Origin of the sequence: Geminocystis sp. M7585_C2015_104 (assembly GCA_015295805.1) — a bacterium.
Lineage (GTDB): Bacteria > Cyanobacteriota > Cyanobacteriia > Cyanobacteriales > Cyanobacteriaceae > DVEF01.
Map to the genome: position 1 here is coordinate 1 of DVEF01000021.1, position 46,866 is coordinate 46,866.

The window sequence follows — 46,866 nt, forward strand, 5'->3', positions numbered from 1 at the left end:
AAGAAACTGCCCCCAGGGGCGGGTGGGACAGCAGGGTAAACAGGCCACAGCTGTGTGGTAATACATAAAGCTAAAGCAATTCCTCGGTGGCACTGATGGATAAATGGAATCAAGAGGACTATAATGTTCCTATTCGAGGCTTTGTGGCCTCAAAGCAGATATATTTGTTCAATGTCCTGAAAAAGCACCAATTCAGTGGGGAATTACAGCTTGTAAACCCAGGAAGGGAACAGTGGCGTTTTTACCTGTACATGGGCAGGCTGATATATGGGACGGGGGGGGAACACTCCGTGAGACGTTGGCGGCGGAATTTGGCGGCCTCTCTCCCCTCCATTGCTGCTGACAGGGAGTATTTGGAGCAGCAAATCCAGTCCATTTCTCCGCAAAATGTCAGGTTTTGTTGGGAGTATGAGCTGTTGCGAGACTGGTTGACGGAGGGAAGGGCGGAGAGGGAGGGGGTTATGAAAATGGTTACTAATATCCTGACAGAGATATTCTTCGACCTGAATCAGACGTTGGAGGTAAGTTTTTATCTTAATGATAGGACCATTGTCCCCTTAAACGAGCAAATTTTCCTGTTAGATCCCAATCCCATAATAAGCTCCGCCTGGCAACAGTGGCAAAAATGGGTAGAATTGAAACTAGGAGATCGTTCCCCCAATACCGCTCCTGTCATCAAAAATCCGGAAAAACTGCAGGAAAAGCTCTCTCCCAAAACCTATGGAGCCTTTAGCAGGTATTTTAACGGCCGCAACACCCTGAGGGACTTAGCCATACAATTCAAGCGGGATTTGGCTCAATTCAGCTGCTTCCTTCTTCCCTACATCGAACAGGGTTATATTGAGTTAGTTTCAGTGGCAGATTTGCCGGCACCGGTTTCCCCCCCCACGGTAGTACAGCCTGATGAGGGAGAAAACGTGGCTCCTCTCATTGCCTGTATAGACGATAGTCCTCTTATTTGCGAGACTATGGCGGCCATAGCTACCAAGGCGGGTTATAAATTCATTGGCATTAATGATCCCCTCAAGGCCATAGCCAAGGTGTTGGCCAGTAAACCCGATATCATCTTTTTGGACTTGATGATGCCCGACGCCAATGGTTTTGAGATTTGTGCCAGTCTCAGGAAGTTATCGGTATTTCGTAATACACCTATAATAATATTGACTTCCAATGATGGAATGATGGAAAGGCTGAGGAGTAAGATGAGTGGGGCATCTGAATTCATGGCCAAACCCATCAATCCGGACGAGGTTTTAGAGATTTTGAACAAATACTTATCCCCTGGCAGCAGGGGTTAGGAATTGAGAGAAGTGCTAGCCGATAATTACAGGCCTGCAGTTTACAATCATAAGGGGGGGTAGGATTCTGATAAAATGACCCTTGTTGGGGATTATAATCCTGAGCCCAAAAGATAAAAGCATAAGAAAATCTGATGAGCAAAACCGTTGCCCAAGTGATGACCCCTTCCCCCATCACCGTGACACCAGAGACTCCCCTACAGGAGGCCATTGCTCTACTGGTGAAACACAAAATCAGTGGCATGCCGGTGGTAAACGCCAAGGGGGAGGTAGTGGGAGTGATTTCTGAAAGCGATCTGATGTGGAGGGAAACAGGAGTAGAGCCTCCTCCCTATATAATGATCCTGGATAGTATCATTTATCTGCAAAATCCTGCCCGTTACGAGCAACTCCTTAAAAAGGCCCTAGGGCAAACTGTTGCCGATGTCATGACACCTAATCCCATTACCGTCACCAGTAATCAGAGTGTAAAAGAGGCTGCCCGTATTCTCCACCAGAAAAACATTCGCCGTTTGCCAGTGGTGGATGAAAACAACAGGGTAGTAGGTATAATTACCCGGGGTGATATTGTTCGCTGTCTAGCCGAATCCGAGTAACCGAAATATGAGCATAACACCAGAAGAGGTACAAAAACTGTTGCAGTCCCAGGATTATGGGGAAAAAATTCGTGGTTTGAACCAGTTAAGGCACTTGGACATAAGTATAGCCTACGAGCTGCTGAAACCACTGGTAAAGGACAAGAATGAAAGAGTGCGTTATGCCGCCGTTTCCCAATTGGCAATGGTGGGCAGGGCCAATCCCACAGACTGTTTAGAATTGCTAAAGGATGTACTCTACCATGACCCGGAAGTGGATGTGAGGGCTGCGGCAGCTGATTCCCTTGCGGGTTTAGGGTTAAAGGAGGCATTTTCAGACCTAAAACAAGTATATCAACAGACAGAAGACTGGTTATTGCGGTTTAGCATCATTGCCGCCCTAGGGGAATTGGGAGTGGCGGAGGGTTTTGAGCTGTTGTTGGACGCCTTAAACTCCGGTAATCCCCTCCTCCAAACCACTGCCATTAGCGCCCTAGGGGAGTTGGGGGACAAACGGGCAGTGCCATTTTTGCTACCCTTTGTGGAAAACAGCGACTGGCAAATCCGTTATCGTTTGACTCAGGCTTTGGGAAGACTAAAGGGGGAGGCCGGAGGAGTGGAGGTAAGGGCGGCCCTAGAAAAACTAGCCCAAGACGAGGTGGACATAATAGCCACAGAGGCGAAAAACTATCTCTGAGAGTTGAGGGATAAGCCTTCGGGGGGGGATTGTTCAAAAAGAGGCTGGCTTTGGGTATTAACCAATACCCAGTCTAGATAGTCCAAGGGCGCAGTAAACTCCACTTTGGCCTCAGGAGCCGGACTCTTGTTCAAGTCTACCTCTATTATTCTACCTATGGGGAGCCCAGGGGGAAAAATAGTACTAAAGTTGGAGGTAGCCACCACATCCCCTATTCTCACATCCGCCACCTTGGCGTAGAATTCCATTATCCCTACAGAAGTGCCTTGCCCTCTTATTACCCCTTGATAACCAGTGCGAGGAAGTGTTGCTCCCACACGACTGTTGTAGTCACTGATTAACAAAACCCTACTGGTGTTGGGAGTAACACTGGTCACTCTTCCCACCAATCCTCCCACACTGGTTACCGTATTGTCCACAGAAACCCCCTTTCTACTACCTACATCGATGGTGATAATCTGCCACCAGGCGTCGGCACTTCTGGCAATTACCCTGGCAGGGAGGAGGGGTGCGGCGGATTTTTGTTGATATTTGATTATCTGTCTGAGAGTTTGGTTTTCCCTCTCCAGAATTTCAATTTTCTGGTTTAACTCCTGGATAGTTCTTTCCTGGTACAGTGCCTGACGATCTACCACAGGAGAAGACAACCAGGAGGGGTATATGAGGGACAACAACTCAGTTAAAAACCAACCATTATGCACGTAGACTAGCCAGGTGACGGCCACACTGACTAATCCCCAAAAAATCTGGCCTCCGTATCTTTGCCACCAACGGGAGATGACTTTCAATCTGCAAAACGGGAACTTCCAACTTATGGACGATTGTACATTATAGTAAAGTTAGCTCCATGAACTCATATGTTTATACGCCTTTTCCGTGACCAACCTCCCCCTGGGGGTTCGGAGGATGAAACCTAGTTGTAGTAAATAGGGCTCACAGACCTCCTCAATGGTCTTAGCATCCTCCCCCATGGTGGCGGCAAGGGCATCTAGTCCCACAGGACCTCCTTGAAATTGGTTTATGATAGTGGAAAGAAGAAGACGGTCAGTGGTGTCCAAGCCGAGGGGGTCGATGCCGTAGACAGCCGCTGCCTCCTCTACAATTTCAGAGGTGATGACGGCCCGTCCTACCACAAGGGCATAGTCTCTTATTCTTCTCAAGAGACGGTTAGCAACACGGGGTGTTCCCCTAGACCTACAAGCGATGGCTTCAGCACCCCCGTCGTCCAGACAGAGACGGAGAATTTTGGCAGATCGCAAGACAATCTCTTTTAGTTCCTCCGGCTGGTAGAAATGCAGTCGTTGGATTAGGCCAAAACGTTCTCTCAGAGGGGATGTCAAGGCGCCAATTTTGGTAGTGGCCCCGACAATGGTAAAGGGAGGTAGAGAGATACTTCCGATCCTTGCCCCTTGCTTCTTGCCAATAGTAATATCCAGACGTCTATCCTCCATTGCCGGGTATAGTATTTCTTCCGTTTGCCGGTGCAGACGATGAATTTCATCAATGAAGAGAATATCCCCCGGTTGCAGCGTCAGTAAAAGGCCGATAATATCACGGGGTCGTTCTAGCGCTACCGCTGTAGTAACTTTGCAATTAACCCCCATTTCCGCAGCCAAAATCAGGGACAGGGTAGTTTTGCCTAGCCCTGGGGGGCCATATAGTAAAATGTGTTCCAGTGGTTCGTTCCTCTGCTTGGCCGCCGTCATAGCAATTTCCAGTATTCTTTTTAGTTCCTTTTGTCCTACATATTCTGCCAGTGTGCGGGGGCGGATTTTCTCTTCACTCTCGTTTTCCCTTAAGTCTTCTTCTAGGATTTCTGGCCTAGCAATACTGTTGGCCTTTCCCATCCGTTGTAGTGGCAGACGATTATGACTGTTTTCCCCACCAGCCCTTCTAATTGCCATTGACTCTTCCCACAATCCTCCCTATTTATCCTATCCATTTTCGGGGGGGACTGCACGGCGCTAGTTTGTATTCTACTCACATCGAAAGTATTGTAAAAAAAAACTTGAACCCGCATTGGAAACAGGTTCAGGATTACATAACCACTCTGTTATATGTTACTGCCTAGCTAAAGAGGCAAGGGGATCAGGAATGGTGGGGCTAGGGGCTTCAAACTTGCCCTTGATGACGTATTCCAAACGTAGCTTCAGAAAGGTTATAAATTGTTCGTTCAAAGAAACCACTGCAGCTGTCGGCTGTGGGCACTTGGCCTTGATTTCCTTAAACTCAGGCGCCTCCAAAAAGGCCGGTTGTCTGATAAACCAGAAATCTATTGGCTTATTCTTATCTCGGTAGTCTCTTTCCCTTTCTTTCAGGACTTCGTGCAGATTTTCATCGTCGCTGGTGAGGAACTTCTCACTGGCTAGAATGTAGTGGTAAGTGGGCATAGTTTTTCCTCTTAAGATAGATAACTTATAAGCAATCTTTAAAATTCCTTTTAAGAAACAATTATAATAATAACATAGCTTATGGGTAATAAACTAGAGTTGATTTCTCATGGCCAATTTCATTTCCCGCACGGCCCTTTCCAATCCCACCAAGACGGCACGACTGATAATACTATGGCCGATGTTCAACTCTTCAATGCCCTCAATACAGGCGACAGGATAGACATTCCAGTAGGTAAGACCATGGCCAGCATTGACCCTTAGGCCCAAATCTCTAGCCATTTTAGTGCCCTCTTGCAGAATTTTCAACTCTTTCATGCGAGTGGCCTCGTCTTTTGCCTCTGCATATCTACCGGTGTGTAGTTCAATAAATTGGGCTTTAGTCTTAGCCGCCGCTTCTATTTGGGCAGGATCAGCGTCAATAAACCAACTGACGGGGATGCCCGCACTTTGTAACCTGTCTACCACATCTTTGAAGCGTTCTAAGTTGTTGACTATATCAATACCCCCCTCTGTAGTGATTTCTTCTCTTCTTTCGGGCACCAGGGTAACATAGTCGGGTTTTATGTCCAGGGCGATGGCGATCATTTCCTCAGTGGGGGCCATTTCCAGGTTAAGATGGGTGCGGACTGTTTGTCGTAGCAGTCTCACATCCCTTTCTTGAATATGACGACGATCCTCCCGTAAATGGGTGGTAATGCCATCGGCGCCTCCCAATTCTGCCAAGACGGCTGCTGCCACGGGATCTGGTTCTACTGTGCGTCTAGCCTGCCTAAGGGTAGCCACGTGGTCGATATTTACGCCTAGGGTTAACAATTTTTCCTCCTTTTTCTTGCCTAATATTAGGGATTAGGGGATAGGGGGCAGGATAAAGGGGGTGGGGTTTATTTTATTTTACTTATTATTGTTAACGGTTTTCAGCCGTTGGAGTAACAGTTCTACTTCTGCCTCCAGACTCATGTATTTTAACTGTTGTTCTGTCTTATACACCCTTTTTTGTAAAACCTCTTTGTAGCTATTTTGTATTCCGTTTTTCATATATGAGTGAGTATTTATGCTTAGGATTAAAAGCTCAAATAATAGATTGTAACGGAAAAGAAAAGGATTGTGGTAATCTAGGGAAAAGATTAAAAAGGTAGTAGAGAGGGAAAATGGCAAGAATAGAGACTAGAACGGACCCCATGGTGATAAATATGGGGCCGCACCACCCCTCAATGCACGGGGTGTTAAGACTAATAGTCACCCTGGACGGAGAGGAAGTAATTGATTGTGAGCCGGTTATTGGCTATTTACACCGGGGAATGGAAAAAATAGCCGAAAATCGGACTAATATAATGTTTGTCCCCTATGTGAGCCGTTGGGACTATGCAGCAGGAATGTTTAACGAGGCTATCACGGTAAACGCCCCGGAGAAACTAGCGGATATTAAGGTGCCAAAACGGGCTCAGTACATCCGCGTAATCATGTTGGAGTTAAACCGTATTGCCAATCACCTGCTGTGGTTAGGACCATTTTTGGCAGATGTAGGGGCACAAACCCCCTTTTTCTACATCTTCCGGGAAAGAGAAATGATTTACGACCTGTGGGAAGCCGCCACGGGGATGCGTTTGATCAACAACAACTACTTTCGTATTGGGGGTGTAGCTGCTGACCTGCCCTATGGTTGGGTAGACAAGTGTGAAGACTTTTGTAGGTACTTCCTACCCAAGGTGGACGAGTATGAGCGTCTAATTACTAATAACCCCATTTTCCGGAGAAGGGTAGAGGGAGTGGGTGTTATTACCAGGGAACAAGCTATCAACTGGGGCCTGTCTGGGCCAATGTTAAGGGCTAGTGGCGTAAAATGGGACCTCCGCAAAGTAGACCATTATGAGTGTTATGATGACTTCGATTGGGAAGTCCAATGGGAAACGGCAGGGGATTGTCTAGCCCGTTATTTGGTCAGAATTCGAGAGATGCGAGAGTCCACCAAAATCATACTACAAGCCCTGAAAAATCTGCCCGGTGGCCCCTATGAGAATTTGGAAGCCAAACGGATGATGGAAGGGAAAAAGTCCAAATGGTATGACTTCGACTACCAGTATATTGCCAAGAAAATCCCCCCCACCTTTAAGATCCCAAAAGGAGAACACTACGTCCGTCTGGAAAGCGGGAAAGGGGAGTTGGGAGTGTTTATAATTGGTAATGACGACGTGTTTCCATGGCGTTTCAAGATAAGAGCCCCTGACTTCAACAACCTACAGATATTGCCCCATATCCTCCGTGGGGTGAAAGTGGCCGACATCATGGCTATTCTGGGCAGTGTTGATATTATCATGGGCTCAGTAGATCGCTAGAAGTTGGCACACACAAAAGGGGGCTATACTAAAAAAATAGCCCCTCCACATAGGGAAGACTATGAGTCAGAAAATTGTTTGGGATAGCAACAGCAATGAAATAGACAACCCCACAAATCTGGGGCTAATCAGGGAATGGTGGGAGAATCTAAATCGTCAGAAAATCCTGCAGGCCCAAAGGATAATACCCCCTGGGGCCAGTATTGACCAGTTGGACTGGGATACCAAACAAAGATTCGACCAAGAGTATATTCTCTTGTCCCCCCAAATTAGGGGTATAACTGTATATGGTACGCCAGAAGGACAAGCCCAGGAATTTGGCTATACTGCCCGTAGACTGGAATTGGATCTAGACAATAAGAGTCTGAGTGTCTATTTGCAATCTCAGCCTGATACGGTTATTCGTTTTTCTCTAGTGACAACGAGATACGAAAGAATTACACTAAAAGATGTAGAAATAGGGGCAACAAGAGAAGGCTCAGACCTTGTACTATCAGTAAGGGATAAGGACAAGAAAATAGAAATAGTCTTCGGTATCAACACTGGACAACAAGATTATCTTCTTTCACGGCTAAAAGAAATACAGGAAAGTTAATGTTAAGAGGGGATTTTCTGACTTACAATCAATTGTCTGAAAAATAACTCATCAAATAGTCGACTGGCATGGATAAGTTTCTATACGATTACGCTTGGTTAGTCCCTGTAATTCCTCTGTTTTCTTCAATGGTTTTGGGGTTGGGACTAATATCCTTCAATAAAGCTACAAATAAACTACGCAAACCGGCCTCTCTATTTGTGATCTCCACCTTTGCCATATCTTTGGTGCTATCTGTAGCGCTATTCTGGAGTCAATGGCAAGGGCATCCCAGTTATACCAGAATGCTGGAGTGGGCAAGGGCAGGCAGTTATAGTTTACAAATGGGCTATACTGTCGATCACCTGGCCAGTTTGATGATGGTGATTGTGAGTACCGTCGCTATTCTTGTAATGATATATAGTGACGGATATATGGCCCATGATCCGGGTTATGTGCGTTTCTTCGCCTACTTGAGCATTTTTGCCGCCTCCATGCTGGGGTTAGTTATGAGCCCCAATTTGGTACAGGTGTATGTATTCTGGGAATTGGTAGGGATGGCTTCCTATCTCCTTATTGGTTTTTGGTATGAGAGGAAGTCTGCCGCCGATGCCTGTCAGAAAGCCTTTGTCACCAACCGGGTGGGAGATTTTGGTCTTTTGTTGGGGATGTTGGGATTGTATTGGGCCACCGGTAGTTTTGATTTCCAGGTGATGGGGGAAAGACTACAAGAGTTGTTGCAAACGGGCGAATTGGCAAGATGGTTGGCGGTTTTGTTTGGGATTCTGGTGTTTCTTGGGCCAGTAGCCAAGTCTGCCCAGTTTCCCCTACATGTATGGTTACCAGATGCTATGGAAGGCCCCACCCCCATCTCTGCTTTAATTCACGCAGCCACCATGGTGGCGGCTGGGGTGTTTTTGGTAGCTAAGATGTATCCCGTATTGCAACCCCTGCCGGAAGTGATGAATGTAATTGCCTGGACTGGTTGTTTTACGGCATTTTTGGGAGCCTCCATCGCCCCCACCCAAAATGACATCAAGAAGGGGCTGGCTTATTCTACTATCTCCCAGCTAGGATACATGATCATGGCCATGGGCATTGGCGCCTATTCTGCCGGTTTGTTCCACCTGATGACCCATGCCTACTTCAAGGCTATGTTATTCTTGTGTTCAGGGTCGGTTATTCATGGCATGGAGGAGGTAGTAGGGCACAATCCCATCCTGTCACAGGATATGCGTTTAATGGGGGGATTGAGAAAATACATGCCTATCACTGCTATATGCTTTTTGATAGGCACTTTAGCTATTTGTGGTATTCCCCCCTTTGCCGGCTTTTGGTCAAAGGATGAAATCCTCAGCCAGGCTTTTGAGGCTAATCCTGCCCTTTGGGTGGTAAGCTGGCTAACTGCAGGTTTAACTGCTTTTTACATGTTTCGTCTCTACTTTCTCACCTTTGAAGGGGATTTTAGGGGAAAAGACAAGACAATTCAAGAGAAAATCCTGAAAGAAGCCGGTATTGTCCATACTGAGGAGAATCACCACCATGGGGAAAAACCTCACGAGTCGCCCTTGACTATGACATTTCCCTTGGTGATGTTGGCTATACCCTCAACAGTAGTGGGTTTTGTCGGGCTTCCCTGGCACAATTTGTTTGAAGAGTTTATCTATCCCCCCACGGAAACTGCCACAGAGGTAGTCCACCAATTCCAGTGGGGCGAATTCTTGACAATGGCAGGCACTTCTGTTGGCATTGCTTTGATTGGCATTACCTTTGCCTCTCTGATGTACCTACAAGGCAAAATCTCCCCCAGTGCCCTCGCTGCCAAGTTTCCCGCCCTGTATAAATTCTCCCTCAACAAGTGGTATATTGACGACATCTATGACCGTGTATTTGTCATTGGCAGCCGTCGCCTGGCCAGGGCTATTATAGAGGTGGACTACAAGGTGGTAGATGGTGCTGTCAACCTCACGGGGTTAATCACCATCATCAGTGGCGAAGGGTTGAAATACCTAGAAAACGGTAGGGCGCAGTTTTATGCACTTATCGTGTTTGCCGCTGTTTTAGGATTTGCCATTGCCTTTACCGTTATCAGCTAAACCGCTACCCATGGGTTGATATGTAAGGGGGGGGAACTATTTAAACCAGATTTACGTCTCCCCCCCCATCTACCCGGAGGAATCCGCCATGTGGAAAAAAACAATACTTTGTGTCTCCTTAACACTACTAGGATTAGTACACCTGCCGGCTTTTGGCCGTGACATTGTGGTTAGGTTTGCCAAGGGCAGTTACTGTGGTTCCTATGTTGGAAGAATAAACCCCGGGGATACGTTTAGTCTGAGGCTAGGCAAAGATCAATTTCTCGAAATTACCGCCCCCCCGGAAGTAGACTATTCGGTAATTAATCCCAGAGGGGGAATCATTTCCGGCAGTAACCCCTCCTCTCCTCCACAGGTGCGTCTCTTCCAAACCGGGAAACAGGCTGGGGTGTTCAAGGTTAGGATAAATCGAGTGCCCTATCCCGAGGGCAATAGTTTTCAATTCTGTGCCTATTAGACCGTATTATTATTGTCCTCCCGTGGTGGGGTTTTATGGGAATCTGAAGGGTTGGCATTTTCCCAATGAGATTTGCCCCATGGAGTAGGGATAGGATTTTGAACGGGTTTGAGACTGCCAAGCACTTCTGATAGACTGAAGTCATGGGCCCTTGTTTCTCTGAGTTTGTGCCACACTGAACGCGACATGAGTAAATTGTGTTGTTTCCGTTGAGCCCTCATTTTTTCCAAAAATTCTTCCCTCTCCGTCTGGTAGTCTGCAGAGGAGAGTAGAAGGGATTGGGAGGGGAATTTCTCCACCAGGATGGCCATTTGGGTTAACAGTTTTGGGTATAGCCAGGTATAGGCGGGGTGGACGAGCAGTTGGGCTTGGTGTGGTTGACGGCCGTTTTTGCAGATTTGTAGCTGAAAATGGCCAATAGCCGCCTTTCTCTGGGGCTCAAATACGTAAGCACTCACGTTATCTGTCTGGTCTAGCCATCCTCTGATTTTCTCTGTGAGATACTGCCAAAAACTCTTCTTGAAGTCTTCGATGTGACGATCAAAAACCTGTCTTAGCACGGGTGGCAGGGAGACACAATCCAGTTGGTAAATCAATTTGGCGTCGGCGTTGCTAACTGGGAGGAGATTGGGGAGATTGGGCTCCTGTTGTGCTAGTCTTTTTAACAGCTGGCTATCGCATTCCCAATAGGTGATTTGCGCCAGAGGCTGAAAGCCGTTTTCTCGATACAGCCCTATTCTATTTTTTTCGTTTATATCTACCTCTATTATCCAGGTGCGGGCCTCCCAAATTTTCTCGAAACAGTATCTCAATAACTGGGAGCCCACACTGCAACTGCCTATTAGAATATGATTGAGGGGGGTTTTACTATTTATCACTACCTGTTCTACTTTCCAAGTGCTTCTGCTGTAGTTTACTGGCGCTACTTGGATCAGTCCCTGAATTTGGCCGTCTTTTTCTGCTACATACACATGAAAGTCCTTGTCTTCCAGCCAGGGTATAATTCTGGCCAGTTGTAACAGTCCGTAACAGCTGTGGTATTGTTCTATTTTTTTTAGTAAATTGTACTTACGGGGGTCATATTCTTCGGCCAAATGGGTGGTTAAAAGGGAGGCGACGGGGTTTAAGTCGCGGTATTGGATTGGGCGGATAACAAGGGTACTTCTGGGTTGGGCATTGTTATTCATAGTGGCAAATATATAAAAACGGCGACTATTAACTAGTAATAAGGATTAGAAATAAGCCGGGTTGTTGTAGATAATAAAAAAGAATAGTCCCCTGGTTTAAACTAACTCCATGTTAGCGTAGATTTTCAGTGGTTATAGTGTTTGTCACCCAAGTTTACAGCCAGGGGATTGCCCCAAATAACCTTTTCCTTGCGGTAGACTACCATGCCCGGCTTTGCCCCTTTTGGCTTGTATACACAGCTGGGGTGGGTATAGACTACGGGCACTTGTTCACTTTCCCTGCCCTGGCTATAATAGGCTGCTAGGTTAGCCACAAATTGTAAGTCTTCTTCTTCTGGTATTTCTCCTGGATTCAAACGTAGCAAGACATGGCTGCCGGGGATTTCCTGGGCGTGAAACCACAAATCGTAGTCGGTGGCAATACGAAAGGTGAGAATATCATTTTGGCGGTTGTTGCGTCCCACTAGTACTTCTTTGCCGGAGGGGGTATAATATTTGCGGGGCTGGGATTGGTTGTCTTGTCGGAGGGGCAAACGAGACTGGTTGTCCTCCAGGTATTTTTGGTTTATCAGTTCCAGTTTTATTTCCTGAAGAATGGTATAGTCTTGTTCGTCTTCGTATTCTAATTGTTTGATATTGGTGAGAATTTGTTCTAGGTAGTTAATTTCTGCCACTGTGGATTGTAGCAGGGGTTGGACTGCCTGTTTAGCCCTTTTAAGTTTTTGGTGTTGTTTGTATAGATTTTGGGCATTTTGGATGATATTTTTGTCGGGGGAAAGAGGTATTTTCACTGGCTTATTGGTGAGGAAGTCCTGGAGGACAATCTCCCTCATTCCTGGCTGCCACAGATGGATATTTGCCATTAGTAAATCCGCTTGATTTTTGTAAATCTCGCAGTTTTCTGATTCTTGTATTTTGGCGAGGTAGCCTTCCTTTTTCTGATAGAGTTTTTTGAGGAGGTTGTTAATTTTGTTTTGTAACTGTTGCTTTAGATTGATGAAATTTTCTCGTTTAAGTAGCTGTGAATAGTATTGGTTGATAACTTGGTGTACGTAAGAGAGAGATTCTGTCTCGTCGTCGGCGATAACAGTATAGCCTTCTGGGGTAAAGGAAGGGGAAAAAAGGTTATTTTCTAAGCGAAAGAGCCAACTATGCCATTGAAGGTAGAGATTTTTCCATTCATCAATAGTCAAATCCTGGTTGATTTTATCGGGGTTGATGTGAGCTTTTTGAAGGAGATAACGGGAAAGGCTAGGACTAACACCGCGATAGGTTTTAAGCAATTGTTGTTGGATTTTGCCGGGAATTAAACTGACTTTAGCTTGCCATTTTTCAAAGGATTCTTCTAGTTGTGGTATGTCGCCAGTAGGGGGGGGAGGTGGTTGATAAATACCACTGGTTTGAAGAATACGAAGGGAGGATTTTTCAGAAGTTATTTGTTTAGCGAGGGTGATAATTTGATTTTCGCTATTGGTAAGGATAACATTGCTATATTTGCCCATGATTTCCACATACAGATGATAGAGTGGGGAGTCGCTGGGGCGTGTGGCGAATTGGAAATCTACTACTCTTTCCCAGGGGGTGAGGATATTTATGGCAATTAAGGCATAACCGTTAATAAGATGTCTTAATTGTTCACTAAGAGTAAAGGTGTCTTTGACACGGGGTGGTGGGTTGCCGATGCAGATTCTGGCGGCTTTGGGATGCCAGGAGATTGTTAACCAAGACTTTTTCTTTACACTTCTTAAACAAAGACTGAGGGTGTAGGGATCTACCTGATAGACTTGTTCTAGTCTGGAGGGGATGTGTTCTTGTTGAAGGGAATAACAAACAGCCTTAACAGTGGTGTAGTCGAAAGGTTGCATAGTGGAAGAGACAATGAGGGGATAAACAGACAAAAACAGTGTAGCAAGGAATGGGGGGGACTAGGGTTTTTCTTGCTTATACCACTTGTTGTCTTGGATGAGGGTGTGGGTTTGCCAGGAGGGATCTGTGTTAGGATAGTCAAGACGAAAATGGCCACCGCGGCTTTCTTTGCGAAAAAGGGCACTTTTGACAATGAGATAGCCTATGTCTACTAGGTTGAGGGTTTCTGCGGCTAGTTTAAGGTGGGATTGTGCGGTGGGAGACAGAAGTTGATAATTGCAGGAGGGAGAGAGATTGTAGATAAACTGATAGATGAAAAGTTGTGCTAATTCCTTTTGCCAGCTACAGATTTGAGTCAAGGCTTTTTCCAATCCTTCCTGAGTGCGACAAATACCCGCTCCTTCCCACATAGTAACTGGTAGATTGTTTCTAATGTGGGTGATTATAGGCATTTCTTCTTGCCAGTCGTCTGAGAGGGGTTTAACAGTAGCAGGGGGGGTGGGGTAGGGGTTGGAGGGTAGCTGGAGACGGCGGAAACCTTCAGCAAAGACAATACACTCCAGAAGAGAATTACTAGCGAGACGATTGGCGCCATGGACACCAGTACTAGCCACCTCGCCAATGGCGTATAATCCCTCTACGGTAGTCTTATTGTCGATGCCCACCTTCACTCCCCCCATCCAATAATGGGCAGCGGGGGATACGGGGATGGGTTGGGCAAATAAATCAACGCCCCACTGTTGACATTTTTGGATGATATTGGGGAAACGGTATTCTATGCGTTGACGGTCAATATGGCGCAAGTCTAGATATACTTTAGCATGGGCTGGGTCAGGGCTAGTTTTTTGCAGATGAAGATAGATAGCACGACTAACTACATCTCGTGGTGCCAATTCCCCCTGGGGATGATAGTCAAAGAGGAAACGTCGGCCACTTTCATCTATAAGGTATGCCCCCTCCCCCCTTACCGCCTCACTGATGAGGAAACGAGGCGCCGGTGGCAGATTCAGGGCAGTGGGGTGAAATTGGAAAAACTCCAGATCTCGTAGTACAGCACCACTACGCCATGCCAGGGCGACCCCATCGCCAGTACTCACTTCCGGGTTGGTAGTATGGGCGAAAACCCGTCCGCCGCCACCGGTAGCGAGGATAACAGCCTTTGCTGCCAGCCAGTAGACTTGGTTTTCGAATAGTAAACAGATGCCCTTGCACTGATTGTCTTCCGTCCAAAGGCTCAAGGCATGGGCCTGCTCGTATACTTGTATATTGGGGCTTTCTAGAACCTTCTGTCTTAGAATGGAGACAATAGCCTTGCCAGTGGTATCAGCCGCATGAAGCACTCTGGGGAAGGAGTGGGCAGCCTCCAGGGTGGTAGCCAGAATACCGTTATGGCGGTCAAATTCTACTCCTAAAGCCAGGAGGGAGTGGATGGAGGCCACGGCGTTTTCCACCAGGTATTTTACCGCCTCCTCGTCACACAGACCAGCACCGGCCTTGAGAGTATCCTGGAGGTGGAGTTGGGGGGAATCTTGGGGGTGGATAGCGGCGGCAATGCCCCCTTGAGCCCAATTACTGGCCCCTCTTTTTAGTTTATCCTTGGTGACCAGTGCAATACGGTATTCCCCGGGCAGACATAGGGCGGAATATAGGCCTGCTGCGCCCGATCCCACTATAATTACATCGAACTGCTGGTGGGTGAGGGAATTTTGGTTCAAGGCCAGGTTTTGCCGACACTGTTATATTCTTTCCATTGTATCTCATCAAGTTTTTTTTTGCCCATTCCCTTGACATTTTCCTTTTTTGTAGGTTATAATTTGTATGATAGGTGATGGCCGTCCTTTCTTGACCCGTGGTGGTTGGGAGGGGGCGGCTTGCGCCTTTTTTGAGGGAGGAGGATATGGAGTCGAAGATAGTAATAAGGGGTGCCAGACAACACAATCTGAAGAATATAGACTTGGAGTTGCCGAAAAACAGGCTGATAGTGTTTACGGGGGTATCGGGGAGTGGGAAGTCGTCGTTGGCGTTTGACACTATTTTTGCGGAGGGGCAAAGAAGGTATGTAGAATCTTTAAGTGCCTACGCCCGTCAATTTTTGGGGCAGTGGGAGAAGCCGGATGTGGACAGTATAGAGGGGCTATCGCCGGCCATTTCTATTGATCAGAAGTCCACCTCTCACAATCCCCGCTCAACGGTGGGGACGGTGACGGAAATTTACGATTATCTGCGTTTATTATATGGTAGGGCGGGGGAGCCATTTTGTCCAATTTGTGGTCGCTCCATCCAGCCGGAGACGGTGGATCAGATGTGTGAGAGGCTGTTGAGTTTGCCCTCCAAAACGAAGATTCACCTGTTGGCGCCGGTGGTGAGGGGGAAAAAGGGGCATCATCAACAGTTACTCTCTAGTTTAAGGGCACAGGGGTTTGTGAGGGTGAAAATAGATGGTCAGATTAGGGATTTAAATGAGGATATTAGGCTCAACAGTCAACAAAAACATGATATTAGTGTAGTGGTGGACAGGTTAGTAATCAAGGAGGGTATTGAGGAGAGGATAGTAGACTCTCTGATAACCTGTTTGAAGCTAGGGGATGGAATAGCTATAGGAGAGATAGTGGGGGAGGAAGGGGGGGGGGAGGAGATAATTTTTTCAGAGAAATTTGCCTGCCCCATCCATGGTGCAGTGATGGAGGAGTTATCGCCGCGACTGTTTTCTTTTAACTCTCCTTATGGTGCTTGTGGCCACTGTCACGGTTTGGGCAGTTTTAGGCAATTTTCGCCGGAGAGGATTGTACCGGATCCCCAGGCGCCAGTCAAGTATGCCATTGTGCCTTGGGCGGAAAAGGGGGATAATGAGCATTATCTTTCCTTTTTGGAGTATTTGGCCAGGGAGTATAAGATAAATCTCTATCAGCCCTGGGATAGTTTGACAGCGGAACAACAACATATTATCCTATATGGGGACAAGGAGATTCAAAAACTGCAGTATGGTTACTATCCTGGAGTAATTCCCCTGTTGGAAAAGACTTACAGAGAAACTAATTCTGAGATTATTAAACAGAAGCTAGAGCAGTATCTGGAGTACAAAACTTGTGAGGCGTGCGGGGGAAAAAGACTAAAACCGGCGGCATTGGCGGTTAAACTGGGACAGTATACCATTGACCAGTTGACGGAGGTTACCATAAAGGAGTGTTTGAGGAGGATAGAAAACTTGCAATTAACTCCCCGACAGAGGCAAATAGGGGAATTGGCGTTAAGGGAGATTAAAAGCCGTCTTCAGTTTCTGATAGATGTGGGCTTAGACTATCTTACTTTAGCCAGGCCAGCAATGACTCTTTCTGGGGGAGAGGCACAAAGGATTAGACTTGCCACCCAAATGGGTTCGGGTTTGACGGGGGTATTATACGTGTTGGACGAGCCCAGTATTGGGTTACACCAAAGGGACAATGACAGACTGCTGGCAACCCTTAAGAAATTGAGGGATTTGGGCAATACTGTAATTGTTGTGGAGCACGACGAAGACACCATAAGGAGTGCGGATTACATTGTGGACATAGGGCCTAAAGCGGGAGTAAATGGTGGTAGGGTGGTAGTACAGGGAAGTTTAGAGGAGGTGATGGGGTGTGAGGAATCCCTCACTGGTGCATACTTATCTGGCAGGATGACAATAGAAGTGCCCCCGAAGAGAAGGGAGGGCAATGGCAAGTCACTGATTTTGAGAAACTGTCACCGTAATAATTTAAAACACATTGACGTGGAAATTCCTCTAGGCAAGTTAGTGTGCATAACCGGGGTGTCGGGGAGTGGCAAGTCTACCCTGGTGAATGAGTTGTTGTATCCTGCCCTACAGCATCATCTCACCAAAAAGGTACCCTTTCCTAGGGGGATGGATGCTATAGAGGGGATAGAGGAGATAGACAAGGTGATTGTAATTGATCAGTCACCCATTGGTAGGACGCCTCGGTCCAATCCCGCCACCTATACAGGGGTATTTGATGTGATTAGGGAGTTGTTTGCCGAGACACCAGAAGCCAAGGCGAGGGGGTATAAAGCGGGGCATTTTTCCTTTAATGTCAAGGGGGGTAGGTGTGAGGCTTGTGGTGGACAGGGTGTTAACGTCATCTCCATGAATTTCCTACCGGACGTATATGTACGCTGTGACGTTTGTAAGGGCACTCGTTATAGTAAAGAGACATTACAAGTAAATTACAGAGGTTATAGTATAGCAGAGGTGTTAGAGATGACGGTGGAGGAAGCCATGAAAGTATTTGAGAATGTGCCCAAGGCGATGAGCAAGTTGCAGACACTGATGGACGTGGGGTTAGGGTATATAAAACTGGGGCAGAGTGCGCCAACCCTCTCTGGTGGGGAGGCCCAGAGAGTGAAATTGGCTACGGAGTTGTCACGACGTGCCACTGGCAAGACTATTTATCTTATTGACGAGCCCACTACCGGATTATCTTTGTATGACGTGCATCACCTGTTGAACGTATTGCAAAGACTGACAGACAAGGGGAATTCCATAGTAGTCATCGAACACAATATGGAGGTAATCAAGTGTGCCGATTGGATTATTGACTTGGGCTTGGAGGGGGGGGATGGGGGAGGAGAGATTGTAGCGATGGGCACTCCGGAGGAAATTGCGGCACACCCCTTGTCACATACGGGTAGGTATTTAAGGAAGTATTTGAATCAAATATGAGGGTATAATGGGAAAACAGGGAGTACAGACAAAAGGAAAAGAAAGGATGAGAATAGGCAATCCCCCAAAAGGCCAGGATTTGGCGTCTTGTGGTCCCCATCAGGTAGAGGTTTTTCGGGGAGAGGTTTTGAGTCCAGAGAAAGCCCAGAGGATGGCAGAATTTTTTAGTTTGTTGGGGGATAGTAACCGCCTGCGGATTCTTTCGGTTTTGGCACAACAGGAACTATGCGTATGTGACTTAGCTGCTACATTAGACATGACAGAGTCAGCAGTGTCACATCAACTCAGGACATTAAAGGCGATGCGTTTGGTAGCTTACGAGAAGAGGGGAAGGAGGGTATATTATCGCCTGTTAGATCATCACGTATTAGATTTATACTCAGCAGTAGCCGAACATTTAGACGAGACGGAAAATTAGGGGGGATTCACTTTTGGACATCGCTAAGGTTGAAGAGGAAAGGGAGACCACCAGGGGCGTTGTTGCCGTTGATAACCAAGACTTGGGGCATTTGGGCGCCACCTTCTTTCCAGGCTTCGATGGCTTCTTTTTTCAGCACCAACTCCCCACCTTCGGCCTTAAGGGTTTCAGCCAGTAGGCGTTGGGCTTCTGCTTTACCTTTGGCGCGGTTAATTTCGGCCAGGGCCTGTTGTTCAGCCTCTTGAGCTATGTATACTGCCCGTTGCGCCCGTTGTTCAGCGATTTGTTTTTCTTCTACGGCTTTAGCGAATTCGGGGGAGAAGTTGAGGTCTACGACGCTGGTGTCCAGGACAATGATACCATATTTTTCCAGACGGGAATTAAGGGCATTATCAAAGTCTTCCTTTAATTCAGCCCGTTGGGTGATGGCCTCTTCCACGGTGCGTTTCGCGGCCGCTATTTTGAAGGATTCTTGGGTTTGAGGGGCTATAATTTTAGCGACGATGTTTTGGAGGCTACCTTGGGTGCGTCTAATATCTACCACTTTGAGGGGATCAAGACGGAAGTTGATGGCGAAGGTGGCACTTAATTCTTGTAAATCCCTGGTGGAACTTTGGGCGGAAACTTCAAATTTTTGGACAGTGACGTCATAGATGTCTACCGAGGAGATGAAGGGGGGCTTAAAATGCAAACCTTCCAACAGGGGGCCATCTTGAGCCTTTCCCAGGATACTCAAAACACCGGCCTGTCCGGGATTAATAACCACTATGGAATTGAGTCCCATGAAAAGAAGCAAGGCTGCCAAAATGGCGCCGAAGAAACTGGAAATGCCCGAACTGTTTTGGTTTTGCACTCTCCACCTCTCCGAATGAAAAAATCTGGTCTTATTTTACCATGGAGGGGGGACAGGAGCCTATTGGGAGGAGAAATAGAGTTTAGACCTAACTGGATCTGCCATCATAGTCTTGTCTCCTTCTTGCCAGTCTACTGGACATACTTCGTTTTCGTGGGACTGGACATATTGAATGGCTTTTAGAACTCTAATTGTTTCATTTATGCTACGACCACAAGAGAGGTTATTGATGGTGATGTGTTGGATAATGCCCTCTTGATCGATGATAAACAGGCCGCGATGGGCAATGCCGGAGGACTCTTCCAGGACGTGGTAGGCGCGACTGATTTCCTTGGTGAGATCGGAGACTAGGGGGTAATTGAGTTCACCCACACCCCCCTGTTTTCTTTCCGTTTGAATCCAGGCCAGGTGGGTAAATTCACTGTCCACAGACACCCCTAGGATCTCCGTGTTGAGACTGGCAAACTCGTGATAACGATCGCTAAAGGCAATTACCTCTGTGGGACAAACAAAGGTGAAGTCAAGGGGGTAGAAGAAGAGAACGACGTATTTTCCTAGGTAGTCAGAGAGTCTGATAACCCTGAATTCTTGGCCTACAACGGCAGTAGCGGTGAAATCGGGAGCTTTTTGTCCAATTTGCAACATAATGCCACAGGCTGTAGAAAGAAAATAGGATAGGACTAGGGCAGAATTAGACTCCCCGGGGAGAGAGACATGGGGGAGTGGCCACTTCAACCATTGGTGGGGTTAAATTCTAGTTCTTCCTCCCCGTGACCCTCATGGACTGTTTTCACCCATTTAAGTCGTTTTTGGCGGATGGACATTCTGCCGGTGGTGACAGGTATAACCACAAACCAGTGGGTTAGGTAGATCATCCCTAAAATGCTCTCCTGGATTATTTTAAGCCAATCCATCAAACTGAGGGAGGGGGACAATTTGGTACGCCTGAGGCCTAATAAGGTTCCCCAGAAGGCCAAAACGAAGGTAAGGCTGCTCAGTGGTGCTATTAGGGGGTACTTGTGATGGGTAATTGCCATGAGGGAGTCGGGGATGACAGCGGTGGGTAGGATGTATTGTACCAGGAAGAAGTAAAACAGGTCTAATTTTTTGCGCCAGGGGAGACGATGGCTTAAAAGAAAACGCCAGTAGTCCAAATAGCGTTGATAACCCCCTTCTGCCCAACGACTTCGCTGGTGCCACAGGGCGACAGCGGTTTTCACACCTTCTTCTCCCACGGCCGGGTGGGGGAGGAGGGCAATATCCCAGTTATCCAGGTGTAGCCTAATTGTAAGATCTAAGTCATCGGTGATGGTTTCTTCATTCCAACCACCGCATCTTTCCAGGGCTATTCTGCGGACAAACTGACCATTGCCGCGTAACTCCCCTATGCCGCCGCAGGCAATTCTCTGTTGTTGGAAGTAGCTATCCAGTGCCATTTCTGCCGCCTGTCCTCTTGTCCAAAAATTATCTTTGGCGTTGGAGATAGCCTTCCTTACCTGCACTGCCCCTATACTCTTTTCTAAGAACAAAGGTACTACAGACTTTAAAAGGTCTGAGGGGACAGTAGCGTCTGCATCAAAAACGCCGATAATTTCACCCTTAGTGAGGGGGAGGGCTTGGTTTAGGGCGCCGGATTTACCCCCTTTGGCTTGGCTGGCATCCCGATGTAAAACCCGCATATGGGGGTAAAGGGTTTTTAATTCTTCCAGGATAGCTCCGGTGGCGTCGCTGCTATTGTCGTTAATTACGAGGAACTCATATAATTGCTGGGGGTAGTCCAGGTTAGCCAACTGATGTACCAATTTGCGAATAACCTTTTCTTCATTTTTGGCAGCCACCAGGAGAGAAACCGTGGGGAGGTTGGGGGGGTTAGGGTAGGGGGATTGAGTTGGGGGAATTGGGGCTGACATTAACCGGAGGGCGTGGATGGACAGCAAGACTCCTAGGACGAGTACAACAGCAAAACCCCAGGAGACAAGGTGAAGGGTGACTATTGTAATCCAAACCACCCCTAGAGTGAAGGCTGCTTTTTTCCTCCTGCCGGACAATCCTTGAAAGAAATCGGCTTTGAATTCCTCCTCTTCCAGTTCCGGGTCTGTCAGTTCGTCTAAGATAGAAGAGATAGGATCAGGTAGGGGGGACTCGGTTGGATGGGGATTTTGCTGTGGATTGGTCATAGTTTTCAGTAGTTTCCAGTGGAGGCACAGGTTAGCCTAAATGTTTTTCATTCTAGCACTACTGCGGGGGCCTTCTGAGGTGGGAGGTGGGGAAAGGGGTTGATTGGCGGTGGTTTGAGTCTCTTTTTGCTGCTGTTGTTGTTTTATTCTAGCAGCACTGCGACGCAATGCTTGTAACCTCTCTTCGTATATTTTCCTTTGACGACGATTAGGGGTTTGTTCGATGAGGGTTTTCAGGGCACTGCCGAGACTTTGATAGGCGGTTTTGAGGGAATAACCGAAACGGGTGGCGATTTGGATTGCCTTCTCGTCCGCCTCGATAGCGTCTTTTAGGACCTTTTCGCTGTTATTTTTTTGCCACAGACGATAGCCGGAGATGCCACAGAGGGCCAAAGCCAGTAGTAATAATAATCCATCTTGAACCCACAATTCTCCCACGGCTCCGCCCAAGCCTATAGCCAGGGCTGCCATTTCCCATCCTTCACGGGGTATAGTGTCATTTTGAATTCGTGCCACCTCGTGCCAAAATAGTAAATTGCGTTGGTCTATGGCCAGGTTTTCCCATTTTGCCAGGTCAATTTGGATTTCCACCTCATCCCTGCCGATTTCCTCGGTGCGAATGAGGGGAGGGTTTATTTCCGTGGAAGCCTCTACCATTACCCAACTTTGTAATTCTGGTGGCAGTAGGGTTTTCAGTCGTCTCAACTCGTTCATTTCTGCCCTAGCAGAGGAAGCCGTATAAGTCATAGTCTTTCTTTCCTCTCATCAATGGGGGGGGGACAGTTGCAAAAGTCCCCTCTTTCTATGCTAGTCTTATCAAAGTGTAATTGGCAATTTTAGCATGCATGGAACGTGGCTTAGTCTGGTCGGCCCTGTTATTGGTAATTGTTTGGCTCACCTGGAGCGGCAAACGAGAATATGATAAGTTACAAAAGTATCAAGAATGGGCTCGCCAGTTTGAGAAGTCCAAGTATGACATATATGCGGTATTGGGGAAAAAAGGGAATTCGTTGGTGGTAGGCATCCCCACACCCAAGGGCATAAAGGAGGAGAAGACAGTATCCCTTTCCAGGATAAGGGCAGTTGAGTTGTACTGGAAAAAACAGTTATTGTCTTCTGGGAAAGAGATACCGGAAAGGGGAGAAGGGCTGTTAGAATTAATCCTGGAGGAAGAGACCATTGAGGTGCCTTTTACTGACATTAGAATTGCTGCCCAATGGCGTGATTACCTAAATGGCCTGCTGGGGGGGGGTTAGTTGCCCTCAGCCATGGCCACTGCCTTGGCGGGGACTGTTTGATATACTTGGGAGAGGTACTGCATCATAGTTTGGGATTCGTCGTAGGGGAGGGGAATATCTCCCAATACCTCCAGGATATTTTTGGTGTTGTCAGTAGTGGGGGAGACAATGAAGAGGGAGGAGTCTGGAGGTTTTTCATAATCCCAGAAATTTTCTATGGAGAGGGGGGTGTAGGTTTTACTATTACCACTTTTGCGTTTGGGGACGGATTTTATTTTACCCAACTGTTCTGGTTGCCACTGTTTGCCAGACAGGCGCCAACTGCGCGCCACTCTTAGGGCTTCAAGGATTTGTTCCTTGCTTCTGCCTCGCAGTTGAAAGATAATAAAGGGGTCTTCCCGAAAACGCTCTGCCAGGTGATAATATACGGCGGCTATGTGTTTACAGGGATTAGCCTTGTCAGGACAGGTGCAACGGGCGCGTACGTCTGCTAAATTGAAAGGGAACAGACTAAGACCATTTTTGATGAAAACCTGTTCGATTTCTTCAGGCATTTCCCCCACCAACAACTGAGCGGAGATGAATGCCTTTTCGGACATAGTGGCAATCACATACCCCCAGTCGTCATCGGAAAACAGATCTAATCCCAGAGTCACCCTGTAGGGTTTTTCTTGACTTCCCTGGACTTCTGCTAACAATTGACACTGCTTGTTAAATTCTAGATTGAGGATATTCCCTTCCCGAGAGTAGTTTCTTCCCCTTTCTAGTCTTTTCTTAAATCGGTAGGAATCCAACAATTCTAGCCACTTGTCTACCCACCACTGCTTTTGTTGAATCATTGTCTACTCTGTACTACAATATTCCGGCAAACTGGATTACAATTGTACCATGGAGGAAAGAGGGAGATAAAAAGCAAGAAAGGCCACAAACATTTCTAAGATATATGTTAGTATCAGGGTAAGAAGTGTCAGAGCTAAAATGGACTAGGAGGGGGAATAGAAGCGGACAAGATTCCTACACCCTGTTCGTTGGTACCATTGAGAGAGAGAGTATGAAAGTGACAAAACGTGGACTAATTCTGGGGGCAACAGCCTTAACTATTTCCAGTGTAGCATTCACGGGTTTTGGATTACGTTTTTCCCAAACCCAGGCGTTTTTTAAAGATAGTCCCAAGGAGATAGTAGATGAGGTATGGCAGATAATCAACCGCCAATATGTGGATGCCACTTTCAACGGGGAAGATTGGCGTGAGGTACGGAGGGAATACCTCAATAGGGAGTACAGCAGCAAAGAAGAGGCCTATAAGGCCATCAAAGAAATGCTAAAAAGACTCAATGACCCCTATACTCGTTTTATGGATCCCGAAGAGTTCAAAAGCATGCAAATTGACACTTCAGGGGAGTTGACGGGTGTAGGAATTCAAATTACCAAGGAGGAGGATACGAAGAATATTGTAGTAATTGCACCCATTGAGGACACACCAGCCCAGAGGGCAGGTATTTTACCCAAGGACATTATACGCAAGGTAGATGGCAAAAGCACAGAGGGAATGGATTTAAATGAAGTGGTGTCCATGATAAGGGGCAAACCCGGCACCACAGTAACTCTTACCATTGAGCGCAACGGCGAAATTAAAGAATTTGTCCTAACCAGGGCTAGAATCGAAATCCACCCGGTAAAGGCTAGAATTGAAGAACAGCCGGGAATTGGTAAAATAGCCTATGTCCGTCTGGTGCAATTTAGCAGCAACGCTCCCAAGGAGATGCGGGAGGCTATAGTCAAGGGGGAGAAGGAGAATGTGAAAGGGTATATACTGGATTTGCGCTCCAACCCCGGCGGTTTGCTTTACTCCAGTGTGGAAATCGCCCGCATGTTCATCAACAGGGGGAGAATCGTCTCTACCGTTGACAGAGTTGGCGAGGTGGAGGTTCATAATGCCAATAACAGTGCTCTTACCAACAAGCCCGTGGTAGTATTGGTGGACGGCGGTTCGGCTAGTGCCAGTGAGATTCTTGCCGGAGCTCTTCAGGACTACAAGCGCGCTATAGTAGTTGGGACCCAGACATTCGGCAAGGGGTTGGTACAATCAGTGAGGGGCCTGGGAGACGGATCGGGTTTAGCGGTTACCATTGCCAAATACCTGACGCCCAAGGGGAGGGATATTAACAAGAACGGCATTACCCCAGATGTGATATACGAGTTGAATGAGAGAGAAAAAGAAGTACTAATGAAAGACAGAACAAAGATTGGCACCATGGACGATGCCCAGTATCGCAAGGCAGTAGAAGTGTTATCCCAGCAGGTAGCCATGAGAAAGTAGGGCTAAAACAGGCGGGAGAGGATATTAAGTCCTCGTTGAGCCACCTGTGAGTATTTCAACTGGCCAGTGAAGATTTTTACCATGGTTTTGCCAGCGGAGGGGTGTTTAACCCCCAGTTGGTAACTGAGACGGGGGAAGCGGTAAAATGCCTGAGACAGACGCTTGGCCCACATCATCTCTTTTCCCCATTCCTCGGCCATAGTGGCGCTGTAGTTATCTAGGGCATCCGTTTGGCCCGCCAGGCCGTTGATTATGGCTTCTGCCCCCTTCATGCCGCTGTAGACGGAGGGGCGGATGCCCTCGGCGGTGAAGGGATCAACCACACAGGCAGCTTCCCCCACCAGGATGGCCCTTTCGGCATGTAATTTTTGAACCCCATCCCAGAGGGCAATAGGGTGTCCGTATTCACAACCATCTTGTAGTCTAAGACAAAAGCCACTGGCATAGTTTTCCAGGAGCCTGTGGAAACTTTGAGCCTTGCGTCGTTTAGCAAAACCCCCTGCCCCTAGGGAATAGCCGTCTGCCTTAGGGAAATTCCAAGCATAACCGTGGGCCACCAGTCCAAATTCAAAGTAGGTGTCTGTTGTCGGTTGGGCAGCAGGGATTTCCACTTCTAAGGCTCCCACTACGGTTTTCTTCTGTTTTGTAAAACCCAGCCACCTGGCAGTATTCCCCTTAGCTCCATCTGCCCCTACAATATAGCTTCCCCGGAAGTGGCCTTTGGGCGTGTGGACAAGCCACGAGTCTTTTTGGAATTCTATGGCGGTAACTTCAGTGTCTGTGAGCAATTGAGCCCCTTGTTTGACTGCCTGTTGCACCAGGAAATAGTCAAACACATCCCTTCTTACCATCCAGATGGGGGTGTTGCCCAAATCGATGGCCACCACTTCCTCCTGTTGCCAGGTGCAGTAAACGGTATGGCTTTTGACGGAGATAGCCGGGGTTAAGTCAAAATCGAACCAAGACTGAATGGCCGGCGACACGCCCCCACCACAAGGCTTATAGCGAGGCAGAGAGGCCTTTTCTAACAGCAACACAGATACCCCCCGTTTAGCCAAGTGATAGGCCGCCGTTGCCCCGGAAGGCCCAGCACCTATTACAATACATTCGTATTTCATACTGTTACTAAAGTATACCCCCCTCCAGGGGGGGAAAGACACTACAGAGTCAGGGAATGGGGGTCATTTTCGATGACAGAGGCCAAATCCTGAAGGAAGGCCGCTGCATGAGCCCCATAAATGATACGGTGATCACAGGTGATGGTAACAGTCATGCGGTTGAAGATGCCAAACAAGCCCTCCTTGTTGGCAACCACTGTGGGGCGAGTACCGCCTATGGCCAGGATAGCACCTTGTCCTGGGGGGAGAATAGCATTAAACTGACTGACACCATACATCCCCAAGTTAGAAATAGTGAAGGTGCCAGTGCTATACTCGTCCGGTTGTAGTTGTTTGGCGCGGGCGCGATTTACCAAGTCTTGCCAGTTACGGGCGAGGGAGTATATGTCTAGACTGGCGGCGTTTTTCAACACTGGTGTAATCAAACCGCCATCGGGCATAGCTACGGCCACTGCGATGTTGATGGCATCATTATATTTTATTCCTCCTTCAGTGTAGGTGGCATTGAGGAGGGGATGTTTCTCCAGGGTGACTGCCACCGCCTTGGCCAATAGGACAGTCATAGTGACGCCCCTGGGTTTGATTTTGCGGTATAACTCCTCCAGAGCGTTAGTGGTAATGTCATAGCTGACTTGGAAGGTAGGTACATGGAGACTGGCCACCATGTTGCGCACCACTGCCTGTTGCAGGGTGTTGAAAGGCACCGTTTCTCCCGGAGGGGCAGTTGGCGCAGTAGTCGCTTCTTGGCTAAAAGAGGGCACGAAACTGGAACTGGGAGCTGTGTGAGAGGTTACTGGTGTAGTAGAAACTTTTCCGGCCGCCCTTTCCACGTCTTCTGCAGTAATCCTCCCGTTGACTCCTGTGCCTTTGATGGTGCGCAAATCCACATTTAACTCCCTAGCCAGTTTTTTCGCCCTAGGAGAGGCTATGATACGGCCACTGCCGCCATTGGTGGGGAGGGGTGTCTGTACTGTGGCTGTGGCTGCCGGGCCCGTAGCCGTGGCTGTTGCTGGCGTAGGTGGGGTTAGGGGAGTGTCTGCGGTAGCAGCTGTACTTGTAGTAAGCTGTTGTGCTCTTCTCCTGGCTTCCTCGATTTCTGCCTCTGTTTCGGCTATGTAACCAATGGTTTTGCCCACTGGCGCCTGTTCCCCTGCTGGTACTATAATGGTGGCCAAATAGCCAGAGTAGAAGGACTCTACATCCATATCTGCTTTGTCCGACTCTACCACCAGGATGGTTTCCCCCTTTTCCACCCTATCGCCGGGTTTTTTCTCCCAGGAAACTATTTTGCCCTCTGTCATGGTGGAACTGAGAGCCGGCATGAATATCTCGTAAATCATCTATCCTTGTAACTTTTCTATAAACGTTCAAACCTACAATTATATCAGTTGGCAGGTGGCATTTATTTTGCTTTTGCCTTTAGGGGGCGATCGCCTTAAAATGGAAACAGATACACCTACTCAACATGTCCTATAATGACTACTAGTGCCGACGCACCAAAGAAACTCTCCAGGGTAGAGACTATCAAGGAGAGGAGTAATTTTTTGAGGGAGCCTATAGCTACGGAGATAAACCAAGATACTACCCACTTCAGTGAGGATGGGGTGCAAATACTGAAATTCCACGGCTCCTATCAACAGGATAATCGAGATAATCGTAAAAAGGGGCAAGAAAAGGACTACCAGTTTATGTTGCGCACCCGCACCCCCGCCGGTTATGTGCCCCCCCAACTATATCTCACCCTCGACAGACTGGCAACTGATTACGGAAATAACACAATAAGAGCTACAACGAGACAGGGTTTTCAACTCCACGGGGTATTGAAGAAAAACCTAAAGACGGTTATAGCCACTATTATCCGCAACATGGGTTCAACCCTAGGAGCCTGTGGCGATGTTAACCGCAATGTCATGGCACCCCCTGCCCCCTATAAAAACCGTCCTGAATACCAGTACGCCTGGGAATATGCCCAAAAGGTGGCCGACTTACTCACCCCCCAAACCGGCGCCTATTATGAAATCTGGCTGGATGGGGAGAAAATTATCACCGCCGAGGAAGCCCCAGAGGTGAAGGCTGCCCGTCTTAAAAATACTAATGGCACTATTTTCCCTGATTCCCCTGAGCCTATCTACGGCACCAATTACATGCCCCGCAAGTTCAAATGTGCTGTCACTGTGCCCGGCGATAATTCAGTAGACATTTACACCCACGATTTAGGTTTGGTTGTAATTACAGACGAACATGGCAAACTACAAGGATTCAACGTACTGGCAGGCGGGGGATTGGGACGAACCCATCGCAAGGAAGAGACTTTCCCCAGGCTAGCCGATGAGATTGGCTATGTGGACAAAGAGGACATTTTTGAGCTAGTCAAGGCAGTAGTGGCCACCCAAAGGGATTACGGCAATCGCAGTGACAGAAGACGTGCCCGTTTGAAGTATCTGATTCATGACTGGGGGGTAGACAGGTTTCGTCAGAAGGTACAAGAATATTTTGGCAAACCCCTACAGCCCTTTAAGCCTTTGCCGCCATGGAGGTACAAAGATTATCTGGGCTGGCATGAGCAAGGGGATGGTAAACTCTTTTTTGGTCTGTCCATCGAAAATGGTAGAATAAAGAATGATGGGGGTTCCCGTCTCAAAGATGCCCTCAGGGAAGTTATCGGCAAATATCAACTCCCCAGCCGTGTTACCCCCCACCAAAACCTGATTCTCTACGACATTCAACCAGAGTGGCAGCAGGATATTGAGGCCATATTCCAACAACACGGGGTTGAGGTAAATCCTGACAAAGTCAACCACCTTACCCGTTATGCCATGGCCTGTCCTGCTTTGCCCACCTGCGGTTTGGCCATTACTGAATCTGAGCGAGTTTTCCCCAGTGTTTTGGCGCGTATTGACGCCCTTTTGGCCAAACTGGGGATGGCGGAGGAGACTTTTGTTATCCGCATGACTGGTTGCCCCAACGGTTGTGCCCGCCCCTATATGGCAGAATTAGGTTTTGTAGGGGAGTCTCCCGACGTCTATCAAGTGTGGTTAGGTGGCAACCCCCATCAAACCCGCTTAGCCAGTCCCTATCTAGATAAACTCAATATAGCCGATTTGGAGTCCTTTTTAGAACCCCTTTTGGTATACTTCCGCGACTATAAGCAACCCGGGGAGACTTTTGGGGAATTTTGTCATCGGGTTGGTTTTGATTCCCTAAGGGAATTTGCCAGTAAATATCAGCCAAAAAGCGATAATACTGGTAAAAAAACTGACCGGAAAACCCGTAGTAGAAGACAGGAACATCGCATCAGTGTAAGTGAGTTTTGGTATCAGAAATTAAAGGCTATTTCCCAAGCAGAGAAAAAGCCAATGAGTCAAATTGTTGCAGCTGCCTTAGAGAAATATTTTGGCAGTGAAAAATAGCATTCTCCCATTTTAGCCTTTTGCCCTGGAGGATGGGTTTGTTTTTGCCCTCCTCTCTTTTTTTCCTTGATTCTGGCCCACATGCCTTAATTTTTTCTGTAGTTTTCCCATATCCTTAACTTTTTGTGGTATAGTAAAAACCATCCCTGTTAGGCATTTAAAAGTAAAATCGTGAAAAATCCCCACTATAGAACAGTCGGACTGGTAGGAGAAGGGCAATTTGGCAAAGTTTACGGGGCAATTGTCAGGGAAACGGGAGAATTAGTGGCCCTAAAAGAATTAAACCCTCAAAAGTTCTCTACCAAAAGGTTTTTGAGGGAAATTCGCATTCTCCTGAAACTAGAACACCCCAATATTATCCGTTGTTATGGCGTTGCTCATAGCGGCGACAAAAGATATTTAGTGACAGAATACTGTGAGGGGGGAAGTCTCAGGGATTTAATCTGCAAGAGTCAGACTATTAGTTTGTTACAAAGGTTAAAGATTGTTTTAGATATTCTAGACGGTTTACACTATGCCCACACTGAGGGGATTATCCACCGCGACTTGAAACCAGAAAATATCCTTTTGTCGGTTACCAGTCAGGGGTGGAAGGCTAAAATCTCCGACTTTGGCGTAGCTAAAATTGAAAGAGAAGATACAAATGGAAGCGTTGGTGATACAGGATCCCCCGCCTATATGGCGCCAGAGCAATTTTATGGCAAATATTATTATGCCTCGGACATTTATGCCACAGGGGTTATCCTCTATGAATTATTAGTGGGAGATAGGCCATTTAAAGGAAGCCCCTATGAGATAATGTTAGGCCATTTAAATCGCCCTCCTGTCTTCCCAAAAAATCTCCCTGCCAGTTTGCGTCTAATTCTAAGACAGGCCCTTCAAAAATTACCCCAACACCGTTTCCGCACTGCCCTAGAAATGAAGGGGGAAATCCTGAGGGCAATCCTCGAGCTGGAGGATTCCGGGGTTTCTTTTTACGACAAACTGCTTCCTAACCGGTTATCTCTAAATTTGATTCAACAAAATTTGCTCCAAGAAAAGGTTAATTTTATAGTGACTAGAGACAGGGCAATATACCTGGCAGGTGACAAGAAAGTAGTGGTCAAGACTTTTCTCTTCAACTCCAGGAAGAAAGTATTTGAGTTTTGTTTTAAGACTCTTTATTTTTTTGAGAGGGTTGTAAAACACCTAACCGTATTGGAGAATGGATGTCTTGTAGCTACGGGCGGAGACTCACTCCCCTATTTTGATTTTTACCACTGTCACGGACAAAAATGTCAAATTTTGGGAATAAAAACCAGTGATTTGCGCTATGGAGCAGCCACGGATGGTAGTTGGTTGGCAGTCAGTAAAATTAAACATGAAGAGGAGGGATTTCAGTTAATCAATCTCAAAAAGTTAGCCCCAGTTACCCCCCTAATTAAAGAGTTTATTCCCAAACAAATTATAGGACTAGATCGTCGTCATGGCGTGGTGATTTACACCCAAGATAACATCAATAAGGACTACACTTATTTCCGGTTTTTTAACAGAAGAGGCATGTGGTATGACACCTATACTGTATTTGTGCCTTTGACAGGAGTAGTCTTTCATTCCCGGGAATCTAAGGCATTTTTAGCCAGGGAAAAACAAACAAATAACATGATTTTAATTAAGTTTTATCCTTTTTCAGTGCAAAGAATTCCCCTGAGTTTCTATGCCGATTATTATCTACCCCTCAACGAAGGTTTTTGTTGTATAAACAGGGATGGTAAAATAGCCCTAGTAGGCTTAGATGGAGAGATGATGGGGGAATCAAAAATAGGAATTGTAGATAGAATTAACTCCGCTGCCCCCCTGTTGGAAGATAAAATCATCCTCCTAGGGGAGAAAGATGGACAACAAAAACTCCTAGTCTACGAAATAAAAGTTAGTGTAGATAACATCAATAGGAAAATAGTGCCCCTAGAGGAATATAGAATCACAAAGGGGAAATAAACAAGAAGACTCGCTATTTCTCCAGATTGGCACGGGCGTCTTTTACTGCCAGTACAAAGGAAACCACCGAAGTAGGGACACTGGCTGCCAGAATTAGGATAGTATTAGTTTGACCCAAGTCGGGCATTCCCGAGCCCAATTCAAACAAACAGCCTACCATTGCTATACTAGCAACACAACAGAGCATAAGTAAAAGACCACTCTTAACAGTCAGATACATAGTCTAATCTCCCGTACTGTGGGGGGCTTTTGAAAAAATGATAGCATTGCCGGTGGCCACAAGGCCTTAAGGGGTAGGAAAGATAGGATTTAGGGGGTAGGGGGTAGGAGGGGGTGGGATGTGGTGGTTGGCGGCTAGGGGCATGTTATGAAACCATAAGCCCATACTAGGAATACAGTAGTAGCCGCCAGGGCATTTAGGGATCAACCCAACGCCCGTCTGCCTTAATCAGATTAATTAACTCCTTCACCCCATCTTCCTGGGGCACTCTTTTAATTTCCTCCCTTCCACGATACAACGCTATATATCCCGGTTGTTTGCCCACATAACCATAGTCAGCATCTGCCATTTCCCCGGGGCCATTCACAATACAGCCCATTACAGCTATATTTAAGCCAGTCAGATGTTTAGTAGCCTCTCTCACCTCATGTAGTACCTTTTCCAGATTAAAGAGAGTACGACCACAGGAGGGGCAGGCTACATATTCTACCATGGTTCGGCGTAAACCTAGGGCTTGGAGTATTTCATAGCAAACTGGTATTTCTTTTTCTGGGGCTTCGGTGAGGGAGACACGGATGGTATCACCGATGCCCTCAGCCAGGAGAGTGGCAATGCCGGCGGTGGATTTAATTCTACCATATTCGCCATCCCCCGCCTCTGTGACTCCCAGGTGTATGGGGTAATCCATCCCCAACTCATCCATGCGTTTAACCATTAAACGGTTAGCGGCTATCATCACTGGCACCCGGGAAGCCTTTAGGGATATAACTAGATTGCGGAAATCTAGAGATTCACAGATTCTGATAAATTCTAGGGCAGATTGTACCATCCCCTCTGGAGTATCCCCGTAGGTGAATAGCATTCTTTCTGACAATGAGCCATGGTTTACGCCTATACGCATGGCTTTCCCCTGTTCTTTTAGAGATAATACCAGAGGTTCGAGGGTTTGCTTGATTTTTTCCCCTATTTCGGCAAATTCTTCCTCTGTGTAACAGGTGCGATTCTCCTTGGGCTTTTCAAACACATACAAGCCTGGGTTTATTCTCACCTTGTCCACATATTTTGCCACCTCCAGGGCGATTTTCATGCCATTGTGATGCACATCTGCCACCAGAGGCACAGGTTTATAGGTATCCTCCAATTTAGCTTTAATGTCCCTTACCGCCTTAGCATGGGCTAGACTGGGTACAGTTACCCTTACTATCTCACAACCCATTTCGTGGAGACGACGAATGGCGGCCACGGAGGCATCCACATCCAGAGTATCCTCGTTAATCATGGATTGTACCACCACTGGGTGTCCACCCCCGATAGTCACGTTGCCCACTTTTACAGGGCGGGTTTTCCTACGATGAATTGTAGTATCAAATAGTCTAGGATCGTCCGGAAGGGGTATGCCACTGGGATTGGTAGGTTTATCAATAGTTTGCATGGTTTTATTTTTATAGCTAAATTGGCTTTTTTTTTCCCTCTTATTGTAATCTAGAATGGTCAGTTTCGGTTGGACTGAGGGCAATGCAGTGGGTTAGATGAGGAAACATGATATAATTCTTCTTAGCTGTTTTATTTGCCTTCTCGAGCCTAGGTGGAAATGGCATTACAATCCTCATCTGTGGACCCAATATGGCCTTTATTCTTTAAACTGTTCTATGTTTTAAAGACCTGAGAACTATTATATTTTGTTGTTTATGCATTTCATCATTGTAGCATATTTTTGTTTTTTATTGAATTAATGTTTAGTCTTATTGTCACAATTATAGTCGTTATTCTTGGCTCAGCTTTTTGTTCGTTAACGGAGACGGTTTTACTCTCTGTTTCTGACATAAGGGTCAAACAATGGGCTCAATCAAAAAAAACAGCAGCTTCGGTTTTACTGCAGATAAAAAAGAAAATAAATCGTCCCATAGCAGCTATTGTGATTCTGAACAATATTTTTAACATTGTGGGTAGTGTTTTGGTAGGCACCACTGTAACGGAAACCTTGGGGAGTAGATGGCTAGGATTTGTTTCTACTCTGCTAACTTTCTTGATTATTATTTTCGGTGAAATTTTGCCGAAAACCATGGGGCAGAGATATGCGGAAAATCTGGCATTGTGGCTAGCAATACCGGTTAAATCTATTGCCTTTGTTTTGACTCCTTTTGTGTGGACAATGGAGAAGATAACCACTCCCTTTACGGGGGATAAAATTCTGCCTACCACCAACGAAATGGAAATAAAGCTACTAACAAATATTGGCAGGAATGAGGGGGTAATTGAGGCGGATGAGGCAGAGATGATTAATCGTGTTTTCCATCTTAATGACTTGTCAGCTGGAGATTTAATGACTCCTAGGATTCTTATTACTTATCTCAGGGGTAATCTGACTTTAAACGAGTGTAAGCAGGCAATTATAGATTCCGAACACTCTCGCATTATAGTAGTAAAAGACTCCATTGACGAAGTAGTTGGTATTGCTCTCAAAAATGAATTACTAACAGCAATTATTCAAGGCAGGGGAGAAGAAAAGGTAGCTAACTTAGCCAAGCCTGCAAATTTTGTGCCGGAAACCATGAGGGCGGATTATTTATTAAAACACTTTCAGGAATTAAGACAACATTTAATGGTGGTGGTAGATGAATTTGGGGGAGTTGCCGGGGTTGTCAGTCTGGAAGACGTATTAGAGGTTTTGACTGGAGACATTGTAGACGAGACGGATAAAACAGCCAATATAAGAGAAATTGCTAGGAGAAAACGAGAAAGACTACTCCTGTCTAAAGGCATTGAAATTTAGACATAAACCCTGTTTAAAATTCTCGATGTTTAGGCCTAAAAAACTGGCAATCAAATTCTTGGCAGGATATTGATTAGTTGTGCATTATATCAGTCATAACAAATTTTTAAACATATCCAAAACTGTGAATTGCAGTCATTCACCGTATCAGCTTGATTTATTATAGCCGTCGGCCTGATCTAATAGTCAGATTAGGTGTTGGTAATAGCTAAGGGGCAAGCCTGTGCGTTTTTTTACATCTATGACTGAATTGTATGGCCCATTTTTCTGTCTCTCCAAAACTATTAACCTTGCCGCCTTTGGCTCAATTCCTGCGGCGATTAATTGCTCCTCTGAATATGTATTCAAACGTCGCCAAGACACTCCATAATCCTGTTTGATATCATAGCTAAATGTGATTAGAGGTTCTCTGTCATGGACTATTTTTTCCGGAATACCCGCTACCTCGACTAACTCCTCTAAACTAGTAAAAATAAAACCCTCTTTTCTGATTTCCTCAATCTGATTAGCATAAACAATAGGTAGGTCTAGGCCATAAACCAAATCGTCTTTAGAGGCAGTATTTATATCTATTTTTCTCCCCCTATGCTCTGCTACCAGTTGTGCTATTCTTCTATCACTAATTTCCAGGTTATCCGCGTTTACTTTCAGCTGATATTTATTTTTCAGGGAGAAACTGGTTACTATTTGCGCAATCCAGATTAGAAATCCTATTTGATTGCCACTAAAAATCCAACTGGATATAGTAAAACCTAATCCCAGCCAAATCCAGGACTTGAAGTTGGCTTTACTGCCGGCATAAACCAAGGCTAAACCACCAAAAACCGGTATAACAGAAAACCACACCCATTTAGGTGTTTTCCTAACATTAGCTGGTAAATTTGACATAGGTTTACAGGGAATCCAAATATTTTCTTCTTTTTCTTTCGTATTCTTCTGCTGTAATTATACCAGAGTCATACAGTTGTTTTAACTCCCTTAATGTGTTAACTACATCTGTAGGTATTTTCCCAGAAAAGCCTGTGTTTTCCGCCAAATGGGGATTGTATTTTCTGTTAAAACGCTCATCAGACATCAGCGATAATCCTATTAAATCAAAAATAGATAATATTGCGGGGATTCCAGTCCAGCAGAAAATGAGATACAATACCCCGGCCATATTTTCCCCCAGGTAAAATTTGTGTATGCCAAGGGCGCCTAGAAAAAGTGTTAACAGTATAGCTATGACTCTATTTCTCATAACCTTCCTCCCCTAGAGATTTTTGTTTACCAGTTTTAGTTAATTTGCCAAGCAAAAAATATAAAAACACCAGACAAATTTGGGTTTCTAGCATGGCAATATAGCCTCTTAGCCAGAAGTTAAAATTTGTTAAAGAACTTGAAGAAAATATAACGATGCCCAGAAGCAGGTAGGGCAAAGGTTTAATTTTATTAAGGAAGAACATACCTACACCCGTTAAGGGGCAAAAATAGGGGGCTAACTACATTATATTGAAAGGGAAAAAATATTGGTGTTATTGTTACCAATTTTTGTTAGATGAGGAAAAAATGACATAAAACTAAGACTCAATAAAACTGAGACTCAGTTGTCTACCTGAATTTCTGCCAAGTCGTGTATGACAACATCTGCTTGTTGTAGGTGGCAGGGATAAGATAATTTCCAACAGATACCAATGACGCCACCAGCATTGGCTTTTCTTGCCATGGCAATATCCCCTTGGGAATCTCCCACCATGAGGGTATTTTCCGGTTTCACCCCTATTTTGTCACAAACAGCAAGATATAACCGAGGGTCGGGTTTAGAGATATGGCCGTCTACTCCCATGATGAAATCTATGTAGGGGGTTAGCTGGTGGGTTTCGACAAAGTCTCTTATATTTTGGGTGGTATCAGCGGAGAGAATAGCTAATTTTAACCCCTTTGCGGATAGCCGTTGGATTACCTCCAGACTGCCGGCAAACAGGGGAGAGATGTAACCTCTTTTGGGTAATGCCTTTTCTGCTTCCTCGAAACAAGAGGCGGCAATGGTTAAGGCTTCAAACCAACTCTTGCCGGTTTCTGCGGCGATATAACCGGCGGCAACTATTTGATTTTCTCGGTTACTTCCTACTGCCATTAAACCACTAGGGTTGAAATAGTTTTCTCCCACACCAAAGGCTTTTAACAGAGATGGATAAATCCCTGGAATTTTGGCGTCAATTAATCTTGCCCTATTAATAGCCAGTTGACGTAAAAAATCCTCAGAATCTGCCAGAGTGCCGTCCTTGTCAAAGATTATAGCTCCAATTTCGGCAAATAAACGACCTCTACAACGAATTCGACAGGTATTTGTTAATTTATATTTTTCCTCCATGTTTCCTTACCGTCTATCTCTGCTCAGTGGATTCTTTGCTGTGGGAATTTATAATTATAAACACCTACATCCTCTCCCCACACCCTACCCCCATTCCCCTGATTGTATAATTCCATGATGGAAGAGAAAAAGTAGGGAAAGAATTGATGAAAAGAAGACAATTTTTGACTAACGCCACGATTACGGCAGTGACTTCGGCTACCCTGGTTTCCTGTCAAAGCCAGAATAAGACTACAGTCGTGGCTAATAGTTTACCAGAAGTGCGTTGGCGAATGGTAACAAGTTGGCCAAAATCGTTGGATACTATATACGGGGCAGTGGAGAGTTTGTGCAGTCGAGTTAAGGAATTGAGTGGGGGTAAATTCCAAATTACCCCCTATGCTGCTGGAGAGATTGTACCAGGATTGGAAGTATTTGATGCTGTCCAGAATGGGACAGTAGAATGTGGACACAGTGCCGGTTATTATTATATTGGTAAAAATTCCGCTTTGGCCTTTGCCACCTCCTTGCCTTTTGGCTTATTACCAGCCCAACAAAATGCGTGGTGGTATTATGGAGGAGGATTGGAAGCCATGCGGAAGGTGTATGCCGATTTTAATATTATCAATTTTCCTGCCGGCAGCACAGGGGCGCAAATGGGAGGATGGTTTAAGCGGGAGATTAAGTCTGCCAGTGATTTGAGGGGGTTAAAAATGCGTATTCCCGGCTTGGGGGGGGAAGTGATGGCGGCTTTGGGGGTGACTGTCCAAAATATCCCCGGTGGTGAATTGTTTTTAGCCCTTGACAGGGGTGCTATCGACGCGGCAGAATGGGTAGGGCCCTATGATGACGAAAAACTGGGTTTGAATAAGGTGGCCCAGTATTACTATTATCCCGGCTGGTGGGAGCCTGGGGCAACTTTGGAATTGTTTGTTAACAAGAGGGCCTGGGAAAAACTGCCTAAAGAATATCAAAGCATGCTGGAGGTGGCGGCAAAGGAGGCTAATATGTCCATGCTAGCCCATTATGATTTCGTCAATCAACAGGCTTTACGAAGACTACTGGCAGGTGGCACAAAACTAAACCCCTTTCCGGATGACATTCTAAAGCAGGCAGAGAAAATCGCTTTTGAGATTTACGAGAAAATTTCCGCCCAGAATCCCATGTTTAAAGAAATCTATCAATCATGGCAGGAATTTAGGAAAGGAATTATACAATGGAATTCTATCAATGAGTTGAGTTTTGCCAATTTTGTCCACCGCGCCTAGTATGTCTTTTTTACCGCAATATCGACCAAAAAAACTCTCTCTCGGCTTTTTAGAAAGGGAAATCTTGGATATTGTTTGGGATTTGGGTTATGCTAGTGCCAAGGATATTCATGATCGTATTCTAACTGATCCTGACCGGGAGCTGGCATATGCCTCCGTGATGACGGTTTTACAGAGACTTGCTAAAAAAGGCTGGATTGCCTACGAAAAAAAAGGGCGCGCTTTTTATTGGTATCCCCTTGTCTCCCGGGAGCAGGCGCAAGCTATACTTTCTTATGAGAGACTACATAACTTCCTAGCTGTTAGTAATCCCGACGTGGTGGCTTCCTTTGCCGATAGCCTTGATGCCACCAGTATAGACAAACTGCAGGCTATCGCCGCCAGACTAGCCGAAATTAAAAACCAGAGAGAGAAAACACAGCAGGGGGATTAGGAGAGGGAAATGCATCTGTTGTTGATTGTTTCTTCCATTTTTGTGGCGGTAGGGATAAGGATTTTTTTCCCCATCCCCTCCCCCACGGAGAATGGCAAACTTTGTTGGGGTAAATTACTATTCCACTTTGCCTTTCCCCCTCTTCTCTTGTTGATGACTGCCTTGGTGGTAGTTGTCATGGGTTACCAGGGAAAGATGTGGGGAATAAAAGCGGGTAAATTTAGTTATTTCCTCTCTCTTGCTTTTCTGATTTACGCCGTTTTTGTTATCCTTAAAAACCTATACCAGCAGTGGCAAATTCAATCTTTGCTGACAAATTTTCCGGGCATTGTTATAGAAGATAACCCATGCAAATTACTAGATACACCCTTTCCCTATGCCGCCGTGGTGGGTTTATGGAATCCCCAACTGGTAGTGAGTGAGGGATTGATTAAGTTGCTTTCTCCTCCCCACTTGAAATCAGTAATCGCCCACGAATTGGGCCATTTGTACTACCGCGATACCTTTCTCTTTTTCTGGTTGAGTTGTTTAAAGACTATTGGATTTTCTCTGCCAAAGAGCGAACAAATTTGGGAAAATCTGGCTCTAATGCGGGAGTTAAGGGCGGATTTATTTGCTTGCCAAAAAGTAGACCATTTACTAGTAGCAGAGTCTCTGATTATAATCAACTCCTATTTGTTAAATAACCGCGGAGAAAAACTGTTGTTTGAATGTCCGTTATACTCCAGTCGTTTGGGGGAAAGAGTCGAAAATTTGTTGGAAAACAGAGAGGGGAAATTAGTGGAGAATTATAGAGAAACCTTCTGGCTAATACTGGCTTTTATACCCTGGATTTTTCTCCCGTTTCACAGCGTCGGATAGTTGAGATTATTGTTGGTGAGGGTTTAACTGGTAAGAAAGAGGTTTACAGAATTGACTAACACCTTTTTTGACAACATAAATCAGTAAAGGAGTGAGTAGAAGGGGAGGACAAATTTTCTCTTCTAAAAGGCATTTAACTGCACTGGCCAGATAATTATTTTCCAAATCTTGACGTATTTTTTCCTGACAAATAGCCGCCCTACATCTTTTAGCCCAACCATCTAGCCAGTCTATTCTATCAGGATTTTGTCCCACAGCTAGGGCGATGGTGGTGGCGGCGTCTTCTAAATCTCCCTCCGCCTCTTCAATAACATCCAAGGCTTTGTTAGCTACCTCCAACCCTGCTAATTGTTCCCTATAATAACGGATCTCCTCTGGGCTTAACTGCATATGTAGTCCTTTTCCTGTTATGGTTTTGCCCTCTTATCCTCTATAATATCCCGTGCCCAAAAGGGGGCAGTACCGCCCCATGTAACATTCATATCTTGAAGCCCTAAACACCAATAATATACTTACGCCACTCGTGATGGAGATTGTCTTGAATGTGTCTATTGATTTCAAAGTGAAGACTGCTGTGGGGTTTTCTGGGTTGACGGCTGAGAGACATGTTAGCTTCTTTGGGAGTGCGGTTGCCTTTTTTGATATTACAACGGACACAGGCAGTGACTAGATTCTCCCAAGTGTCACCACCACCACGAGAGCGTGGGATAACATGATCAATAGTTAAGTGTTCACCACGATAGCCACAGTATTGACAAGTGTAACGATCTCGTTCTAGGATATTCTTTCTGGTGAGGGGGATTTCTTTGTGGGGTACTTTTACATATTGGCGTAATCGAATTACCGAAGGGAGAGGCAGTTTTTCATACACGTATTTACCATTATGTTCCAACTGTTCGGCTTTCCCCTTTAAAAGTAAGACAACCGCACGTTTCCAGTTGGTTATGTTTAGCGGTTCATAGGAGGCATTTAATACTAAAACCTTTCCCATAAACTTTGTTTGTTAAATATTCATAGCCGATGGTAGCACAAATGTCTGGTAACTGCCAGAGGAATGTTAACTAGGCGTCTTAGGGTAAAATAAAACCAAAGCCGGTCCAAAAGGGGGGAAAATGATGGTTTTCCGTCGGATTGTAGAGTTATTGTTGGTTTGTCTGATGGGGTTATTACTGTTGGGCACACCAGCATACTCTTTGGATTATACTAAAAGGGACTTGGAGGAGGCGGATTTTTCCCATCAAGACTTGCGAGGTTCAACCTTTAACAAGGCAAACCTACGTAATAGCAATTTTAGCTATGCCAACCTGGAGGGGGTGAGTCTTTTTGGTGCTAATATGGACTCTGCCAATCTGGAAGGAGCCAATTTACGTAATGCCGTGTTGGATCAGGCTAGACTCACCCATGCCAACCTCCGCAATGCCATTTTGGAAGGTGCCTTTGCTACCAATACCAAGTTTGAGGGGGCTTTGATTGAAGGAGCAGATTTCACGGATGTACTACTAACCCCCTACGTCCAGGAAATGCTTTGTAAGGTGGCCAGTGGCACTAATCCCGTCACTGGCAGGGATACCCGTGACACCCTCTTGTGCTCTTGAATGTACTGCTTAATGTATTCTTTTAATGTAACTTTAATTTAATTGTGGGGTACAAGTCGGATAATAATAGGGAGATGACAATAATTGGGATTATCGCTCATTTATGACTCCTTTACAACTGTGGCAACGGTATCAAGACTGGCTTTACTACAACCCCCAGCTGGACATTTATGTGGATGTCAGCCGGATGCGTTTTGATGAGGATTTTTACCAGAGGATGCTACCTAAGTTTGCCTCTGCCTTCGATTCTGTAGCACTTTTGGAACAAGGAGCCATTGCTAATCCCGACGAAAAACGCATGGTGGGCCATTATTGGCTACGCAATCCGGATATTGCGCCAAATCCCCAAATCCGACAACAAATCAAGGAGTGTATCCAAAAAGTCAAGGATTTTGCTAAAAAAGTCCACAACGGCGAAATAACCACCCCCCAAGGCCGAAAATTCACCGACATCCTCTCTATTGGCATCGGAGGCTCGGCTTTGGGCCCACAATTCGTCTCCCAGGCTTTGGCAGACATTAATCCCCCCCTAAAAATACATTTTCTCGATAATACCGACCCAGCGGGTTTCGATCGCACTCTTAATCTCCTGAGAGAAAGATTAAATACTACTTTGGTACTAGTAATAAGCAAGTCTGGCACCACCCCCGAAACCCGTAATGGCATGTTGGAAACAAAGCTGGTATATGAAAGCATGGGGTTGGAATTTCCTCGCTATGCCGTGGCTATTACCATGATGGAGGAAAGTAGTCAGTTGTATCAGACAGCGAAGGCAGAAAAATGGCTGGAATGCTTTCCAATGTTTGACTGGGTGGGGGGTAGGACGTCGGAAATGTCTGCCGTAGGCTTATTACCGGCGGCTTTGGAGGGTATTGACATTGATGCTATGTTAGCCGGCGCGCGGGATATGGACATTGCCACCAGGGAGAGGGATGTGAAAAACAATCCTGCCGCCCTTTTAGCACTGTCTTGGTATTATGCCGGTAACGGCAAAGGAGAAAAAGACATGGTAATTATCCCCTACAAGGATAGTCTTATTCTCCTAAGTCGTTACCTACAGCAACTGATAATGGAGTCTCTGGGCAAGGAAAAGGACTTAGATGGTAACATTGTCCATCAAGGGATTGCTGTTTATGGCAACAAGGGCTCTACGGACCAACACGCTTATGTGCAACAATTAAGGGAGGGTATTCCCAACTTTTTTGTTACCTTCATCGAAGTGTTAAAAGATAGGGAGGGCAAATCCCCCGAGTTAGAAAAATACATCACCAGTGGCGACTATCTTTCCGGCTTTCTCCAAGGCACCCGTCAGGCACTTTATGACAATGGCAGAGACTCTATCACCATCACCATCCCCGATGTCACCCCCTATACTGTTGGCGCCTTGATTGCCTTGTATGAGAGAGCCGTGAGTATTTATGCTTATCTAATCAACATAAACGCCTATCACCAACCGGGGGTAGAAGCTGGGAAAAAGGCCGCCTCTTCTGTTCTAGCTTTGCAAAAACAGATACTGGAACTTTTAGCCAGTCACCACCAGTCCTTTACCATTGATGAGATTGCTGAAAAAATCGGAAAACCGGAGGAAAAAGAGGCCATTTATAAAATTCTCCGTCATTTAGCTGCCAACAATCGTGGGGTTTCCCTTGAGGGAGACAGACGCCGTCCCAGTTCTTTGAGAATATCCTACAATTGGTAGTGAGGATGTGGGCCAAAAAAGCCCACTCTTTTTCCACCTATGTTCACCACCAGAAGACTTTTTATAAGTATAATCATCAGTTTTTGGCTTTTACTACTCCCTGTTTTATCCATTCAGAACATTACACCGGTAAGCCTAAAATTCCTAGTTTTTGAATCCATTTCTCTGCCGGTGGGAGTTCTACTCTCCTTCACTGTAGCCTTTGGGTTTATAGTGGGGTCATTTCTTCCCCTTTTTCCAGAGAAGAAACAAAAAAGGCCCAGAAAAAATAGGGCTTTTGCCCAGAAACAAGATTCAGAAAAAGACCCCATTTTTGATTGGGAATAAGGGGGAACAATTGCCTTGAAATAAATGACTGCAATTTCAATCCCTTCCAGCCAATTAAGGGCATCGCCTTCTTAGGAATTTTAGGCCCTCCATCAATTGAATTAGAGCTATTTAGAAACAACCTCCATAATGTAACTGCTATTGTTTTCCATATCCATTAAAAAAATAGAAGCTGCCTTATCCAGGGCCTTATTCATATTAGCGCCTGAAGCACTGTAGGTATTGTCCAAAATTATCGCACCATCACTTACAAATCTGACATCTGCATCAAAAGTGATTGTAGCAGAAGCCCCCATTCTCTGACTCTTTGTAACAACACCAGCTACCAATATGTCTGTGCCCCTTTTCTGCGCCTTTTCTAGGGCGGCGGGGAGATTGTCATAACTTAGCTTGCCATCAAAAACGCAAGTATAACTTGGACTATTAGATAATTTTGAACTGATAAATCTGGCAACTGTAGCACCCATATTGCCGACTTTTGTTGCATTGCTAAAAGTAACCACCATGCAGTTAATCTTACTCTTGGCAAAAACGCCAACGACCGCGAAACACGTAATCACAAAAATTATTAACATTGTTACAAATTTGGCAAATGCCTTAGCCATTTTTTAACCTCCTCTAACTCAATTTGGCTTGTATTGGCTACAATAGTGGGGATTTGCACCCTTTATGCCAAAACTGGGCAGTTGGGGCAAATTTAAATAGCCATTTAACTACTAAGTAGCAAATCTTTGCCCGGCACACACGGATTACACCGGGTTTTGTTAAAAAAGCAATGGTATTTCCGCTATTTGCCTTATTATGGTTATTTCGCCCTAGAATTAGGATACACCCCACAAAAGCAAATATTTCAAAGTTAACAAAAATTAATATGTACTCACGGGAAATAGACTGTATGGTAGGAGTTTTGAAGAAAAAAATGAGAAAAATTCTGTTAAAAATTGTGGCATCATTGATAATGATCGCCGGAATTAGTTTGTCGGGATGTCAGCAAATAAATGCCAACAATCCCCAGACAGAAGGCGTCAAACCCGAAATCACTAATCCCACTGTCAGAATTGCAAGAGAAATGAAACTACCCCGTTTGGAAGGCAAAGCCACCGTTGTCATGAAGGTCAACGGCAGGAGTATTACTATTGAAGTAGATGGCTACAATGCCCCCATTACTGCCGGCAACTTTGTGGACTTGGTACAAAAGGGAGTGTATAATGGCACTGTGTTTCATAGAGTAGTAAAAGAGCCCCAGCCGTTTGTAGTACAGGGCGGAGATCCCCAGAGTGCCAATTCTAACATTCCTGTGTCTCGTTTGGGCACTGGGAGTTATATTGATCCTCAGACTAGACAACCCCGTTATATTCCCCTAGAAATACGTCCAGAATACGATGAGACTCAGGAAAATGCCACACCCCCTGATATTATTTACAGTCGCATTGTTGACGAGCCACCTGAATTGAAACACAAATATGGCGTTATTGCTATGGCTAGGTCACAAATGCCCGATTCTGCCTCTGCCCAATTTTATTTTACCTTAGCCGAATTGCCTTTTTTAGATGGTAAGTATGCCGTGTTTGGGAGAGTTGTCGACGGTATGGATGTGGTGGAAAGCATCAAACAGGGCGATCGCATCGAATCGGCAGAAGTAATAGCTGGTGCTGAAAATCTGAAAAGATAGTCATCAGCCAAGGGATTGGACAAACAGACTAGCAATGTGGGGGATAATTTTCCTATTGCGGCTGTTTTCCCTTCCCTCGGTGAAAATCACTAACAAAAAGGGGGGATTATTAGGGGTTACCACATAGGCAGCGTCATGACGGACAGTGGAAGTCCAACCGGCTTTTGACCAAATTTGAGCATTATCTGGTATAGCTTCGCCTATAAACCCATTTATTTGGTTCTCCTCCTGTCCTACCTCCAGTTTTTTCTTGCTTGCGTCTCTTTTCAACAGGTTTCGCATTTTCTCACAGGCAGCGGGAGACACTATTAGGTTATTCATCAAGCCATGAAATAGTCTCCCCACTGCATTGGTGGTTAACATATTGCGGTTTTGATAGTTTTCCCCTACAAATATTCTTTCTCTACCATAGGGTCCATCACACCAGGTTTTTTGATTAACATTAATATAAGAGAATTCCTCCCATTGGAAACCGCGAAAATACTCGTTAATGGTATTTCTTTGCCGACACCATTTTTCAAACTCCTCTGGTGGTAATTCTGGGCCCGAGGTAGTATTAGTAAGGGTGTCTACTACCAAACTGGTGGCATCGTTACTGGAATACACTATCATATCTCTGATAGCGCGATTTAACTCCTCCGAGGGCTTAATTTTTCCCTCCTCCAGCCACTGATAAATTGCCACCAGGTAGAATAATTTCACAACACTAGCAGGATAAATTTTCTCTTCTCCCCTCCAGCTGTATCCTGATGGGGAATTCCGATCATCGTCTACAATTACCGTCAAAGCAATTTGATTTTTTCCCAGACTAGGAAACACCTCCCAGGTTTTTTTCAATATATTCTCCGTTATCCTTGCCAGGGAGGGATTAGCCCGAAAAAAAGCCATAAAACTATTTACTTATACCGCAGAAGTTCTAGAGACTGACAGGTAAGAAATATACCTAAGATAATATAGCTCAAAAACAACACCAAGTTGCTAGTATCGAATACGCCTCGCACTAGATTTTCATAGTTTTTCATGAGGGAAAAACTGGCCAATAACTCCCCAAAATCGTTACCAATATTGTTAGCTAAAGCATCCAATATAGACAGAATTAATACCAGAACAAAAGTTAAAATTGCGGCCCACACTGTACTTTCTGTTAGAGAAGAGATAAACATTCCCAGGGATAAAATTGAGCCAGCAAAAAGTATTAGACCTAAGTGAGCCAAAAGAGGCACTCCCAGAGACAAAGGGGGTGAAGCCGAGGGAAAAATTATTATTTCGTAAACAAGAATGGGAATTATCATAGTAACAAAGAACAACAAAACCCCAAAAAATTTTCCTAAGGCCACCACCCAATTGAACACAGGAGAGGTAGCTAAAAGTTCAATAGTGCCGCGTTTCCTCTCCTCCGCATATAACCCCATGGACAAAATGGGCAAGACAAACATAGTCAGAGAGGCCAGGAAATTAAAAAATATTTGCATAAATTCATAAACTACATCCACCGGCTCAGTGTTACCCAGTTGTTCCTGAAAAGCTACACTCTGGAGGACACCCCCCTCACCAAAAAGGAGTAGGAAAAAATACATCCCTGAGATTAGCCAGAATACTGCCGCCACCACGAAGGCGAGGGGCGACACCAAGTAACCCTGTAGTTCTTTCTGTATTATCGCCACAACATTAGCTGTGATAATCTTGGCCTGTAGTAAGCTGTAGCGCATATACCCTTCAAAATCTACAAACAAAAAAAAACGCCCCCCTTGCGGAGAGCGTCTTTTCCCTCTATCTTAGCCGTTGATTACGGGAGCAGAAACAGGCTCTGCACTAGCCAAGTCCAAGGGGAAGTTGTGGGCGTTGAGCTCTTCCATTACCTCAATGCCCATTTTAGCACGGTTCAGCACATCAGCCCAAGTCCCGATGACACGGCCTTGGCTATCTAAGATAGACTGGTTGAAGTTGAACCCGTTGAGGTTGAATCCCATGGTGGAGACCCCCACAGCAGTGAACCAGATCCC

The 46,866-nt window shown here is 45.8% G+C and carries 47 protein-coding genes; 21 read left to right on the plus strand and 26 right to left on the minus strand.

What is annotated here, in order from left to right; all coding sequences use genetic code 11:
• Positions 1 to 95 precede the first annotated feature (95 nt).
• The 3 genes from IGQ44_02605 (at position 96) to IGQ44_02615 (ending at position 2,570) form a co-directional block, all read left to right on the plus strand.
• A complete protein-coding gene (locus IGQ44_02605) occupies positions 96 to 1,298 on the plus strand; it encodes a response regulator (protein ID HIK36869.1) in 1,203 nt (400 codons plus the stop codon).
• Between the two features lie 134 nt (positions 1,299 to 1,432).
• Positions 1,433 to 1,894 (plus strand): CBS domain-containing protein, encoded by a 462-nt coding sequence (locus IGQ44_02610; GenBank protein HIK36870.1) that lies wholly within the window; start codon positions 1,433 to 1,435, stop codon positions 1,892 to 1,894.
• A 7-nt stretch (positions 1,895 to 1,901) separates the two neighbouring features.
• Positions 1,902 to 2,570: a HEAT repeat domain-containing protein gene (locus IGQ44_02615; protein ID HIK36871.1), complete on the plus strand. Its 669-nt coding sequence runs from the start codon at positions 1,902 to 1,904 to the stop codon at positions 2,568 to 2,570.
• On the opposite strand, the gene mreC is transcribed toward IGQ44_02615, so the two are convergent.
• From mreC to IGQ44_02640, 5 genes are all read right to left on the minus strand, one after another.
• On the minus strand, positions 2,561 to 3,358 hold the full coding sequence (gene mreC, locus IGQ44_02620) for a rod shape-determining protein MreC (GenBank protein ID HIK36872.1): 798 nt from the start codon (positions 3,356 to 3,358) through the stop codon (positions 2,561 to 2,563). The genes IGQ44_02615 and mreC overlap by 10 nt on opposite strands.
• Positions 3,359 to 3,409: 51 nt before the next feature.
• A complete protein-coding gene (gene ruvB / locus IGQ44_02625; GenBank protein HIK36873.1) occupies positions 3,410 to 4,474 on the minus strand; it encodes a Holliday junction branch migration DNA helicase RuvB in 1,065 nt (354 codons plus the stop codon).
• 156 nt (positions 4,475 to 4,630) lie between these two features.
• A complete protein-coding gene (locus tag IGQ44_02630) occupies positions 4,631 to 4,960 on the minus strand; it encodes a DUF2488 family protein (protein ID HIK36874.1) in 330 nt (109 codons plus the stop codon).
• Between the two features lie 93 nt (positions 4,961 to 5,053).
• Positions 5,054 to 5,776, minus strand: a complete 723-nt coding sequence (locus tag IGQ44_02635; protein HIK36875.1) for a pyridoxine 5'-phosphate synthase — start codon at positions 5,774 to 5,776, stop codon at positions 5,054 to 5,056.
• A gap of 78 nt (positions 5,777 to 5,854) precedes the next feature.
• Positions 5,855 to 5,998, minus strand: a complete 144-nt coding sequence (locus IGQ44_02640) for a hypothetical protein (protein ID HIK36876.1) — start codon at positions 5,996 to 5,998, stop codon at positions 5,855 to 5,857.
• A gap of 113 nt (positions 5,999 to 6,111) precedes the next feature.
• On the opposite strand from IGQ44_02640, the gene IGQ44_02645 reads away from it, so the two are divergent.
• The 4 genes from IGQ44_02645 to IGQ44_02660 all read left to right on the plus strand — a co-directional run bounded on the left by IGQ44_02645 (position 6,112) and on the right by IGQ44_02660 (position 10,423).
• Positions 6,112 to 7,296 carry an NAD(P)H-quinone oxidoreductase subunit H gene (locus tag IGQ44_02645; protein ID HIK36877.1) on the plus strand — a complete coding sequence of 395 codons (1,185 nt, stop codon included), beginning with the start codon at positions 6,112 to 6,114 and terminating at the stop codon, positions 7,294 to 7,296.
• 61 nt (positions 7,297 to 7,357) lie between these two features.
• Positions 7,358 to 7,891 (plus strand): hypothetical protein, encoded by a 534-nt coding sequence (locus IGQ44_02650; GenBank protein ID HIK36878.1) that lies wholly within the window; start codon positions 7,358 to 7,360, stop codon positions 7,889 to 7,891.
• Positions 7,892 to 7,959: 68 nt separating this feature from the next.
• Positions 7,960 to 9,966, plus strand: coding sequence for an NAD(P)H-quinone oxidoreductase subunit 5 (locus tag IGQ44_02655; protein ID HIK36879.1), 2,007 nt, complete (start codon positions 7,960 to 7,962; stop codon positions 9,964 to 9,966).
• Positions 9,967 to 10,054: 88 nt separating this feature from the next.
• Positions 10,055 to 10,423, plus strand: coding sequence for a hypothetical protein (locus IGQ44_02660; GenBank protein ID HIK36880.1), 369 nt, complete (start codon positions 10,055 to 10,057; stop codon positions 10,421 to 10,423).
• Here the strand turns inward: IGQ44_02660 and IGQ44_02665 are convergent.
• The 3 genes from IGQ44_02665 to nadB form a co-directional block, all read right to left on the minus strand.
• Positions 10,420 to 11,610, minus strand: coding sequence for a GNAT family N-acetyltransferase (locus IGQ44_02665; GenBank protein ID HIK36881.1), 1,191 nt, complete (start codon positions 11,608 to 11,610; stop codon positions 10,420 to 10,422). The two genes, IGQ44_02660 and IGQ44_02665, sit on opposite strands and share 4 nt — an antisense overlap.
• Before the next feature lie 125 nt (positions 11,611 to 11,735).
• On the minus strand, positions 11,736 to 13,475 hold the full coding sequence (locus tag IGQ44_02670; protein ID HIK36882.1) for an NFACT family protein: 1,740 nt from the start codon (positions 13,473 to 13,475) through the stop codon (positions 11,736 to 11,738).
• 60 nt (positions 13,476 to 13,535) lie between these two features.
• On the minus strand, positions 13,536 to 15,191 hold the full coding sequence (gene nadB, locus IGQ44_02675) for an L-aspartate oxidase (protein ID HIK36883.1): 1,656 nt from the start codon (positions 15,189 to 15,191) through the stop codon (positions 13,536 to 13,538).
• Positions 15,192 to 15,373: 182 nt separating this feature from the next.
• Between nadB and uvrA the strand changes: the two genes are divergently transcribed.
• Positions 15,374 to 18,172, plus strand: a complete 2,799-nt coding sequence (gene uvrA / locus IGQ44_02680) for an excinuclease ABC subunit UvrA (protein ID HIK36884.1) — start codon at positions 15,374 to 15,376, stop codon at positions 18,170 to 18,172.
• Positions 18,173 to 18,218: 46 nt separating this feature from the next.
• Positions 18,219 to 18,590 (plus strand): helix-turn-helix transcriptional regulator, encoded by a 372-nt coding sequence (locus tag IGQ44_02685; GenBank protein ID HIK36885.1) that lies wholly within the window; start codon positions 18,219 to 18,221, stop codon positions 18,588 to 18,590.
• A 7-nt stretch (positions 18,591 to 18,597) separates the two neighbouring features.
• Here IGQ44_02685 and IGQ44_02690 read toward each other — a convergent pair whose 3' ends face one another.
• The 4 genes from IGQ44_02690 to IGQ44_02705 all read right to left on the minus strand — a co-directional run bounded on the left by IGQ44_02690 (position 18,598) and on the right by IGQ44_02705 (position 22,367).
• On the minus strand, positions 18,598 to 19,374 hold the full coding sequence (locus IGQ44_02690; protein HIK36886.1) for a prohibitin family protein: 777 nt from the start codon (positions 19,372 to 19,374) through the stop codon (positions 18,598 to 18,600).
• A 129-nt stretch (positions 19,375 to 19,503) separates the two neighbouring features.
• Positions 19,504 to 20,088 carry a peroxiredoxin gene (locus IGQ44_02695; GenBank protein ID HIK36887.1) on the minus strand — a complete coding sequence of 195 codons (585 nt, stop codon included), beginning with the start codon at positions 20,086 to 20,088 and terminating at the stop codon, positions 19,504 to 19,506.
• Between the two features lie 86 nt (positions 20,089 to 20,174).
• Positions 20,175 to 21,620 (minus strand): glycosyltransferase family 2 protein, encoded by a 1,446-nt coding sequence (locus tag IGQ44_02700; GenBank protein HIK36888.1) that lies wholly within the window; start codon positions 21,618 to 21,620, stop codon positions 20,175 to 20,177.
• A gap of 36 nt (positions 21,621 to 21,656) precedes the next feature.
• On the minus strand, positions 21,657 to 22,367 hold the full coding sequence (locus tag IGQ44_02705) for a DUF3318 domain-containing protein (protein HIK36889.1): 711 nt from the start codon (positions 22,365 to 22,367) through the stop codon (positions 21,657 to 21,659).
• Positions 22,368 to 22,465: 98 nt separating this feature from the next.
• On the opposite strand from IGQ44_02705, the gene IGQ44_02710 reads away from it, so the two are divergent.
• A complete protein-coding gene (locus tag IGQ44_02710; GenBank protein HIK36890.1) occupies positions 22,466 to 22,876 on the plus strand; it encodes a hypothetical protein in 411 nt (136 codons plus the stop codon).
• Here the strand turns inward: IGQ44_02710 and IGQ44_02715 are convergent.
• On the minus strand, positions 22,873 to 23,697 hold the full coding sequence (locus tag IGQ44_02715) for an SWIM zinc finger family protein (GenBank protein HIK36891.1): 825 nt from the start codon (positions 23,695 to 23,697) through the stop codon (positions 22,873 to 22,875). The two genes, IGQ44_02710 and IGQ44_02715, sit on opposite strands and share 4 nt — an antisense overlap.
• A 212-nt stretch (positions 23,698 to 23,909) precedes the next feature.
• On the opposite strand from IGQ44_02715, the gene IGQ44_02720 reads away from it, so the two are divergent.
• Positions 23,910 to 25,178 carry a S41 family peptidase gene (locus IGQ44_02720; protein ID HIK36892.1) on the plus strand — a complete coding sequence of 423 codons (1,269 nt, stop codon included), beginning with the start codon at positions 23,910 to 23,912 and terminating at the stop codon, positions 25,176 to 25,178.
• Between the two features lie 2 nt (positions 25,179 to 25,180).
• Here the strand turns inward: IGQ44_02720 and IGQ44_02725 are convergent, their stop codons facing one another.
• Together IGQ44_02725 and IGQ44_02730 are read right to left on the minus strand one after the other, a co-directional pair.
• Positions 25,181 to 26,296 carry a geranylgeranyl reductase family protein gene (locus IGQ44_02725; GenBank protein HIK36893.1) on the minus strand — a complete coding sequence of 372 codons (1,116 nt, stop codon included), beginning with the start codon at positions 26,294 to 26,296 and terminating at the stop codon, positions 25,181 to 25,183.
• A 41-nt stretch (positions 26,297 to 26,337) separates the two neighbouring features.
• Complete coding sequence (locus IGQ44_02730; protein ID HIK36894.1) at positions 26,338 to 27,636, minus strand: 2-oxo acid dehydrogenase subunit E2; 1,299 nt, start codon at positions 27,634 to 27,636, stop codon at positions 26,338 to 26,340.
• Between the two features lie 135 nt (positions 27,637 to 27,771).
• Between IGQ44_02730 and sir the strand changes: the two genes are divergently transcribed.
• Positions 27,772 to 29,706: a sulfite reductase, ferredoxin dependent gene (gene sir / locus IGQ44_02735; protein HIK36895.1), complete on the plus strand. Its 1,935-nt coding sequence runs from the start codon at positions 27,772 to 27,774 to the stop codon at positions 29,704 to 29,706.
• A 171-nt stretch (positions 29,707 to 29,877) separates the two neighbouring features.
• Positions 29,878 to 31,683 carry a serine/threonine protein kinase gene (locus tag IGQ44_02740; protein HIK36896.1) on the plus strand — a complete coding sequence of 602 codons (1,806 nt, stop codon included), beginning with the start codon at positions 29,878 to 29,880 and terminating at the stop codon, positions 31,681 to 31,683.
• A gap of 13 nt (positions 31,684 to 31,696) precedes the next feature.
• On the opposite strand, the gene IGQ44_02745 is transcribed toward IGQ44_02740, so the two are convergent.
• Together IGQ44_02745 and ispG are read right to left on the minus strand one after the other, a co-directional pair.
• On the minus strand, positions 31,697 to 31,897 hold the full coding sequence (locus tag IGQ44_02745; protein ID HIK36897.1) for a hypothetical protein: 201 nt from the start codon (positions 31,895 to 31,897) through the stop codon (positions 31,697 to 31,699).
• Between the two features lie 202 nt (positions 31,898 to 32,099).
• Positions 32,100 to 33,335 carry a (E)-4-hydroxy-3-methylbut-2-enyl-diphosphate synthase gene (gene ispG, locus IGQ44_02750; GenBank protein ID HIK36898.1) on the minus strand — a complete coding sequence of 412 codons (1,236 nt, stop codon included), beginning with the start codon at positions 33,333 to 33,335 and terminating at the stop codon, positions 32,100 to 32,102.
• 300 nt (positions 33,336 to 33,635) lie between these two features.
• Between ispG and IGQ44_02755 the strand changes: the two genes are divergently transcribed.
• Positions 33,636 to 34,676, plus strand: coding sequence for an HlyC/CorC family transporter (locus IGQ44_02755; GenBank protein HIK36899.1), 1,041 nt, complete (start codon positions 33,636 to 33,638; stop codon positions 34,674 to 34,676).
• Positions 34,677 to 34,862: 186 nt separating this feature from the next.
• On the opposite strand, the gene IGQ44_02760 is transcribed toward IGQ44_02755, so the two are convergent.
• From IGQ44_02760 to IGQ44_02770, 3 genes are all read right to left on the minus strand, one after another.
• Positions 34,863 to 35,564, minus strand: a complete 702-nt coding sequence (locus IGQ44_02760; GenBank protein HIK36900.1) for a helix-hairpin-helix domain-containing protein — start codon at positions 35,562 to 35,564, stop codon at positions 34,863 to 34,865.
• 4 nt (positions 35,565 to 35,568) lie between these two features.
• Complete coding sequence (locus IGQ44_02765) at positions 35,569 to 35,916, minus strand: NINE protein (GenBank protein HIK36901.1); 348 nt, start codon at positions 35,914 to 35,916, stop codon at positions 35,569 to 35,571.
• Between the two features lie 342 nt (positions 35,917 to 36,258).
• On the minus strand, positions 36,259 to 37,029 hold the full coding sequence (locus tag IGQ44_02770) for an HAD family hydrolase (GenBank protein ID HIK36902.1): 771 nt from the start codon (positions 37,027 to 37,029) through the stop codon (positions 36,259 to 36,261).
• A gap of 146 nt (positions 37,030 to 37,175) precedes the next feature.
• Between IGQ44_02770 and IGQ44_02775 the strand changes: the two genes are divergently transcribed.
• Genes IGQ44_02775 through IGQ44_02785 form a run of 3 tightly spaced genes read left to right on the plus strand, consistent with a single transcriptional unit; the run spans position 37,176 to position 39,570 of the window.
• Entirely contained in the window at positions 37,176 to 38,276 is a 1,101-nt protein-coding gene (locus IGQ44_02775) for a TRAP transporter substrate-binding protein (protein HIK36903.1), read from the plus strand.
• A 1-nt stretch (position 38,277) separates the two neighbouring features.
• Positions 38,278 to 38,709 (plus strand): BlaI/MecI/CopY family transcriptional regulator, encoded by a 432-nt coding sequence (locus IGQ44_02780; protein HIK36904.1) that lies wholly within the window; start codon positions 38,278 to 38,280, stop codon positions 38,707 to 38,709.
• Positions 38,710 to 38,718: 9 nt separating this feature from the next.
• Positions 38,719 to 39,570 (plus strand): M48 family metalloprotease, encoded by an 852-nt coding sequence (locus tag IGQ44_02785; GenBank protein ID HIK36905.1) that lies wholly within the window; start codon positions 38,719 to 38,721, stop codon positions 39,568 to 39,570.
• A gap of 6 nt (positions 39,571 to 39,576) precedes the next feature.
• On the opposite strand, the gene IGQ44_02790 is transcribed toward IGQ44_02785, so the two are convergent.
• Both IGQ44_02790 and IGQ44_02795 read right to left on the minus strand, forming a co-directional pair.
• Positions 39,577 to 39,960 (minus strand): hypothetical protein, encoded by a 384-nt coding sequence (locus tag IGQ44_02790; protein ID HIK36906.1) that lies wholly within the window; start codon positions 39,958 to 39,960, stop codon positions 39,577 to 39,579.
• A gap of 103 nt (positions 39,961 to 40,063) precedes the next feature.
• The gene (locus IGQ44_02795) at positions 40,064 to 40,561 is read right to left on the minus strand and encodes an HNH endonuclease (GenBank protein HIK36907.1); all 498 of its coding nucleotides are present in this window, start codon (positions 40,559 to 40,561) and stop codon (positions 40,064 to 40,066) included.
• Between the two features lie 124 nt (positions 40,562 to 40,685).
• Here IGQ44_02795 and IGQ44_02800 point away from each other — a divergent pair, with 124 nt between their 5' ends.
• From IGQ44_02800 to IGQ44_02810, 3 genes are all read left to right on the plus strand, one after another.
• Positions 40,686 to 41,165, plus strand: coding sequence for a pentapeptide repeat-containing protein (locus tag IGQ44_02800; GenBank protein ID HIK36908.1), 480 nt, complete (start codon positions 40,686 to 40,688; stop codon positions 41,163 to 41,165).
• A 103-nt stretch (positions 41,166 to 41,268) separates the two neighbouring features.
• Positions 41,269 to 42,864 carry a glucose-6-phosphate isomerase gene (locus IGQ44_02805; protein ID HIK36909.1) on the plus strand — a complete coding sequence of 532 codons (1,596 nt, stop codon included), beginning with the start codon at positions 41,269 to 41,271 and terminating at the stop codon, positions 42,862 to 42,864.
• Positions 42,865 to 42,903: 39 nt separating this feature from the next.
• Positions 42,904 to 43,191: a LapA family protein gene (locus IGQ44_02810; protein HIK36910.1), complete on the plus strand. Its 288-nt coding sequence runs from the start codon at positions 42,904 to 42,906 to the stop codon at positions 43,189 to 43,191.
• A gap of 107 nt (positions 43,192 to 43,298) precedes the next feature.
• Here IGQ44_02810 and IGQ44_02815 read toward each other — a convergent pair whose 3' ends face one another.
• A complete protein-coding gene (locus IGQ44_02815) occupies positions 43,299 to 43,796 on the minus strand; it encodes a hypothetical protein (GenBank protein ID HIK36911.1) in 498 nt (165 codons plus the stop codon).
• 314 nt (positions 43,797 to 44,110) lie between these two features.
• Here IGQ44_02815 and IGQ44_02820 point away from each other — a divergent pair, with 314 nt between their 5' ends.
• Complete coding sequence (locus IGQ44_02820; GenBank protein ID HIK36912.1) at positions 44,111 to 44,863, plus strand: peptidylprolyl isomerase; 753 nt, start codon at positions 44,111 to 44,113, stop codon at positions 44,861 to 44,863.
• Positions 44,864 to 44,866: 3 nt separating this feature from the next.
• On the opposite strand, the gene IGQ44_02825 is transcribed toward IGQ44_02820, so the two are convergent.
• The 3 genes from IGQ44_02825 to IGQ44_02835 all read right to left on the minus strand — a co-directional run.
• Positions 44,867 to 45,751: a serine hydrolase gene (locus tag IGQ44_02825; protein HIK36913.1), complete on the minus strand. Its 885-nt coding sequence runs from the start codon at positions 45,749 to 45,751 to the stop codon at positions 44,867 to 44,869.
• An 8-nt stretch (positions 45,752 to 45,759) separates the two neighbouring features.
• Positions 45,760 to 46,572 (minus strand): ABC transporter permease subunit, encoded by an 813-nt coding sequence (locus tag IGQ44_02830; GenBank protein ID HIK36914.1) that lies wholly within the window; start codon positions 46,570 to 46,572, stop codon positions 45,760 to 45,762.
• Between the two features lie 66 nt (positions 46,573 to 46,638).
• Positions 46,639 to 46,866 (minus strand): photosystem II q(b) protein (locus tag IGQ44_02835; protein ID HIK36915.1); only part of this gene is annotated, 228 nt, incomplete at its 5' end.

Coding starts and splice junctions, on each gene's coding strand:
- IGQ44_02605 (HIK36869.1), top strand. CDS start 96: ATGGATAAATGGAATCAAGAGGACTATAATGTTCCTATTCGAGGCTTT.
- IGQ44_02610 (HIK36870.1), top strand. CDS start 1,433: ATGAGCAAAACCGTTGCCCAAGTGATGACCCCTTCCCCCATCACCGTG.
- IGQ44_02615 (HIK36871.1), top strand. CDS start 1,902: ATGAGCATAACACCAGAAGAGGTACAAAAACTGTTGCAGTCCCAGGAT.
- ruvB (HIK36873.1), bottom strand. CDS start 4,474: ATGGCAATTAGAAGGGCTGGTGGGGAAAACAGTCATAATCGTCTGCCA.
- IGQ44_02630 (HIK36874.1), bottom strand. CDS start 4,960: ATGCCCACTTACCACTACATTCTAGCCAGTGAGAAGTTCCTCACCAGC.
- IGQ44_02640 (HIK36876.1), bottom strand. CDS start 5,998: ATGAAAAACGGAATACAAAATAGCTACAAAGAGGTTTTACAAAAAAGG.
- IGQ44_02645 (HIK36877.1), top strand. CDS start 6,112: ATGGCAAGAATAGAGACTAGAACGGACCCCATGGTGATAAATATGGGG.
- IGQ44_02650 (HIK36878.1), top strand. CDS start 7,358: ATGAGTCAGAAAATTGTTTGGGATAGCAACAGCAATGAAATAGACAAC.
- IGQ44_02655 (HIK36879.1), top strand. CDS start 7,960: ATGGATAAGTTTCTATACGATTACGCTTGGTTAGTCCCTGTAATTCCT.
- IGQ44_02660 (HIK36880.1), top strand. CDS start 10,055: ATGTGGAAAAAAACAATACTTTGTGTCTCCTTAACACTACTAGGATTA.
- IGQ44_02665 (HIK36881.1), bottom strand. CDS start 11,610: ATGAATAACAATGCCCAACCCAGAAGTACCCTTGTTATCCGCCCAATC.
- IGQ44_02670 (HIK36882.1), bottom strand. CDS start 13,475: ATGCAACCTTTCGACTACACCACTGTTAAGGCTGTTTGTTATTCCCTT.
- uvrA (HIK36884.1), top strand. CDS start 15,374: ATGGAGTCGAAGATAGTAATAAGGGGTGCCAGACAACACAATCTGAAG.
- IGQ44_02685 (HIK36885.1), top strand. CDS start 18,219: ATGAGAATAGGCAATCCCCCAAAAGGCCAGGATTTGGCGTCTTGTGGT.
- IGQ44_02690 (HIK36886.1), bottom strand. CDS start 19,374: ATGGGACTCAATTCCATAGTGGTTATTAATCCCGGACAGGCCGGTGTT.
- IGQ44_02695 (HIK36887.1), bottom strand. CDS start 20,088: ATGTTGCAAATTGGACAAAAAGCTCCCGATTTCACCGCTACTGCCGTT.
- IGQ44_02700 (HIK36888.1), bottom strand. CDS start 21,620: ATGACCAATCCACAGCAAAATCCCCATCCAACCGAGTCCCCCCTACCT.
- IGQ44_02705 (HIK36889.1), bottom strand. CDS start 22,367: ATGACTTATACGGCTTCCTCTGCTAGGGCAGAAATGAACGAGTTGAGA.
- IGQ44_02710 (HIK36890.1), top strand. CDS start 22,466: ATGGAACGTGGCTTAGTCTGGTCGGCCCTGTTATTGGTAATTGTTTGG.
- IGQ44_02715 (HIK36891.1), bottom strand. CDS start 23,697: ATGATTCAACAAAAGCAGTGGTGGGTAGACAAGTGGCTAGAATTGTTG.
- IGQ44_02720 (HIK36892.1), top strand. CDS start 23,910: ATGAAAGTGACAAAACGTGGACTAATTCTGGGGGCAACAGCCTTAACT.
- IGQ44_02725 (HIK36893.1), bottom strand. CDS start 26,296: ATGAAATACGAATGTATTGTAATAGGTGCTGGGCCTTCCGGGGCAACG.
- IGQ44_02730 (HIK36894.1), bottom strand. CDS start 27,636: ATGATTTACGAGATATTCATGCCGGCTCTCAGTTCCACCATGACAGAG.
- sir (HIK36895.1), top strand. CDS start 27,772: ATGACTACTAGTGCCGACGCACCAAAGAAACTCTCCAGGGTAGAGACT.
- ispG (HIK36898.1), bottom strand. CDS start 33,335: ATGCAAACTATTGATAAACCTACCAATCCCAGTGGCATACCCCTTCCG.
- IGQ44_02755 (HIK36899.1), top strand. CDS start 33,636: ATGTTTAGTCTTATTGTCACAATTATAGTCGTTATTCTTGGCTCAGCT.
- IGQ44_02760 (HIK36900.1), bottom strand. CDS start 35,564: ATGTCAAATTTACCAGCTAATGTTAGGAAAACACCTAAATGGGTGTGG.
- IGQ44_02765 (HIK36901.1), bottom strand. CDS start 35,916: ATGAGAAATAGAGTCATAGCTATACTGTTAACACTTTTTCTAGGCGCC.
- IGQ44_02770 (HIK36902.1), bottom strand. CDS start 37,029: ATGGAGGAAAAATATAAATTAACAAATACCTGTCGAATTCGTTGTAGA.
- IGQ44_02775 (HIK36903.1), top strand. CDS start 37,176: ATGAAAAGAAGACAATTTTTGACTAACGCCACGATTACGGCAGTGACT.
- IGQ44_02780 (HIK36904.1), top strand. CDS start 38,278: ATGTCTTTTTTACCGCAATATCGACCAAAAAAACTCTCTCTCGGCTTT.
- IGQ44_02785 (HIK36905.1), top strand. CDS start 38,719: ATGCATCTGTTGTTGATTGTTTCTTCCATTTTTGTGGCGGTAGGGATA.
- IGQ44_02790 (HIK36906.1), bottom strand. CDS start 39,960: ATGCAGTTAAGCCCAGAGGAGATCCGTTATTATAGGGAACAATTAGCA.
- IGQ44_02795 (HIK36907.1), bottom strand. CDS start 40,561: ATGGGAAAGGTTTTAGTATTAAATGCCTCCTATGAACCGCTAAACATA.
- IGQ44_02800 (HIK36908.1), top strand. CDS start 40,686: ATGGTTTTCCGTCGGATTGTAGAGTTATTGTTGGTTTGTCTGATGGGG.
- IGQ44_02805 (HIK36909.1), top strand. CDS start 41,269: ATGACTCCTTTACAACTGTGGCAACGGTATCAAGACTGGCTTTACTAC.
- IGQ44_02810 (HIK36910.1), top strand. CDS start 42,904: ATGTTCACCACCAGAAGACTTTTTATAAGTATAATCATCAGTTTTTGG.
- IGQ44_02815 (HIK36911.1), bottom strand. CDS start 43,796: ATGGCTAAGGCATTTGCCAAATTTGTAACAATGTTAATAATTTTTGTG.
- IGQ44_02820 (HIK36912.1), top strand. CDS start 44,111: ATGAGAAAAATTCTGTTAAAAATTGTGGCATCATTGATAATGATCGCC.
- IGQ44_02825 (HIK36913.1), bottom strand. CDS start 45,751: ATGGCTTTTTTTCGGGCTAATCCCTCCCTGGCAAGGATAACGGAGAAT.
- IGQ44_02830 (HIK36914.1), bottom strand. CDS start 46,572: ATGCGCTACAGCTTACTACAGGCCAAGATTATCACAGCTAATGTTGTG.